The following is a 57,671-nucleotide window of genomic DNA, read 5'->3' as shown; positions in this document are numbered from 1 at the left end:
ATACGCTTTACAATGGTTACAATGCTTTAGAGCAGGGTCGAGCAAGTCTTAATGAAAGTTATACTGATAATTACTGGGATATCCTGCCAATCGAACGTTTAGAAGTATTTGAAGATGTCACCTTGCCTGGGCAATCTAAAAATGAAAGTTTCGGAACGGCTGAAGAAAAAGCTGTAAAGGCTATTCAAAAGCACAGCATGAACATTGGCGGAAAGGAGAAAAATCCACAAATGGATGAGGCTTACTTATTGTTAGGGAAAGCGCGTTACTTCGATCAGCGTTTTGTGCCGGCTTTAGAGGCTTTTAATTATATTCTTTATAAATACGCAGCCAGCGATAAAATAAATCAGGCAAGAATTTGGCGAGAGAAAACCAATATTCGTTTAGAGAATAATGAGCTTGCCATTAAAAATCTAAAACGTTTACTGGAGCAGGAAGAATTGGAAGATCAGGATTTAGCTGATGCGACATCTATGTTGGCCCAGGCATATTTAAATACGAAATCCATTGATAGTGCCATAACACAACTTGAAGTTGCTTCGAACGCTACAAAGAGTAACGATGAGCGTGGCAGGTATCGTTATATCCAGGGACAGTTATATAATGAATTAGGCTATAAGGACAGTGCGAACATCGCTTTCGATAAGGTGATTGAGCTGAATAGAAAGACGCCAAGAATCTATATGATTAGTGCTTATCTCGAAAAGATGAAAAATTTCGATTACGAGCATGGTGATAAAATGGCGCAATTGGAATTGTTAACAGAGTTAGAAGAGAATCGTGAAAATCGTCCGTATCTCGATAAAATTTATTTTCAGAAAGGACAATATTATCAAAATACAAACGATGAAGCTTTAGCTATTCAATATTACAATAAATCGCTGCGCACCAATTCCAGAGATCGTTTATTAAAGGCTAAAAATTACGAGATTTTAGGAGATATCGATTTCGATAATTCGGTGTATAAAGAAGCGGGAAATTATTATGATAGTACCTTAACCAATCTTGAAGAAAATTCGAAACCTTACCGTTTAATAAAACGTAAGCGCGATAATTTAGAAGATGTTATTTATTACGAGGGCATAGCAAAAACTAACGATAGTATTTTGCGACTGGTACGTTTACCGGAAGCAGAGCGCGTAGCTTATTTTCAGGAATTTATAGACGCTTTAAAGGTTAAAGCTGAAGAAGAAAGGGAAAAAGCTGAGGCTATAGAACGAAATAAAGGTATAGCTACTACGGTTAATGCGGGAAGTAGACAAGCGGCACCATTTCAAGGAGTAGGTGCACCGGCGCAGGCGACATTCTATTTTTACAACCCAACAACTGTGGCATATGGTAAAAATGAATTCATAAAAAAATGGGGTAACAGAGCTTTGGAAGATAACTGGCGTTGGTCTAGCAAAGGTATTGTAGGTAATGTTGGTGGTGCGGCAGGAACAGATATTGTAGCAGCTGCAACCGAAGAAGAATTATACGATCCGCAATACTACATCTCTAAAATTCCAACCGAACAGAAAGCTATTGATAGTATTTCTAAAGACAGAAATTACGCTTATTATCAGTTAGGATTAATCTATAAAGAGAAGTTTAAGGAATATGAGCTGGCAAAAGATAAATTTCAGGATTTGTTAGAGAGCAATCCTGAAGAACGTTTAATATTACCTTCTAAATACAATCTTTACAAAATTTACGAGCTTTTAGGTGAAACTGATGAAGCATCTATTGCTAAAAACGATATTATTACTAATTATCCAGATACACGTTACGCAACAATTTTGAGTAATCCGGATATGGTTTCTGAGGAAGATGAAAACAGTCCTGAAAATTTATATCAGGCGCTGTATGCGAAATATGAAAACCAAGAGTATGCAGAGGTTATTGCTAAAAGTGAAGATTATATTAATCGATTTGAAGGAGATGCCATTGTGCCGAAGTTCGAATTATTAAAAGCAACAGCGACTGGACGATTATATGGTTTCGATGCTTACAGCAAGGCCATCAATTTTATTAGCGTTACTTATGCGAATAAACCAGAAGGGAAGGAGGCCCAGCATATTGAAACGAACGTATTGCCTGTTTTGGCAAATAAAGATTTTATTAAGGACAACGATAGTATCAGACAGCAATATAAAGTTGTCTATGCTTTTAAAGATGCAAAAAGAGAGCAATTAGAAGGATTTAAAACCGAATTAGATACCGTTTTAAGTCATATTAAATATTACAAACTTCAATCTTCAGTTGATGTTTACGACACAAATACTAATTTTGTAGTTGTTCATGGTTTAACCAATAAGCAGGTGGCTCATACTTTTGAACAGTTGTTTGCTAAAGAAGATAAAAAGAAAATTAAAGAACCCCATTTCGAAATATCGTCTGCGAATTATCAAATTATTCAGATTCACAAGAACCTAAACGATTTTTTAAACGTAGATACTAATTAAAATTAATAGCAATTATGTTTTCCGAAAACAAAAAAGAAAAAAAGATGACAGAAGGACCTACCAGTCAGAATATTTCTCAAGGCACCACATTAATTGGCGACCTGAGTAGTGAAGGCGATTTTAGAATTGAAGGAACCGTAGAAGGTAATGTAGTTACCAAAGGTAAAGTTGTGGTTGGAAAAACCGGTTTTATAAAAGGAACATTACAAGGAACCGATGCTTATTTTGAAGGTAAGTTTTCAGGTAAGTTAACCTTATCAGGAACCTTAACTTTAAAAGATTCTGCAGTTATAGAAGGCGAGGTTTCTGTAGCTAAGCTAGCTGTAGAGCCAGGGGCAGCATTCAACGTAACCTGTTTAATGAAAGGTGCTGTAAAAGAAATTAACAGTGGACAAAAATCAAAGACAGCTTAATAAGTATGTAAGGTTTACATCTATTGCGCTTCAAATGGGGTTAACCATATATTTGGGGAGTAAATTAGGCGAGTGGCTGGACCATAAATTTGGCAACGCCAATCAGTTATATTATAAAATAGTAACATTGCTAGCGGTTTTCCTGGCAATGTTTTCTGTTATTAGGCAAGTACTTAATATTACCAATAACGATAAAAATGATTAAAAGAATACTGGTTTTCACACTAGTTGTAGTTTTACTTTTTGCAATTGCTTTAACCGTACATCAGCAATTTATTTCTCAGCCGCTATCATTTCCATTATGGCAGGTGTATTTATTTCACGCTATTGCATCTTTAATAGTGTATGCGAGTATTGAGGGTATTTGTAGTATTATGCCTAATAATGCGGGTTATGCTTATCTGGCATTTATGTTTTTAAAACTAGGGTTGTTCTTGTTGATTTTTAAAAATGCCGTGTTCGAAAATGACAGTTTAACTCAGGCAGAACGCTACGCTTTAGTGCTGCCATTATTCTTGTTTTTAACCACCGAAGCTATTGCCGTAGGAAAGTTGCTAAACAGCAAATAGTTAAAGAAAAATTTAGCTAAAATTTGATAATTCAGCATCCTGAAAAAAACTAACTAAAAAAAGGGTTTGGGTTTTTAAATTATTGTGTACATTTGCACAAAATTTTAGAGAGCGTAATTTCATTAGTTTAGAAAATATGATGGTAGCAAAAAAATCTATCAAATTTATTGCAATTTTAGTTTTAATGATGACTTCGGTTTTTGCCTTTGCAAACGAAGCAGAGCATGATAATCAGCATCATGAAGGAGGAAATAAAATTGATACTCCAGAAGAGATTAAAGAATACATTGCACATCACTTAAAAGATTCTCACGATTTTCATTTATATACTAATAACGAAACAGGAACTCACGTAAGTTTCCCGTTACCTGTTATTGTATGGACTAGTGAAGGTTTAAGAACATTTATGTCTTCAGAATTTCACCACGACGATAACGGTCACGTTGTTGTAGAAAAGGGTGGTGTTAAGTTAACAAAGATTCACAGTAAAATATACGAATTAGAAGCTGGTGCAGATGAAGTTATTTTTGACGATCACCACCACGCTGAAAACGCACACAAAGTATTAGACTTCTCTATTACTAAAAGTGTATTCGGTATGTTATTAGCAGGGCTTTTAATGATTTTAGGATTTGGAGCTCTAGCTAAAGGATACAAAAAAGGAGCTATTCCAACTGGTTTTGGTCGTGCTTTAGAGCCTTTAGTAATTTATGTGCGTGACGAAATTGCACGTCCGAATATTGGTGAGAAAAAATACAGAAAGTTCATGTCGTTCTTATTAACTGTATTCTTCTTTATCTGGATCTTAAACTTATTAGGTTTAACGCCACTTGGATTTAACGTAACAGGTCAGATTGCAGTAACGTTCTGTTTAGCAATTTTTACTGTTGTTATCTATTTATTTAGCGGGAGTAAAGATTTCTGGGGACACACCTTATGGATGCCAGGAGTGCCTTACATCTTAAGACCTATCTTAGCAGTAATAGAATTAATTGGTTTCGTATTAATTAAGCCATTCTCTCTGTTAGTGCGTTTATTTGCTAACATGACTGCAGGACACTTTGTGGTTATGAGCTTAATAGCATTAGTTATTACAATGAAAGAAGCCTTTGGTCCGGTAGCATCAACAGGTGTTTCATTAGCACTAGCATTATTTATCTCGGTTATCGAAATACTGGTAGCCTTTTTACAAGCGTTTATTTTCACGATGTTATCATCGTTATTTATAGGAATGGCTGTTGAAGAACACGACCATCACTAATTAAGAATTTGTTTAATTAATATTTAAAATCAATTAGTATGTACAATTTAATTGGAGCAGGATTAATCGTAATCGGAGCTGGATTAGGTTTAGGTAAAATTGGTGGTAGCGCTATGGAAGCTATCGCTCGTCAACCAGAAGCTGCTGGAAAAATCCAAACAGCAATGATTATCATCGGAGCTTTATTAGAAGGTTTAGCATTCGGTGCATTAATCTTAGGAAAATAATTCCTAAAAGAAACAAAATAGAAATAGCATTCTGCAACGGTTGGTTGCAGAAGCTGTTTTTAAAAAATTAAACAAAACACAGAAGTAAAACTTATTATATAGTTACATATGGATCAGTTATTAAATGATTTTTCACCAGGATTGTTTTTTATGCAAGCCATCATCTTATTAATCTTAATTGTATTAATGAGAAAATTTGCTTGGAAACCTATTTTAGAGTCGTTACAAACTCGTGAAGACGGGATTAAAGATGCATTAGATTCAGCTGAAAAAGCAAGATTAGAAATGCAAAATCTTCAAGCAGATAATAAGAAATTATTAAATGAGGCTAGAGCAGAAAGAGAAGCGATGCTTAAAGAAGCACGTGAGATGAAGGATAAAATGATTGAAGCTGCAAAAACTGAAGCTGAGACACAAGCAAACACAATTATCGAGCAAGCGCACGCTGCTATTGAAAGCGAAAAGAAAGCTGCTATTGCAGAATTGAAAAGTCACGTTGCTGGTTTATCTATCGAAATCGCTGAGAAAGTATTACGCGACGAACTTTCAGATAATAGTAAACAACAAAAATTAGTAGATTCTTTAATTGGAGAAGCTACATTAAGTTAATATTACTATGGCAGGAGAAAGAGCAGCAATACGTTACGCAAAAGCGGTTTTAAGTTTAGCATCAGATAAAAATGCAGCCGAGGCTGTTAATGCTGATATGACTTTAATTGCTAACACCATTGCAGAAAGCAAAGAATTAAACGGTGTGCTTCAAAATCCTATCGTAAGATCATCTATTAAAAAATCAGTAATCGAAGAAGTGTTTAAAAACACTAACGAATTAACTGGAAATTTAGTAGACACTTTAATTAGCAACAAAAGAATTGCTTTAATTGGCGAAGTAGCAAAACAATACAGTGTGTTATTCGACCAGTTAAAAGGAACTCAAATAGCTAAAGTAACTACCGCAGTGCCATTAACAGCAGAATTAAATGCGAAGGTATTAGCTAAAGTTAAAGAACTTACAGGAAAGGAAGTAGAAGTTCAAAATATTGTAGACGAAAACATCTTAGGAGGTTTCGTTTTACGTGTTGGCGATGTGCAGTATGATGCAAGTATCGCTAACAAATTAAACAAGTTAAAAAGAGAATTTACATTAAACTAAAGATAGTTTTATCTTAAATAAACAATAAGATGGCAGAAGTTAAACCAGCTGAGATATCAGCAATCTTAAAACAACAACTTTCAGGTTTTGAAGCAGGAGCTTCATTAGACGAAGTAGGAACAGTATTAACTGTAGGTGATGGTATTGCACGTGCTTACGGACTTTCTAATGCACAATACGGTGAGTTAGTAGAGTTTGAAGGAGGATTAGAAGGTATCGTATTGAACCTTGAGGAAGATAACGTAGGTGTGGTATTATTAGGTCCTTCTAAAGAAGTAAAAGAAGGTTCTACAGTAAAACGTACGGGACGTATTGCTTCTATTAACGTAGGAGAAGGTATTGTTGGTCGTGTTGTTGATACTTTAGGTAACCCTATCGATGGTAAAGGTGCTATTGCAGGACAAACTTACCAAATGCCTTTAGAGCGTAAAGCTCCAGGTGTTGTTTTCCGTGAGCCTGTAACTGAGCCATTACAAACTGGTATCAAGTCTATCGACGCGATGATCCCTGTTGGTAGAGGACAACGTGAGTTGGTAATTGGAGACCGTCAAACTGGTAAAACTACCGTTTGTATCGATGCTATCTTAAATCAAAAAGAATTTTACGATGCTGGGAACCCAGTATACTGTATATATGTTGCTGTTGGACAAAAAGCGTCAACTGTAGCAAACATTGCTAAAACATTAGAAGAAAAAGGTGCTTTAGCTTATACAACTATCGTAGCTGCTAACGCTTCAGATCCAGCTCCAATGCAGGTTTACGCTCCTATGGCGGGTGCTGCAATTGGTGAGTACTTTAGAGATACTGGTCGTCCTGCTTTAATCGTATTCGATGATTTATCGAAACAAGCAGTTGCTTACCGTGAGGTATCTTTATTATTACGTCGTCCACCAGGACGTGAGGCGTACCCTGGAGACGTTTTCTACTTACACTCTCGTTTATTAGAGCGTTCTGCAAAAATCATCAATGATGATGAGATCGCAAAAGGAATGAACGACTTACCAGATTCATTAAAATCTGTTGTAAAAGGTGGTGGTTCGTTAACAGCTTTACCTATCATTGAAACTCAAGCAGGTGACGTATCGGCTTATATTCCAACAAACGTAATTTCTATTACAGACGGACAGATTTTCTTAGATGGTGATTTATTTAACTCTGGTGTACGTCCTGCAATTAACGTAGGTATCTCTGTATCTCGTGTTGGTGGTAACGCACAAATTAAATCAATGAAAAAAGTATCTGGTACTTTAAAATTAGACCAAGCTCAATTCCGTGAGTTAGAAGCATTCGCGAAATTCGGTTCAGATTTAGATGCTGTTACTTTAAACGTAATCGAGAAAGGTAAGCGTAACGTTGAGATCTTAAAGCAAGCTCAGAACGATCCATTTACTGTTGAAGATCAGGTTGCAATTATCTACGCTGGTTCTAAAAACTTATTAAAAGACGTTCCTGTAGAAAAAGTAAAAGAATTCGAAAGAGATTACTTAGAGTTCTTAAGAGCAAAACACAGCGATGTATTAGCGACTTTAAAAGCAGGTAAATTAACTGATGAAGTTACAGATACATTAGCTACTGTAGCAAAAGAATTATCAGGAAAATATAGAGCATAATTAATATTCCTGCTTCGGCAGGAGTCTTATTTCATATTTTAAAATATGGCAAATTTAAAAGAAATACGTAACAGAATAACATCGGTATCTTCAACGATGCAGATTACCAGTGCCATGAAAATGGTATCTGCTGCAAAGTTAAAGAAGGCACAAGATGCTATTACAGCAATGCGTCCTTATGCAGATAAGTTAACTGAGCTTCTACAAAGCTTAAGTGCAACTTTAGACGAAAATACAGGAAGCAAATACTCTACACAACGTGAGGTAAACAAAGTACTTATTGTAGCTATTACTTCAAACAGAGGTTTATGTGGGGCATTTAATTCTAACATCATTAAGGCTGTAAATAGATTAACTACTGAGACGTATGCTAATCAGGAAGTATCTTATTTAGTTATTGGTAAAAAAGCAAATGACGCTTTTAAGAAGACCAATAAAATTATTGCTAATAAGAGTGCAATCTTTGATGACTTAACTTTTGATAATGTTGCTGAAGTAGCCCAAATGTTAATGGATAAGTTTGTTGCCGGGGAGTTCGATAAAATTGAAATCGTATACAACAAATTTAAAAATGCTGCGACTCAGGAAGTAATGACTGAGCAGTTTTTACCAATCGTTCCAGTTTCAACTGAAGCGAATGTAAACTTAGATTATATTTTCGAACCTTCGAAAATTGAAATCGTTGAAGCCTTAATTCCAAAGTCATTAAAAACGCAACTTTATAAAGGTATTAGAGATTCTTATGCTTCTGAGCATGGTGCCCGTATGACGGCTATGCACAAAGCAACAGATAATGCTAAAGAATTAAGAGATCAGCTTAAATTAACTTACAACAAAGCACGTCAGGCTGCTATTACCAATGAAATCCTTGAGATTGTTGGTGGAGCCGAGGCTTTAAATAGCTAAGTTTCGATTTAGATTTCTTAAAATCATAATATTTAAAACCTCTCATTTCAATGAGAGGTTTTTTTATGCACTAAACTAAAGTGCTAAAACTATATTAAAAGCTTTAGGAAGGCTTAAGGTTTTCATAATTTTCGGGAATATTAAAACTCAATCAATGAAAAAACTATTAATCATCCTGTTATGCCTGCAAGCATTCGGATGTAAAACTTCAAATCAGGAAAGTCAGTCTACAGAGCGGCAAATTTTCGACCAAATTATTTTCTATAATGGCTATGGAAAAACGGTTGATGAACCAGTTGCTGAACATGTTATCAGGTTAAAGAATTCTAGCTATGTAAAACAACTTACTGAAGACGATTTAAATGCCGTTAGCGACAGGTTGAATCTTCAAGTTACGCTTCATGCCAGATGTGATAATTACGATCGTTTAGGACACGTAGGACTTAATTTTGTAAAAAAGGGTAAGCCATATTCAAAAGAAAATGTTGTTATTACTCAGGAAATAGCACGATTTGTTAGTCCGTTTATGAATAAAAACAAGATGCCTAATAGTGTCGATTATTTGTATGAAATAAACAACATAGGACGCTTGTTAAACAATAAGGAACTTCGAAAAACATACGATTTCTGGATACAGTTTGATTTGTTTGGAACGCCGGATGCTGCACAAAAACAGGTTGAAGGTTGCGAAGGTCGCAGTGATATTTATGGAGGAAGTATGAAGCTTATTTCTTCATCTAAGCCATATTCGAACAAAGTTGAAAAATTAGTACACTTATATTCTCGTGATAAGCTTGATAATTATAAACATACCGATGTTGAAGGGGAAACGATTAAGTTTAATGAGTTTGTTTTAGACAGGCCATTAAAAAATGCTAGATTGTATGTTATAACCTCAAATCATGGTGCTAATAAAGGAGGTGAAGAATACATTCGTCGTGAGCATGTGGTGTATTTTGACGGAGAAGAGATAGCTAAATATACACCGGGTGGTGAAAGCTGCGAAGAGTATCGTGTTCTAAATACACAGAGTAACGGTATATATGGTAAAAAAACTAAGAAACCAGAAGACTGGGCACGTTGGAACAATTGGTGCCCAGGGAATAAAATTCCCATTAGAATTTATGATTTAGGTGATTTGAAAACAGGAAAACATCAGTTTAAAATGGACGTACCAGAGGCCGAATTTAAAGATCAAAAGGGATATATTCCTTTAACGGCGTATATTCAAGGGGAAGAATAGTAAATTTCAAAAGCCTCATATTGTTATTAGGCTTGTTTATGGCATCAATTTTGAAAAAACTTATTTAAAAAACAGTAAAATTGAAATCAAATGAATGCTTTAAAATATATAATATACCCTATTATGTCGATGCTATTAGCTTTAAGTTTATATCAATGTGCAGGAACTAAGCAATCTGAATTAATGAAACCTTTAGATATTGAAGCCGTTTATTATAAAGAATTAGATTCTATAAATAGGGAAATATATGTTGTTGTTAAATTGAATTCTATTCCATTAGACCATATGTATTTTCATGGGAAAAAAATTAGTTTAAGTAAGCAAAATGATATTTTGTATTCGGGTGTTTATCAAAAGAAAGAGTTGGTAAAAGAAGATTTTATTATGAGTGATAAACCTTTTGCTGAATATGGGAATAAGCTACCTGGTTTAACAGAAAAAATACCTTTCATTTTAAAAGAAAATGAATGTATGATTGGTTATAAACTAGATGATGAGTACCAGTATTTTAAGTATTCGAAAGTGATACGTAAATAGAATTTATAACAAATTAAGCTTCAAGCAGGTTTCTTTGGTTTGCGTTGGGTAAAAGCGTATTTTTAGCCATAAAATAAATTAGCGTTTGGGCGGACTTAAAACATTATTCAAGCAAACATTCATTTATGGATTAGCTACCGTGCTACCAAGAATGTTAAGCTTTTTATTAGTACCTCTTTATACGACGGATGGCGTGCTGTCTTCGGTAGCTGAATATGGAGAAGTTAATGTTATCTTTTCCTGGTTCGTTATCTTTAATGTGATTTTGGCCTATGGCATGGAAACCGCTTTCTTTAGGTTTTTTCACAAGGAAGATGACAAAGAGCAGGTTATAGGTACCTCGGTAATATCGCTAATGTTATCGTCTTTTGGGTTTTTTATTTTAGCTTTAATTTTCCAAAATCATATTGCCACTTTAACCGATATTGATGTAAAATACATTAATCTGGTTATTTGGATTTTACTTTTAGACGCCTTGGTAATTATTCCTTTTGCTTGGTTAAGAGCCACACAAAGACCTATGCGTTATGCGGTAATTAAAATTTTGAATGTTGCTATTAATCTAGGACTGAATTTATTTTTTCTTTTAGCATTGAAGCCTTTGACTGAAGATATTTCTGTTTTTCAAAGTATCTATAAACCTAACTTTGAAATCAGTTATATATTCATGGCAAATTTAATAGCGAGTGGAGTAACCTTGGTATTTATGTTGCCGTTTTACTCTAAAATAAGTTTTAAATTTAATGGTAAATTATGGAAACAAATGATGCAATACGGACTTCCTGTATTGGTAGCTGGTATCGCATTTTCCATTAACGAAACTTTCGATAGAATTCTTCTTAAAGAACTCTTGCCCGAAAATATTGCCGATACTCAAATTGGTATGTATTCGGCTTGTTATAAGTTGGCATTGTTTATGACGTTGTTTGCTACAGCTTACAGATTGGGTATAGAACCTTTCTTTTTCAGTCAGGCTAAAGCCGAAAATGCAAAGGATAACTACGCAAAAATATTGGAGTTTTTTGTGGCAATCGGTTCAGTGATTTTGCTTGGAGTTGTGGTGTTTGCCGATATTTTAAAAGTAATTATTGTACGTAGTGAAGACTATTGGGAAGCTATGTGGATTGTTCCAATTATACTGCTTGCTAATTTCTTTTTAGGAATTTATCATAATCTTTCGGTGTGGTATAAAATTACCGATAGAACAAAATTCGGGGCGTATATTTCGATAGGAGGAGCTTTAGTAACATTGGTAATTAATATTTTATTTATCAAGGAATTTAGCTATAAGGCTTCAGCCATAGCAACATTGGCTGCATATTTTGTTATGATGATTTTGTCTTATGGTTTCGGACGAAAATATTACCCTATCCCGTACAATTTAAAAAAAATAGCATTGTATTTAGTGTTGTCTACAGGGTTTTCTATCCTGTCATTTTATAAATTTAGAGGGATGTATGGTATTGGAATACTAATGTTAATTGTATTTTTGACCATCATTTATATTTCAGAAAAAAAACAAATCAAACAGCTTTTAAAAATATAATATGCAAATTAAAATCATCAATAAATCCAGTCATGACTTACCTAACTACGAAACGATTGCTTCGGCAGGTATGGATTTACGAGCTAATTTATCAGAACCACGAATTTTAAAACCATTAGAACGTAGTATTGTTGGTACGGGGTTATTCATTGAATTACCAATTGGTTATGAGGCTCAGGTACGTCCAAGAAGTGGTCTCGCAGCTAAAAAAGGTATCACCGTTTTAAATGCTCCGGGAACTGTAGATGCTGATTATAGAGGAGAAGTGGGAGTAATTTTAGTTAACCTGTCTAACGAGGAGTTTGTAATTAATAATGGCGAGCGTATTGCTCAGTTAGTTATTGCTAAACACGAACGTGCAGAGTGGGTTGAAGTTGAAGCTTTATCAGAAACCGCTAGAGGAGAAGGTGGTTTTGGAAGCACCGGTGTAAAATAAATAGTATAATGAAAAAAGATACCCGTTTTCGCGGGCAGTGATATGAAAATTATAGTACCCATGGCAGGTCGAGGTTCTCGTCTGCGTCCACATAGTTTAACAGTACCTAAACCGTTAATTCCTGTTGCTGGTCAGCCTATTGTACACCGATTGGTAAAAGACATCGCAAAGGTGTTAAAGCAACCAATTGAAGAAGTGGCTTTTGTTTTAGGAGATCCGGCTTGGTTTGGTGACGACGTTGTAGAAAGTTTAGAAGCACTTGCCCAAAGTTTAGGAGCTAAGGCATCTATTTATCGTCAGGATTTACCGTTAGGTACGGGGCACGCCATTATGTGTGCTAAGGAGTCGCTTTCAGGTCCGGCAGTCATTGCCTATGCCGATACGTTAATTCGTGCTGAATTTGATTTGGACCCAACTGCCGATAGTGTTATTTGGACTAAAGAAGTTGAAAATCCGGAGGCCTACGGCGTAGTAAAACTTAATGATAACCAAGAGATTGTTGAGTTGGTTGAAAAACCACAAACTTTTGTGAGTAATCAGGCGGTAATCGGTATTTATTACTTTAAAGATGTAGCTGTATTAAAAGATAAACTACAGGAAGTTTTAGATGAAAATGTAACCAATGGTGGTGAGTACCAGATAAACGATGGTATAAAACGCATGATGGCGGAGGGCAAAATATTTAAAACAGGAACGGTTGATGAATGGATGGACTGCGGAAACAAAGCCATAACCGTCGAAACCAATGGTAAAATGCTTCAGTTTTTAAAAGCCGATGGCGATGAGCAAATGGTAGCATCATCAGTAAAATTAGAAAATGCAGAAATTATAGAACCGTGTTTTATTGGTGAGAATGTTGTCATTACAGATTCTATTATCGGCCCTAATGTATCTATAGGTAACGATTGTATTGTAGATAATTCAATTATTAAAAATAGCTTAATACAAAACCATACAAGCATAAAAAATGCTAATTTAGATGAAGCTATGATAGGTAACCATGTAAAATATAATGGTAACTTTACAAGTGTGAGTATTGGTGATTATGCCGTTTTGGAATAGAACTAAAAGATAATTGTAGCCGGATAAAAATGTATATTGTGTTGTATTCGTTTGAAGTTAAGCAAGATCAGGAAGCTGAATTTATAACAGCCTGGACTAACTTAACCAATTTAATTTACGAGTACGAAGGTAGTTTAGGTTCAAAATTACATAAAGGTGAAGGGCAGTCATTTATTGCTTATGCACAATGGCCAAGTCAGGAAAAATTTGAACAAGCAGGAGATAATCTGCCTGAAGAAGCAAATAAGTATCGTGATACCATGCGAGCCTCTTGTGAAAAAATAGAGGTGTTGCAAAAAATGGAAGTGGTTAAAGATGTATTAAAACAAACCCCAAATGTCTAAATTCATAAAGAACATACGATTCGTTATATGTATCTTCGGAATAGCGATATTACCGCAGGTGCATTACGCCCAGGTCGATTTTAATAAACGACCCGATGACGATTTGGGGAATGTTGAAGATAAATTTCAGGAAAACTTCTATGAAGCTTTAAAGCAAAAGAGCATTGAGAATTACGATCGATCTGTCGAGGCTTTATTGAAGTGTGTTGAATTAGATAATTCAGTGCCCGTGTTGTATTTCGAATTAGGGAAGAATTACATGCAGCTTAAGAATTTTGGAGCAGCCGAAGATGCTTTTAAAAAAGCGGTAAGTAAAGCACCTGATAACGAATGGTTTTTAGATGAGTTGTATGGATATTATATAGTTCAAAATGATTATGATAAAGCCATAAAGACGGTAAAGCAATTGGTTAGATTTCACACCGATTACAAAGAAGATTTAGCCTCGTTGTATGTTAGAAATAAAGACTATAAAGAAGCCCTTAAAATTCTTGATGAACTGGATGCTGAATTAGGTATTTCAGCACGTCGTGATGTGATGCGTAATCAAATTTATAGTGCGACCGGGAAAAAGAACGATCAGATAAAGAATTTAGAAGCTCGTGTTGAAAATAACCCTGATCGCGAAGCAGATTATCTGGCGTTAATCTTCCGCTACAGCGAAAACAACGAAAAGGAAAAAGCTTTTGAAACCGCAAAGGAACTTCTTAAAGTGAATCCGAATTCGCAATTGGTACATCTGGCTTTGTACAAGTTTTATTTAGATGATAATAATGCTGAAAAGGCCATTGAATCGATGAAAATAGTGGTGAAAAGCAGTGAGATAAAACCGGAAGCCAAATTAAAAGTTTTAACCGATTTTGTTCAGTTTGTAGGTGAGCATCCCGAATATGAGGACGACTTGGTTGAAGCGACTGCATTGGTAGGCGATACCAACAATAGTAAAACACTTGCCGAACTGGGGCAGTATTATTTATCTAAAAATGATAAGGCTAAGGCTTTAGAATATTTTGAAGCCTCTTTAAAAATAAATTCAGAAAACTTTAATGTTCTTCGTAATACGTTGTTACTTTATATAGATTTGCAACAGTATGCCAAGGCAGAACAAAAAAGTAGCGAGGTACTTTTAAAATATCCATCACAGCCCTTGTTTTATTTAGTAAATGGTGTGGCATTAAATGAATTAAACCAGCCTAAAAAGGCGGTTAATAGTTTAGAAATGGGATTAGATTATATTATTGATGACTCTAAAATGGAACACGATTTTTATAATCAGTTAAGTAAAGCTTATACCTTGTTAAACAATACCGCTAAGGCAAAAACGTTTAGTGATAAAGCAAAACAATTAGAAACCTCAAATTAAATGAACAAACTTAAATACATCGTCTTAGCCCTGGCCCTGGGTTTGATGTTTAATTGTAAGTCTTCAAAACGTGTTACTGGTAACGATGCCAATTTAAGGCTATCAACGCGCCAGCTAATTAAAGAAAATGCCAAGCAGGTTGCTAATTTTAAAACCATTCAGTCTAAGCTTAAAATCAATTATCAGGAAGGCGATAAGTCGCAGACGTATTCGGTGAGTTTCCGAGCAGAAAAGGATAAGGCGATTTGGATGAGCGCAGCGTTTTCTGTGGTTAAAGTATTAATAACTCCTGAAAAAGTGAGTTTCTATAATAAGTTGGATAACACTTATTTTGAAGGCGATTTCACCTATTTAAGTAATTTATTAGGAACCGAATTAGATTTCCAAAAAGTTCAGAATTTACTTTACGGTGAGACTATTTATAACCTGTTTGACAGTGACTATACTTCGCAAGTTGATGATAATATGTATGTGGTTCAACCAAAAAATCAGCGCGAACTTTTCGAAATTTTCTTCTTGTTAGATCCTGTGAAATTCAAGGTACAATCGCAACAAATATCGCAACCAAAAGCATTCAGACACTTACAAATAGATTATTTATCTTATCAGAATATAGGTAAACAATTACTTCCGGAAAACATAAAAGTGATTGCTGTTGAGGCTAATGAAGAGTTAATTGTTAATCTGGAATTTAGAAATGTAAGCCTGAATGAAGATTTAAAATTTCCGTTTAAAATACCATCTGGTTTTAAAGAAATTCAACTTTAATGAGCTACAAAAGGTCTGCATATAAACTGTTTTTTATTCTTGCTTTAACTTTAAGCAGTACGCTGGTATGGGCGCAAAGCAACAAACAAAAAGAACTGGAAACGCGCAGACAGGAGTTACGTCGAGAAATTCAAAAAATTAATCAGCTTCGCGCTGAAAATAAGTCTAAAGAAAAGTCGGAGTTATCGTTAATTGAAGGCTTTAATTATAAAATTAATGTGCTCGACAATTTAATTAAGGTAACCAATCAGCAGGCGAATTATTTAACACGTCAAATTAATACAAATCAGAAAAAAATCACTGATTTACGAGATGAATTAAAGGTGTTAAAGGAAGATTATGCTGCCATGGTAGTTAAGTCTTATAAAAGTAAAAATCAGCAAAGTCGCATCATGTTTTTACTGTCTTCAAATAATTTTAAGCAGGCGTATAAACGTTTGCAGTATATGAAGCAGTATGCCGATCATCAAAAGCAACAGGGAGAAACGATAAAGTTAAAAACGGCAGAACTTCAGGAAACAAACACCAAATTATTGACGCAACAGGAAGAAAAGAAAAAGTTGATTGCCGAGAATAAGGAAGTTCAGCGTTCCCTTGAAGCTGAAAGAAAGCAGCACCACGAGCTCATGAAAACCATAAAGAGCAATTTAAATCTTTATGCGTCTCAAATAAAAAAGAAACAACAGGAAGCCGATAGAATTGATGCCGAAATAGAACGCATTATTAGAGAAGCTATTGCAAAATCTAATAAAAAAGCAGGTAAGCCTACTACATCATCCAGTTTCGCGCTTACAGCTGAAGAAAAGGTGCTTGCAGCAAGTTTTGTGTCTAATCGAGGGAAATTGCCGTGGCCGGTAGAAAAAGGCTATGTAACGGTTCGATTTGGAAAGCAGCCATCTCCAATTGATAAGTCAATAATTGTTGATAGAAATGGCGTTAAGATTGCAACCGAAAAAGGCGCAAAGGTGCGAGCTGTTTTTAATGGTGTGGTAACCAGAATTGCAGTTATAAAAAATTCGAACCCAATGGTTATGGTTAAACATGGTAACTATACAACTTTATACAAAAACTTGTCTAAGGTTTATGTAAAGGAAGGAGATGTTATAAGCACAAAACAGATTATAGGAGAAATTTTTACTAACCCCCAAAATGGGGAATCTATTTTAGATTTTGCTATTTATAAAGACTTACAAAAAGAAAACCCGGCATCGTGGATTTATAAAATGTAAAATCCCGACCGGAGTCAGGATTTTATAATATATGTTTTATTTCATCGAAGCATTATTCTTCCATAAAGAAGGCCTTTAACTCAGTAGCTTCACTTGGTTTCATTTTACCTGAAAGTAATAAGCTTAATTGTTTACGACGTAAAGCGGCATCGTAACGCGCTTTTTCTAATTCTGTTTCTGGTAATAATTCAGGAATTCTAACTGGGCGTCCGGTTTCATCTACAGCAACAAACGTGTAAATACCTTCGTTAGCTTTAGTGCGATCTCCCGACTGACGATCTTCAATCCATGCATCGATAAATACTTCCATAGAAGTTGTGAAAGCACGAGAAACTTTAGCTTCTACAGTAACCACACTATCTAATGGAACAGCTTTATTAAATGCCACATGATTAACCGAGGCTGTTACTACAAAACGAGCACTATGGCGTCTGGCAGCAATAGCCGCACAACGATCCATACGCGCCAATAATTCACCTCCAAACAAATTGTTTAAAGGGTTGGTTTCACCGGGTAAAACCAGGTCGGTCATGATTGTTTTCGATTCTTCAGGAGTCTTTCCCTTCATTGCGTTTAGTTTAATTTTGCCGCAAAGGTAAAAGGATTTTAGAAATCAGAAGGAATTAAAAAGTTAAAGAATGCTTAATCTAAGACTCTTACATCTAACCAGGCATCTTTATTATGCTCAGATTTAATAGTTCTTAAAGCTTTTAAGGCTTCAAGTCTGTCTTCATAACTGGCATAAACCACTTCGTGTAAACCAAAACGGTTAACACCAATTTTTCTAGCGCTAAACCCTAAAGCTTTTAATTCGGCAATTTTAGCATCGCAGTTTTCTTCAACTCTAAAAGCACCCGCAACAATATGGTATTTACCTGTTTGCTTGGTGACTTTTAAGTTAGCTGCCGGAAGCGGATTTAAACTAAAAGTTGCCTGTTGTATTTTGTTATCTAATTTTTGAGCCGCTTCTTGTTGAGCGATTTGATTGTGTTGCTCAATATTATTTACATACATGTTTGAAGCTACGTAACCACCAAGTGTTAAGGCTATAACAGCAATAGCAGCATACTTAAAGTAAGGTCTGTTCTTACGTTTTTCGGCAGTAATGGTTAAAGGAATAACTTTTTCAACGGCATCAATCTGTTCGTTATAAACCTCACGAGTAACAGATGGTGAAACAAATTGCGATAAACCAAAAGCATCGGTTAAGTAGTTAACCTGATACGATGGTTCGAACATCATTTTGCTTTCACTATTAAAAACAAGTGTTCCAATGTTTTTAAAGTTAAGCGTTTCACCTTGTGTTAAGTTTGATTTTAAAACGTCTACACGTTTCGCAATTTTCTTGTTTGCAGCCTCGAAAGAAATCTGCTCTACATCGGCAATGTAATGCGCTAATAAGCCATCATTTTTCTGAATCTGCTCATTAAACGATAAGATTTTCTTTGGCGGAAAAAACGCATTCGAAGTTTCATCTATCGTTGCAGATACGCGTTGTGTTAAAAACGAACCAAACTCAGGAACGGTAACACATTCATATCTATATAGTAAATCGCTTATGTAAGTTTCTAATTGCATATTAACAAAGTTAAAAAATTATGCTTTCGATGAAAATTTACTTCTATATTTTTTTTAAGAGTACGAAAATTCTTTTATTGTAGTCTGAAAATCAGAAGTATACTATGAACGAACATCAGTTGTTGTACACCTTGGCTTTGCAGCATGTACCGAATATTGGCGATATTATTGCCAAACGACTGATTGCGCATTGTGGTAGTGCAGAGGCGGTTTTAAAGGAAAAGCAACAGCATTTACTTAAAATTGATGGTGTCGGTACAGTAACGTTAAAGCATTTGTTTGAAGCAGAACATTTAAAGGCTGCCGAAGAAGAGCTGAAGTTTATTCAGGAGAATCAAATCAAAGTATCCTACTTTGAAGATGAGGAATATCCAACCAGATTAAAGCATTGTATTGATGCACCTATTTTGTTATTTGAAACGGGTAATATCAATTTGAAACAGCAACGGGTAATTAGCATTGTTGGAACCCGAAAAATAACCACCAACGGTATTGCCTTTTGCGAACAATTGATTGAACAATTAACTGTTTATAATCCGGTAATTGTTTCCGGATTTGCCTACGGCACCGACATTACGGCACATAAGGCGGCTTTAAAACATAATCTGCAAACTATAGGCTGCTTAGCGCACGGTTTAAATCAGATTTATCCTAAAGTTCATAAAAAATATATGGTTGAGGTCGAACAAAACGGTGGGTTTTTCACTGATTTTTGGAGTAGCGATGCCTTCGATAGAAATAACTTTTTAAAGCGGAATCGGATTATTGCCGGATTAAGCGAGGCGACTATTGTTATAGAATCCGCAGAGAAGGGCGGGAGTCTGGTAACCGCGGATATAGCCAATTCCTACAACCGTGATGTTTTTGCCGTACCCGGACGAACAACCGATATACAAAGCGTGGGCTGTAATAATTTAATAAAGAAGCAGCAAGCGCATATGTTATCTACACCTTTAGATGTGCCCTATATACTTAACTGGCAATTGGAAGAAGAAACTAAACCGGTAATTCAAAAGCAATTATTCGTAGAACTAGATGAAACAGAAAAAGTAATATATAATTGTCTGAAAGCTGAAGATAAACAACAGCTGGATATGATTGCAATTAACTGTAATTTACCCATTTTTAAGGTCGCCAGTATTTTATTGAATATGGAGTTAAAAGGTGTTGTGAGACCACTACCCGGAAAGCTTTTCGAACTTATCTAATAATTTATTTTCGCAACCCAAAGTCCTTTAAAATACTCTTCTTGAGAGAGTTTTTCCTTTTCAATGAAAATTGGGTAAGGATTAGAGTTGCTTTGTATATAAACGTAATACCAATTGTTTTCAGGGTTTATATAGTAATTGGGACGATATCCTTTTTCATTTAAAAAAGTTATCCAGTTGGTGGTATGAATTTTATTTTTGAATACGTTAGTCACCAGATAATACCCTTTTTCCAAATTTGGCACAGTCACTGGAGTTGAGGCATTAATCTTTTTATCAATTTCCAATTTTTTAGCTTCCGATATATCAGTCGAATATGTAAGTGTTTCTGGTGTTTCAGAAATTGTGTTTTCACTGATATTAGAGCTAACCGTATCGAACGTATTTATAGGTGTGTTTTCGGTAGAAGCAATAAAATTGTTTTTTTTTGATAGGTAATAATCCGTGCTGATTTCAGTTTCAAAAGCAATAAAAAACGGATAATAACGATCGACTTTTGTTGAAAGTTGAATGGCTGTTTCTGTACTATTAGGTTTTAAAATAGCGTTGTTTTCGTTTGGGATATCTTTTTTCACTAAATCGAAACCAAGTGTGTTTGTACTATTCGGATTTCTTGAAATATCAGTTTCAGAATAGATTGTAATGCTGCTGTTAAAAAAGTTATTCTCTTCACGGTCGTTACTTTTCAGATTAATAAAGTTATTGGAGTCCGAATCCAAAATGGCGCAGTAATCCGATGTAATACGTCGGTCGCCCTCAAGAGTTGCGATAGATAAACTCGTTTTTATATTACCTTCTGAAGGTGTTTTAAAGTTGTTAAAGTAAATAGTAGCAGGGTCGCTTTCTAATCCAATAAGTCCATTATAGGTAGTAAAGTATTTCGGCGTTTCGGTTTCAGATTTATAAATTACATAAAGCAACCAGCCTCCCGATGAACCACCTGAAATATAACCTTGTGTAGCTTTTATATTGGCGACCGTGTATGTGCCGTTTACCTGAGAAGTTTCTTGTAGTAATTTGGTAACATCGGCATAGCAAACATAAGGCGTATTGTATTTAAAACTGTCTTGTTCGTAACTATCGAAAATAATTTCTCCCGTTATTGGAAGATAAGTATTGGAAGTAGGTGTTTTTAGTAAAACAGAATTAATGTTTTGGTCTCTGTTAGAATCTCCCTGGTAAATGATTTCGTGATTCGATTTTTTCTTTTCTCCAAATTCAAAGGGATAAGTTGCACTCCAGTAAAAAGCCGCATAGGCTATTTTAGAGTTTTTTTCGAAAAGTAAATCGGCACTACTCGAACTAAACGTTGTACTATCTTGGTCAATATCTATATAGATAAGACTAAAGCTATCGTTAATTTCTGTTGTATCGTGATAGGGATTTTGAGCGTCGACACCTAAAATGGTATTGCCTGTAAGAGCAGAATTTCCTTTTAAGTAAAATTGTTTGTTGGGATGAAACTCCAGCCCAACCTGAGAAAAGATGAGGTTGCCACAAAAAAGGATTGCTATTTTTAGACAGATAAGGTGTTTCATCCATCTAAAAATAGCAATTATATTTAATATCCTACTTTTTCGCGAACCTTATTTAGTACTTTATCAGCAACTTGTTTTGCTTTTTCAGCACCTAAAGCCAAAGCTTTGTCTAGTTCGTTAAGGTTGTTCATGTAATAATTGTAACGTTCGCGTTCTGTGGCAAACTTTTCAACGATTAATTCAAATAACGCTTGTTTGGCATGACCGTAACCGTAATTACCATTTTCGTAGTTGGCTTTCATGATTGCTATTTGCTCGTCGTTTGCCAATAAATTATACAGAGCAAAACAGTTACAAGTAGACCAGTCTTTTGGTTCTTCCAAAGGTGTGCTATCGGTTTTAATAGCCATAATTTGCTTGCGAAGCTTCTTATCGGTTTCAAAAATATTGATGAAGTTATTGCGAGATTTACTCATTTTTTCTCCATCGGTACCAGGAATAAGCATGGTGTTTTCCTGAATTTTTCCTTCAGGCAACACAAAAACGTCTCCCATTTTAGCATGAAAACGCAACGCAACATCACGTGTCATTTCAATATGTTGTAACTGATCTTTTCCAACTGGAATAATCTCGGCATCATAAAGTAAAATATCGGCAGCCATTAACATCGGGTATGTAAACAACCCTGAGTTTACATCTTCTAAACGGTCGGCTTTATCTTTAAAACTGTGTGCTAAAGTTAAACGTTGGTAAGGGAAAAAGCAGCTTAAATACCATGATAACTCGGTTACCTGAGGAATATCGCTTTGTCTGTAAAAAACCGTTTTTTCAATATCAAGACCAAAGGCAAGCCAAGTTGCAGCTACAGAATAGGTGTTATAACGTAATTCTTCAGCATCTTTAATTTGCGTTAAAGTGTGCAAATTAGCGATAAATAAAAAGGAATCATTTTCAGGTTGTTCAGCCATTTTAATAGCTGGAATTATTGCTCCTAAAATGTTTCCTAAATGTGGTGTTCCTGTACTTTGTATACCTGTTAATACTCTAGCCATAATTGTTATTTCCGCTATGGCGGAAATGGTTTAAATTAAACGAAAGAGCAAATGTAATTATACTTAGTAACATAAAAAAGCAATTCTGAATCGCCCTTTTAGCTAAACGAAAATATTATCTAATTTTGAATCAAACAGAAAACCTGTTGCCAATTTTTTAAAAATTAACTAGCATTAAATAGAATCAATTTAATAGTCTATTTTTGTTTGTATGAGAGTCTTTAAATATCTGTTCTGGATTTTATACCGCATTTGGTTTTATGTGCTTGTGGCATTGCCTATTGTGTTGTTGTTTCCGTTACTTTTTGTTTCAATTTTAAAGGAAAAATGGTATCCGTTCTTTTTTAAGCTGGCTCGAATCTGGGCGAAGTTTATATTGATAGGTATGGGTTTTTATTTTAAGATTGAACGAGAAGAAACTCCTGAGTATGGCAAAAGTTATATGCTGATTGCGAATCATACGTCTATGGCAGATATTATGCTCATGCTGGTAACGGTTAGTAATCCGTTTGTGTTTGTAGGTAAGAAGGAATTGGCTAATATCCCTCTATTCGGGTTTTTCTATAAGCGTACCTGTATTCTGGTAGACCGTAGTTCGGCAAAAAGCAGGCAAGCGGTATTTTTGAGAGCGAAACGTCGTTTAAAATCCGGATTAAGTATTTGTATTTTTCCTGAAGGTGGTGTGCCGGATGAAGACATTCTGCTCGATGAGTTTAAAGATGGTGCTTTTCGTTTGGCTATTAACCATGATATTCCGGTGGTGCCCATAACCTTTGCCGATAATAAAAAGCGCTTTTCGTATACCTTTTTTAGCGGAGGACCAGGTGTTATGCGTGTTAAGATTCACGCCTTTTTACCAACCAATCATTTGCATATAGAGCATACCAAAACCCTTAATGAAACATCCCGATCTATTATCCTTAATCAGTTGAAAAGTTTCGGGTGAAAAAGTTTAATTATTAAAATGTAAAAGGCTGCTCTGGGCACGGAGCAGCCTTTGTATGATATTGATTTAGGGCACATTAAAATCAATATCCAGATTTAACCAAAAAATCTAAAATTTAATCGAGAATCCACTGTAAACTCCTATAAAATAAGGTTTGAAATCTCCGGAGGTATTCTCGAATGTGTTAATCTGGTACTTGAACATAGGTTCTAAGTTCAGGTCTAATTTTTTAGTGACTTTATAATTTAGTCCCAATCCGAAATTGGCACTGTAACTTACATTGTTTATGTTTACTGCCTCGCCAATATAGGTTTTTGAACCATTAACAGGTTGAGAGTAGACTTCATTGTTATTTAAAAATAGTGAGCTAAATCCTCCAATAACGTTTATGCCTAGTTTTTTATTGGTAATGGCATATTCAATTTCTAAAGGCACTTCAATAAACCCAAAAGATTGGTTTAAAGAGGTGTTGAAACTTTTAAAAGTTTCTGGAGCTTTACTGGCTTCGGCAATATTATTTGAACTAATTACCGCAATAGTACTTTCGCTAGCTTTAGAGCCGCCCGTACTTACGTTTTTCATACTGCTGGAACTATTACTAAATGCCGCAGATTCGTAAACGACAACATCATTCGTATTGTAGCCTAAATTAACACGGTTAATCCCTGAGCGAATACTTATTTTATCGTTAAGTGCATAACTGGCATTAATACCATAACTCATATTAACTTCTCCTGTTTTGGAGTTTTTTACAAACTGTTGATCTAGAGAAGACCCTTCTCCTAAAGAATTGAAATAAACGGGTGCTACATTTGGTGCAATACTCCAGCGGTTTAATTTACTTTTATTTTCGGTTATGGCTTTGCTGTTTTCTATCGCTTCTTCAATAGTTAAATTGTTTTTTTGTTCTTCTTGAGATTTCGTTTCGGCAATAGTATTTTCTATGTGGGTTTCGCCAATATTTTGAGTGTTATTGGCGATTTGATCCTCTGTTGCTTCAATAGAATTTACAAGAGACTTGTCATTAATTAATGTGTTGGTATTGTCTTCTGAAGTATTTTGAGCAATACTATTGAAAGTTGAAGTGGTGTTTGAATATCCACTTTCAGAACCTTTGTATTTAGTTAATGAAATAGAGGTGTTATTATTTGTTTGAACAGGATTCTGAATTTCTGATTGTAGATTCTTAGTATTGTCTTCAGAATTTATAAAGTCATTGTTTTCTGAAGCGATAGTACTTTCATTATTATCTGAAGATCCTAAAGTTGAATTAGTATCCACAATTATTGGGATATCAATAGGAGTCGAGCCATCATTGAAAAACTGATTACCTAAGGTTAGTAATAGTAATAATGCTGCCGCCACACCTGCATAGCGCCACCAGATTGGAATGACTCTTTTGCTTTTCTTCTGCCCAAGCTGAGATTCAATATTTTTCCATACAGCATCTTTAGGAGTCACTTCAAAGTCTTTAAAGCGTTCCTGAAATAGTCTGTCTATATGTTTTTTATCGCTCATTATTATAATGATTGTAAATTTTGTGATGCCAGATACAATTCTATAGTTTGTTTTAAAATCTGCCTGGCTCGAGCCAGATTGGATTTTGATGTACCTATGTTTATCTCCAGCATGTCTGCTATATCTTTATGCGAATAACCATCAAGAACATAAAGGTTAAAAACCAATCTATACCTGTCTGGTAATTCCTGTATAATTTGTAATAGATAGTCGATAGACACGCGGTCTTCATCAACTTCTACGTCTACATCTTCAATGTTATCGTCATGAGCAATTTCAAAAACTTTTTCTTTTCTATATTGCTGCAAAACGGTGTTTACTGTAATGCGTTTTAACCAACCTTCAAACGATCCTTTGTTTTCGTACTGATTTATTTTTCTGAAGATGGTTAAAAAAGCATCTTGTAAATTATCTTCGGCTTCGGTGTAATTACGCGAGTATTTTAAGCACAAACCAAACAGTTTACCCGAAAAGAGGGTGTACAGTTCGCTTTGTGCTTTAATGTCATTGTTCTTGCACTGTTCTATGAGTTGATTTAAACTCAAATTCGCCGAATTAGTTTATACTTACTTAGTTTTATTCTACTACCGGAACTTCAAAGGTTAAATATATGTCTTCACCATTATCATCTTCCCCCTGCCAAAATTTAAACACATAAGAACCATTGCTTGTCACGATAAAGTTAAAGGTAACATCTTCTTCAAATTCTACCAAAGGTTGACAATTATTATTGTCGTAAACCGTCATGATAGGTGCTACTGTTCTCTGGTTATTTTCTTTAGCGTAGTATAAGTTTCTGTAAACATAACAAGACGAAGGCTTTTCGTAAGTAACCGTAATAGGGTAGGTTTCTCCCATAACAAACTCCTCCGGAATGTCTACGCTTTTTACAGGTAAAATCTCAAAGTAGTAGTTGTCGTAGTCATCGTCTGTGTTACATGAAACAAAGAGTAATAAACTTAAACTAAATAATAGTAACTTTTTCATAATAAATTAAATAACTTTTCTTTTTATGCTTTTTGTTACTAAGATGCAATCCTGTTTAAAAGGTTGCGTATGGAAATAAAAAAATCCCGAATTAATCGGGATTTAAATACTTTAAAGTTTAATTTGAAAGTAAACGTTATTTTTTATTCACCTTCTGAAGCGGCTTTGGCTACAGCTCTCACTTTAACCTCTAGCTCTTCCATAAGTTCAGGGTTGTCTTTTATCAGCGATTTTACAGCATCACGACCTTGTCCAAGTTTGGTGTCTTCGTAGCTAAACCAAGAACCACTTTTCTTAATGATTTCGTTTTCTACTGCGATATCTAAAATCTCACCTACTTTACTTACACCTTCTCCGTACATGATGTCGAATTCAGCAGTTTTAAATGGAGGTGCTACTTTATTTTTAACCACCTTAACTCGGGTTTTGTTACCTGCTACACTTCCGTCGGTTTCTTTAATTTGAGTTGAACGACGAATATCTAAACGAACCGATGCGTAGAATTTTAAAGCGTTACCACCAGTAGTTGTTTCCGGGTTACCAAACATAACACCAATTTTTTCACGTAACTGGTTAATGAAAATAACTGTACAGTTTGTTTTGCTGATAGATGCAGTAAGCTTTCTTAAAGCCTGAGACATTAAACGGGCGTGTAATCCCATTTTAGAATCACCCATTTCACCTTCAATCTCACTCTTAGGTGTTAATGCAGCAACCGAATCTATTACAACAATATCAATAGCACCTGAGCGGATTAAGTTATCAGCGATTTCCAGAGCCTGCTCACCGTTATCTGGTTGAGAGATGATTAAGTTTTCTAAATCGACACCTAATTTTTCAGCATAAAATCTATCGAAGGCATGCTCGGCATCAATAAAAGCGGCAATTCCACCTGCTTTTTGAGCTTCGGCAATAGCGTGTAATGTAAGGGTTGTTTTACCCGAAGATTCTGGTCCGTAAATTTCAATGATTCGTCCGCGAGGATATCCACCAACACCTAAAGCAATATCTAAGCCTAATGAACCCGACGGGATAGCATCAACATCTACAACTGCTTGGTCGCTCATTTTCATTACAGTACCTTTTCCGTAGGCCTTATCTAATTTGTCTAATGTAAGTTTTAGCGCTTTTAATTTCGCTTCTTTTTCGTTGCTCATTTCGTAATCTATTTTTATCTGAAATTGTACGCTAAAATACTATAACTTTTATCATCATACAATTTTATGACGCAACCTTTTTGAACATTTTGCATCTAGTAGTAAACTAGGGAAATTATTGCTATGAAATTTACCAGTGAAGCATTTTAAGTAGACTAACTCGAAATGATTTGAAAAGCGCTTCATCTATACCATGAGCGCTTTTTTTATACGCTTTGGTGTTGTGTTTAAATTGTTTACCTTTGCCGCATTAAAATATAATCTTTAACCTTAAAACATTAGTATAGCATGCAACTGTACAATAAATTAAGTGCTAAAGAGAGAGCAGAATTAATCGACCAAGCAGGGAAAAATCGATTAACGCTTTCTTTTTACCAATACGCAAAAATTCAAAATCCTCAGGAATTTAGAGATCAATTATTTATTGTCTGGGACAAATTAGAAGTCTTAGGTAGAATTTATGTCGCTCATGAAGGGATTAACGGCCAATTATCACTTCCAGCCGATCGTTTCAATGAGTTCAAAACCCATTTAGATACGATTGATTTCTTAAAAGACATCCGTTTAAATGTGGCTGTAGAACAAGACAACAAATCGTTCCTGAAACTGAAAGTTAAAGTACGTGAGAAAATTGTGGCCGACGGATTAAACGACGACACTTTCGATGTAACGAACATTGGAGTTCACTTAAAAGCGGAAGATTTCAATAGATTTATTGAAGACGAAAATACTGTATTGGTCGATATGCGTAACCATTACGAGAGTGAGATTGGTCATTTTAAAAATGCCGTAACACCAGATGTTGATACGTTTAGAGAATCGTTAGATATTATTGAAGACGATTTAAAAGAACATAAAGAAGATAAAAATCTGGTTATGTATTGTACGGGAGGTATTCGTTGTGAAAAAGCCAGTGCATACTTCAAACATAAAGGGTTTAAAAATGTATACCAACTTGAAGGCGGTATTATTGAATACACCCGTCAGGTAAAAGAACAAAACTTAGAAAATAAGTTTTTAGGACAGAATTTCGTGTTCGACGAACGTCGTGCCGAGCGAATTAGTGACGATGTTATTGCACAGTGTCACCAATGTGGTGAGCCGTTCGATGTCCATACCAACTGTGCTAACGATGCTTGCCATTTGCTGTTTATCCAGTGTCCGAAATGTCAGGAAGAAATGGAAAACTGTTGTTCTACAACTTGTATGGAGATTAACCGTTTGCCTTATGAAGAGCAAAAGGCCATGCGTAAAGGACAAGGAAACAGTAACGATATTTTTAAAAAAGGTCGTGCCGAACACTTGCCTTATAAAAAGGATTTAAGAAACATTTTCGAGCATTTTAAACAAGAAGAAGCCTAATTAGTTATGCAAAAGATTGAATTAATGGCGCCTGCAGGGAATTTCGAATCACTGCAAGCAGCTCTGGATAATGGTGCAGATTCTGTTTATTTTGGTGTAGAGCAGCTTAATATGCGTGCCAGAGCCTCTATAAATTTTACTTTAGATGATCTGCCTGAGATTGCCGAGCGTTGTCAGGAAAAAAACGTTAGAACTTATTTAACCTTAAATACCATTATTTACGATCACGATTTATCGATTGTAAAAACACTGATTCAAAAAGCGAAAGATGCTAATATCACGGCTGTGATTGCTATGGATCAGGCTGTAATTATGGCGGCTCGTGAGATTGGTATGGAGGTGCATATTTCTACGCAAATAAATATCACTAATATAGAAACTGTAAAATTCTATGCCATGTTTGCCGACACTATGGTATTGAGTCGTGAGCTGAGTTTGCGTCAGGTGAAAAAAATTACCGAACAGATTGAAAAGGAGCAGGTAAAAGGCCCTTCTGGGAATTTGGTTGAAATTGAAATTTTTGGTCATGGTGCATTATGCATGGCGGTTTCAGGAAAGTGTTATTTAAGTTTACATTCGCATAATTCTTCAGCAAATCGTGGAGCTTGCAAACAAAATTGCAGAAAGAAATATACCGTTATCGATCAGGAGTCTGGTTTTGAAATAGAACTGGATAACGAATACATGATGTCTCCAAAAGATTTATGTACCATCGATATTTTAGATCAGGTGGCCGATGCCGGAATTAAAGTGTTGAAGATTGAAGGTCGTGGACGCGCACCGGAGTATGTAGCAAATGTTATTAAATGCTACCGCGAAGCAATTGATAGCTTAGAAAATAACACCTTCGAAAAGGAGAAAGTAGTGTCTTGGATGCAAGACTTAGAAAAGGTTTACAACCGCGGTTTCTGGAATGGCTATTACTTAGGGCAGAAATTAGGAGAATGGAGTGTTGGGTCCGGGTCGCATGCTACACAAAAGAAAGTGTATATTGGTAAAGGACAACATTATTTTCCAAAAGCACAGATTGGAGAGTTTAAAATTGAAGCTTTCGATTTATCGGTAGGTGATACTATTTTAGTAACGGGTCCAACCACGGGTGCAAAAGAAGTTGAGGTGGCACAAATGCTGGTAAACGACGAGCAACTTGATAAAGCTTCAAAAGGCGATTTGGTGACCATTCCGTTAGGATTCAGAATACGTCCTTCAGATAAATTATACAAAATCGTAGAAAATAAAGTAGAAGCTTAATGGTTGTTGTTACCTTACAGCGAAATAAATGTATTGGGTGTAATTACTGCGTCGAGTTGGCACCTAATCAGTTTCAAATGTCGAAGAAAGATGGGAAGTCGGTGTTGTTGAAAAGTGTCGATAAGAAAGGCTTTTTCACCATTAAATCTAACGACCATATGATTTTAGAAGACTGCGAAAATGCTGCAAAAGCATGCCCGGTAAAGATAATTGATGTGAAAGATATTTAGCTATTTTAAGTCTGAAGTTTATTGCTATTCAACTTGTTTTTAGTAAGAATTTTATTAAGTTTGTTGAAGTTCTAACCTAAAAAACATGGATTTATGATTACAGAAGATTTTAGTATCGGATTGTTTGTCATGCAATTAATAAGTGTTTTAGCAATTAGTTTTTTAGTTGTTTTAGTGTATCGCTTATACAAATATTTAAAGAAGAACACTTAAAGTTTATCATATTCAAACCCATTACATTTTGTAGTGGGTTTTTTCATAGAAACGGGCTAAAGTATTAATTATAATTAAGTCTTCATATATACCGTTAAAAAAATATTATCTTTACCCATTAGAAATAATATGAACATTCATTTGCAATAGATTAACTATTAGCGAATTCAATATATAGAAATTTATGGCTTGTAACAGTTGTTCAACTGGTAAAGACGGTCAACCAAAAGGATGTAAAAATAATGGCACCTGCGGAACAGATAGTTGTAATAAATTAACGGTTTTCGATTGGTTGTCTAATATGTCTCTTCCAAGTGGTGAGAAACCGTTTGACTGGGTTGAGGTTCGCTTTAAAAACGGAAGAAAAGATTACTACAAAAATACAGAGCATTTAACGCTTAGCATTGGGGATGTTGTGGCTACACAGGCAACAACAGGCCACGATATTGGTATGGTAACCCTTACGGGGGAATTGGTGCGTATTCAAATGAAACGTAAAAGTATTTCTGAAACACCCGACGAAGAACTTAAAATATACCGAAAAGCCAATCAAAAAGATATAGATATCTGGCAAGCTGCACGAGATCGTGAAGAGCCAATGAAGGTGAAAGCAAGACAGTTTGCAATAGATTTGAAACTGGAAATGAAAATTTCCGATATCGAGTTTCAGGGCGATGCCAGCAAAGCAACGTTTTACTACACTGCTGAAGAGCGTGTCGATTTCCGTGAGTTAATTAAAGTATTTGCTCGAGAGTTTAAAACACGTATCGAGATGAAGCAGGTAGGGTTCCGTCAGGAAGCTGCCCGACTAGGAGGCATTGGGTCTTGTGGTCGTGAGCTGTGTTGTTCGACCTGGTTAACCGATTTCCGTTCGGTAAGTACCTCGGCAGCACGCTATCAGCAATTGTCATTAAATCCTCAAAAATTAGCCGGACAATGTGGTAAATTAAAGTGCTGTTTAAATTACGAGTTAGACACGTACTTAGATGCGCTTAAAGATTTTCCTAAATCTGAAATAAAACTACAAACCGAAAAAGGCGTTGCCATTTGCCAGAAAACCGATATTTTCAAAGGTCACATGTGGTATGCTTATGAAGGTGAATGGATTAACTGGCATAAGATAACTGCCGATCAGGCGAATGAAATTATTGCTTTAAATAAGAAGAATAAAAAGGTGGCAAGCCTTGAAGAATATGCTTCAGATCTTATTGAAGATACTAAAACTGAGTTTGAAAACGTTGTAGGTCAGGATAGTTTAACACGATTCGATAGTCCAAAACCTAATAAAAAACGTAAAAATAGTAGAAATAAGAATAACCGAAATCAGAATTCGAAAGCCAAAGGCGGAGCAAATAGTAATGTAACAGAAACAAAACCTTCTGCACCGGCGTCTGATAAAGGAACGAATAATAATACCAGAACAAGAGCCAAAAATCCTAAAGCTAAAGGAACTGAAGCCGGAAATAATGCTGCAGATCCTAAAACTACTGGAGGGAATAAAAACAGAAACCGAAACAACAATCGTTCTAGAAATAAAAAGAAACCGCAGAATCAGAACCCAAACCCAAATCCAAACCAAAACCAAAGTCAAAAGAATAAGGATGTTACGAAATAATACGTTAGTATTTTTAGCGATATGTTCATTAGTATTTGTGTCTTGCGATTCAAATCGAGTTTTCGACGAGTATAAATCGGTTCCCAATAAATGGCATAAAGATTCTATAGTTAGTTTTGATATAACACCTCCGGATTCTACTAAGGCTTATAATTTATTTGTGAATCTTAGGAATACAAATACCTATAAATACAACAATTTATTTTTAATTGTTGAAATGGTTTTTCCTCATGGAAAGACAATAAAAGATACCTTAGAGTACCGAATGGCCGATCCAACAGGAAAGTTGTTAGGTACTGGTGTAACCGATACAAAGGAAAATAAACTTTGGTATAAAGAAGGAGTTGTGTTTAAAGAAGCTGGTAATTATAAGGTAAATATTCAGCAAGCCATGCGTGAAAATGGTAAGGTTAATGGTGTCGTAGAGCTTGAAGGTATAACCGATGTTGGTTTTAGAATAGAACACATAAACAGTAACAACTAACTATTTCATCTATAGGTTGTAATCTATAGATCCCATTCAAATCGTATTTATAAATAAAAGTACATGGCAACAAAGAAACAAGAAGCAGAACCTACAACAAACTTCTCTAAATACATACGTTGGTTTTGGCTACTATTTACAGCAGGCGTTCTGGCCGTAGTCTTTATATTTTTATTGGCATCGTGGGGTGCTTTTGGCGAAATGCCCGATCATACCGTATTAGAAAACCCAAGAACGAATTTAGCAACCGAGATTATTTCTTCAGACGGACAAACTTTAGGAAAATTTTACTTTAACGATAACAGAACACCTGTTGGTTACGAAGATTTACCACAGGATTTGGTGAATGCCTTAATTGCCACTGAAGATGCACGTTTCGAACAACATTCTGGAGTGGATGCTATTGGTACATTAAGAGCTGTAGTTAAGTTAGGAAGTGGTGGAGGAGCCAGTACCATTTCGCAACAGTTAGCCAAACAGTTATTTCACGGTGAAGGTTCTAAAAACATTGTGGAACGTATACTTCAGAAAGTAAAAGAGTGGATTATAGCTATTCGTTTGGAGCGTCAATACACCAAAGAAGAAATTATTGCACAGTATTTTAATATTTACGATTTCTTAAACAATGCCGATGGTATTCGTAGTGCTGCCAGAATATACTTCGGTAAGGAACCAAAGGATTTAACGCTTAAAGAATCTGCCATGTTGGTGGGGATGTTTAAAAACTCGGCTTTATATAATCCGTTAAGAAATGCTGAAGGGGTAAAAAACCGAAGAAATACGGTATTATCTCAAATGGAAAAGTATGGGTATATAACTGAAACGCTTAAAGATTCACTTCAAAAAACCGAACTGGATGTAAAATACACTCCCGAATCACATCGTGAAGGTATCGCAACATATTTTAGAGGATATCTGGACTCCTTTATGAAAGAGTGGATTAAAGACAATCCGAAACCAGATGGAACCAAATGGAATTTGTATAACGATGGATTAAAAATTTATACAACTATAGATTCCAGAATGCAGCAGTACGCCGAAGATGCAGTACAAAAGCATATGGCAAAACTTCAGAAAGAGTTTTTCCACCAGAATACACCCGATAGAAATCCTACGGCACCGTTTTTAGATTTATCAAAAGAAGAAATTGATGCGCTTTTGAGAAACTCTATGCGTCAATCAGAGCGTTGGAGACATATGAAATACGATTTAGGAAAATCTAATAAAGAGATTGAGGAATCGTTTCAAAAGCCAATTCAAATGTCGGTATTTGCATGGAAAGATGGTCAACCTTCAGAAATCGATACGATTATGAAACCAATCGATTCTATGCGTTATTATAAAACGTTTTTACGTACCGGTATGATGTCTATGGACCCGCAAACGGGCCATGTGAAAGCCTGGGTTGGTGGTATGAATTATCGTCATTTCCAATACGATATGGTAAAGCAAGGAAAACGTCAGGTAGGTTCAACATTTAAGCCATTTGTTTATGCTACCGCTGTAGATCAGTTACACCTGTCGCCTTGTGACGAATTCCCCAATACACCATTCTGTATAGAAAAGGATAAATACGGCAATATAGAGGACTGGTGTCCTAAAAATTCTGATGGGAAGTATGGTGGAAATCTAACTTTGAAAAATGCACTAGCGAATTCGGTAAATACGGTAACGGCGCGTTTAATGGATAAAGTAGGGCCGGAAACCGTTATTGAGTTAGTTGATAAATTAGGAGTGGATTCTGAGATTCCTCCGGTACCATCTATCGCCTTAGGAACTGCCGATTTAAGTGTTTACGAAATGGTCGGGGCTTATTCAACTTTTGCAAATAAAGGCGTGTATACAAAGCCAGTAATGGTAACGACTATTGAAGATAAAAACGGAACTATTTTATATCAGTTTAAGCCAGAAACACGAGACGTGGTGGGTGAAGAAACCGCATATGTAACCGTAAAACTTTTAGAAGGTGTTACCCGTGGTGGTTCTGGTACCAGATTACGTGGTAACTGGGGTGTTAATAATCAGGTTTACAAGGAAGTTATTACTGGTTATCCATACGAATTTGAGAATCCAATAGCCGGTAAAACCGGAACAACACAAAACCAGAGTGACGGGTGGTTTATGGGTATGGTACCTAATTTAGTAACCGGAGTCTGGGTTGGTGGTGAAGACCGCTCGGTACACTTTAGAACCATTACTTATGGTCAGGGAGCCACCATGGCATTACCAATATGGGGTATGTATATGAAGAGTTGTTATGCCGATGAAACACTTAATATTTCTATGGCAGATTTTGAAGCCCCTGAAAATTTATCTATTCGTGTAGATTGTGATAGTCCTGCTGATAATGATAACGTTATTCAGGAAGAAAAAGAAACACCAGATGATTTAGAATTCTAAATTGATTAAGAATCAATATTGAAAACCCGTTCATAAATTGAACGGGTTTTTTATTTCTCGATATTTTGTAGTTATTATTTTGTTATTCGTAAATTTATATTGCTAAAACTAATAATAATGATAAATAAGAAAGTAGCTAATATAAGTGAAGCTTTACAAGGGGTTACCGATAATATGACCCTTATGGTTGGTGGTTTCGGTTTAAGTGGTATTCCTGAAAACGCTATTGCCGAATTGGTTAATCTTGGAGTAAAAGGATTAACCTGTATTTCCAATAATGCCGGTGTAGATGATTTTGGTCTGGGGTTATTACTTCAAAATCGCCAGATAAAAAAAATGATTTCTTCTTATGTAGGTGAAAACGATGAGTTCGAGCGTCAGATGTTATCTGGCGAATTGGAAGTAGAACTTATTCCGCAAGGCACATTGGCTGAGCGTTGTCGTGCTGCACAAGCTGGTATTCCTGCATTTTATACGCCAGCTGGTTATGGTACGGAAGTCGCCGAAGGTAAAGAATCACGAGAATTTAATGGTAAAATGTATATCCTGGAACACGCCTTTAAAGCCGATTTTGCCTTTGTGAAAGCATGGAAAGGTGATGAAGCTGGAAACTTAATATTTAAAGGGACGGCTAGAAATTTTAATCCGGTAATGTGCGGAGCAGCTAAAATTACGGTAGCTGAGGTTGAAGAATTAGTGCCTCTCGGAGAACTGGATCCTAACCAGATTCATATTCCTGGCATATTTGTGCAACGTATTCTAAAGGGCGAACGTTACGAAAAACGAATTGAACAACGAACTGTAAGACAAAGAAGTTAATTATGTTAGATAAAGTAGGTATAGCTAAGCGTATTGCTAAAGAAGTTAAGGATGGTTACTATGTAAACCTTGGTATTGGTATTCCAACTTTGGTTGCTAATTATGTGCGTAATGATATTGAAGTCGAGTTTCAAAGCGAAAATGGCGTTTTAGGCATGGGACCTTTTCCTTTTGAAGGGGAAGAAGATGCCGATGTGATTAACGCAGGAAAACAAACCATAACCACGTTGCCGGGCGCTAGTTTTTTTGATTCTGCCTTAAGTTTCTCCATGATTCGTGGACAGCATGTCGATTTAACCATTTTAGGAGCCATGGAGGTTGCTGAAAATGGAGACATTGCCAACTGGAAAATTCCGGGTAAGATGGTTAAAGGTATGGGAGGCGCTATGGATTTGGTAGCCAGTGCCGAAAATATTATTGTAGCTATGATGCATACCAATAGAGAAGGGGAGTCTAAATTACTAAAAAGATGTTCCTTGCCTTTAACGGGCGTTGGGTGTGTTAAAAAGATTGTTACCAACTTGGCAGTGGTTGAGGTTACACCAAATGGTTTTAAATTATTAGAGCGTGCTCCCGGAGTTTCTGTTGAGGAGATTCAAAAAGCAACTGAAGGGACATTAATTGTTGAAGGAGATATTCTTGAAATGATTCTTTAGTTGTAAGAAGATATAGTTATTTTGTAGGTTAAATTCGGTAAAATGTTAAAAATAATTGCATTTCATCGAATTTATATGTTTTTTGACGATGATATTGAAAATCAATTGTATCTTAGTAATCCCCAAAGAAACCAAATTATTAATCAGATTTACCTAAATCTATCATAAACTTAACGCTTATGAATTTTGCAACAAATCTACCTGACCAACCTACATTGACGGAGAATAAATTCAAAGAAACAATGCGTGAAAACCTAAGGTTTTTAAAGAGTTTATTCTATTTAACTAAAAAAGTGTTCATGTTATAATCCCTTCGGGATAGCCTTTATTAATTTTTTAGTGTATGCAGAATTGGGTGTGCTGTAAATGGTGTCAGCATCACCCAATTCTTCTATTTTACCCTGATTCATAACTAATAATTGATCCGACATATATTTCACCACAGCTAAATCGTGTGAGATGAATATATAGGTGAATCCGAAACTTTCCTTAAGCTCATTCAGCAGATTTAAAACCTGTGCCTGAACCGAAATATCCAATGCCGAAACCGATTCGTCGCAAACAATCAACTTAGGTTGTAAGGCAATCGTTCTGGCAATACCAATACGTTGGCGTTGCCCTCCTGAAAATTCATGCGGATAACGGTTAAAATAGTCTTCAGACAGCCCTACACGCTCCAGTATTTCAATCACTTTGGCTTTTCGTTCTTTATTGGAATAATAAAGCTTATGTACCTTCATGGGTTCCATAATGGCTTCACCAACAGGAATTCTTGGGTTTAAAGATGAATACGGATCCTGAAATATAATCTGAATCTCTTTTCTAAGGGTTTTTATGGCTTTATTTGATAGTTTGGTAATATCGGTGCCTTTGTATAAAATCTGTCCTGTAGTGGCTTTATCAAGCTGAAGTATGGCATTTCCTAAAGTCGATTTTCCACAGCCAGATTCACCTACCAAACCTAAAGTTTCGCCTTCGAATAATTTAAAACTAACATTATTTACGGCCTTAAATGAATTAGGAGAACTAAACCATCCGCTTTTAGAAATATATTCCTTTTCAACATTAATTACTTCCAATAAAGGTGGTTTGCTGTAAATAGTGTTGTGTTTTTGTTTTCGGTCTTCGGTAGTAATAATGCTATGTTTGGTTGTGCCTTCAAGGTAATCCTTAATGGTTGGCAAAACTTTTAGTCGGGTGTCTAACGATGGGCGAGCATTAATTAATGCTTTGGTGTAGGTGTGTTGCGGTGTATGAAAAATGCTATGCGCATCACCTTGTTCAACAATGTCGCCTTTATACATCACTAGAACACGGTTGGCTATTTCAGAGATTAAAGACAAATCGTGCGTGATGAAAATGACACTCATTTTCGTTTCTACCTGAAGCTCTTTAAGTAATTTGATGATTTCTTTTTGAACCGTAACATCTAGAGCCGTCGTCGGTTCGTCGGCAATTAAAACATCGGGTTTACAACTTATCGCCATAGCAATCATAACCCGTTGCTTTTGTCCGCCGGAAATCTCATGCGGATAAGCATCATAAACGCGGGAGGGATTCGGAAGTTTTACCTTTTCAAAAAGGGCAATGGTTTCTGCTTTAGCTTCCTGTTTAGATAAATGGGTATGCTGAAGCAGAATTTCCTGAACCTGTTTTCCGCAGGTCATAGACGGGTTTAAAGAACTCATGGGTTCCTGAAAAATCATGGCTATTTTTTTGCCACGAATATTTTGTAATTCCTTTGAAGATAACGGGATTAAATCTTCATTATTAAATAGAATTTGCCCTGAAGTAATCTTAGAAATTTTCTTTGGTAGTAAACCTAAAACGGCTAACGATGAAACCGATTTTCCAGAACCTGATTCACCAACAATACCCAGAATTTCATTCTGATTTAAATGATAGGATATATTGTGAATAACTTCATTATTTCCAAAGGCAATGGCTAAGTTTTTTATGTTTAAAATTGGGGAGTTCTGCATTTATATATGAATAATTTCATCGTTGGTTAATAGCTCGTCACCACGTAATCGCAAAAATATTTGTGCAACGGCAATCGTATCTTTTTCGCAATAAATTACAATGCGGTCAATCTCGTTTTCTTCGTAGTACACACGATAGACTTCACTACCGTCAATGTCATCTTTAGGCGAAGGCACACCTAAAACATTGGTGAGTAGTTTTAGCGATGTGTAACTTTTAAAGTCTCCGAATTTCCAAAGTTCCAAGGTGTCTATGTGCGGGACTTCCCATGGCTTTTTACCAAATAAATTAAGTTTATGCGGAAGTTCAATGCCGTTTATGATCATACGGCGTGCGATATATGGGAAGTCGAATTCCTTAGCGTTATGTCCGCAAAGCAAATGATTAGGGTGATTGAAATGGGTATTCAGTAAATTTTTAAAATCCTTTAAAAGTTTGGCTTCATCACCAAAAAAAGAGGTGACTCTAAATGTGCGCATCTCACCTTTAAAAGAAAAGTATCCCACCGAAATACATACAATTTTTCCAAATTCGGCCCAGATACCGGCACGATCGTAAAATTCTTCGGCGGTGTAATCGTCTTTACGCTGGTACTGCGATTTTTGTTCCCATAAGGCCTGCTTGGTTTCATCTAAATCGGTGAAATGCTGAACCTCAGGAACGGTTTCAATATCTAAAAATAATATGTTTTCTAAGCTAATTTTAGAGATCATATCCTAACATGTTATAAGCTTCTTCAATATAAACGGTAATATCTTGTGTGAACTGGCCAATGCCTTCGTCAGGCGATTTTCTATGTCCTAAACGTACAATAATAAGGTTGTCTTCTGGCTCAACAATAACATATTGTCCTAGATGTCCACGCATCATAAAAAAGTGTTTCTTACCAACATCTTTCATCCACCAGCCATAGCCGTACTCTGGGCTTTCGGGAAAACGAGGCGTCACACTTTTTACAGCATAAGTCGAGTCTAAAAGTTGTTTGCCGTTCCATTTTCCGTAATCTTTATATAGTTTTCCGAAACGGGCAAAATCCCTGGCATTGCTGGAAATGCAGCAAAAGGCTTTGGCTAATTTATGTTTACCATCATCTAGCTGCCAAAGGGCATCGTCGGTAGCGCCCATAGGTTCCCAAAAACTTTCCGATAAGTAACTTGATAATGATTTCCCTGATGCTTTTTCTATAATCATCCCTAGTAACTGAGTATTTCCGCTTAGGTATTTAAATGACTTACCAGGTTCCTCTATCACTTTTTGATTAAGAATAGTTTCGGCTAAATCATCGTCGTAATTTGCTCTTGCAGTTACCGAAAACGGACTCGTGTAATGCTCAACCCAATCTAAACCTGAGGCCATGGAAGCTAAATCGCCAACTGTAGTTTTAGCCTCATTATATTGCGGATAAAAATCACTTACAGGTTGGTCTAAGCTTTTTATATAACCATCCATAATAGCTTTTCCCAGTAACGTAGTGGTGATACTTTTAGCCATTGAAAACGAATTGGTTTTTGAGCGTTCATCGAAGTTTTCATAATAATTCTCAAACCAAATACTATCGTTTTTAATGATAACATATGCAATGGTACCCCAGTCTTTGTTGACTTTAGCTAGTTTTTCGGTTGGTTCAATTGAATTATAATTTTTGTGAATAGGCCAAGGTTGAGGATCTGTTCCTTTCTTTATAGTATCGTTTTCGAAATACGGATAATCATCAATAAATGCCGTATTATGACCTGTGAAGTAAACGATTTTCGCACCACGAATAATGTAACCGTAATCGAAGAGGTAAAGTAAAGCAATAAGTAGCGCTATGGTTATTACAGTCCATTTAAGTAGCTTTTTGAGGAATTTCATACTATTAGGTTTAGTTGAATTAAATATAGGAAATATTTTAAGGATTTAAAGATTGGGTTAAAACTAAAAGCGAAACTAAAATAAGCTTTGTTGTTTGTTAGGGCTTTCGTGTTCTAATAACCATTGTTTCCTATGTAAGCCACCTGCATAACCCGTTAAGCTGCCGTCGGTTCCAATTACGCGGTGACATGGAACAATAATCCATAGCGGATTTTTGCCATTAGCGTTTGCCACAGCACGTATGGCTTTAACATCGCCTAATTGTTTTGAGAGTTCCAGATATGAAATGCTTTTTCCGTAGGGAATTTGCTGTAACAATTTCCAAACCGATTTTTGAAAATCTGTCCCATTCGGATTGAGTTTTAAGTTAAATTCTTTACGCTTGCCTTCAAAATATTCATTAAGTTGTAAAACACAATCCTGTAAGGTTTCCGGAATATTCTTAGAAACCGTTTCTTCTGAATTTAAAATGGAAACCGATACAATTCCTATGTCATCACCAATTATTTCGGTGAATCCTAAAGGTGATTTAATGACACAGGTATCCATGATTATTGTTCAGAATCTTCAATTATACCCAAGCGTTTTGCTCTCGCTTCCCAGCTTTTTCGTGCCAAATGTTGTAAATCAGAAACGTTATCACTTTCATCCATAATTTCTAAACCAAGCAAAGTTTCAATAACGTCCTCAACGGTTACAATACCACTTACCGAACCGTATTCGTCAACAACCAAAGCCATGTGATTTCTACTTTCGATAAGTTTTTCGAAAAGAATAGGGATAGGCATGTTTCGGGTAACGACAATAATATTTCTTTTAAGTTCAGATAACTTTTTTTTGTTGTTATCTAAAGCCATTTGTTTGTAAACATCGTCTTTTAGAACTAAGCCTACAATATTGTCTTGGTCGTTTGCGTAAACAGGAATTCGTGAAAATCGAAGGTTTAAATTTTTCTTGAAAAAGGCTTCAACGGTTGTTTCTTCATCTTCAATTTTCATAACAGTTCGCGGCGTCATAATATCTTTGGCGAACACTTCTTTAAATGTAAGTAGGTTTTTTATGACCTTACTTTCATTTTCATGAAAAACACCTTCTTCATGTGCAATATCTGTCATGGCCATAAAACTTTCTCTGCTTAATACACTGCCATGTTCTTTGCCTCCTATAAGTTTTGTAGTAAGTTGTAATAGCCAAAGAATTCCGGTCCATTTTAAAGGAAAAATTAAAATGTTAAGTGTGGTTGCGGTGAAACCAGCTAATTTTTTCCAATAGGTTGCCCCGATGGTTTTCGGAATGATTTCAGATGCAATCAAAATCAATAAAGTCATGATTGCTGAAACGACACCTACTGTATTGATTCCAAAAAGTTCAATTTTATATGGTAGTTTCTCGGCCTGAATTCCTACCATCATCGCACCCAGAGTGTGTGCGATAGTATTAAGAGTTAAAATAGAAATAAGAGGTTTGTCAACATCCTTTTTAAGAGCTTCCAAAGTAAATGCAAAGTCTTTGCCTTCTTGTTTTTTCAGGTTGATAAAGGTGGGTGTTACACTTAGTAATACCGCTTCGAGTATGGAACATAAAAAGGAAAAGAAGATAGAAATTGTTGCCCAAAAAATTAATGCGCTCATATATAGGATATCGTTTTTTACGAAGTTACGAAATCTGATTTTTAGTAGAGCAATTAGAAATACGGTGTTTATAAATTAATTTAATGAGGTATAGAAAACTTGTTGTAGTGCTGGCCTGATATTTAAATTGTAAATGTTACGATGTTTTCTTGTTGGATAAACACGATTGGATAAGAAAATGAAAACAATCTCATTTTTAGGATCAGCCCATACAAAAGTGCCGGTAAAACCTGAATGACCAAAGCTTTCTTGGCTTGCTTCTGGTGCAGGGTAAGCTTTTGTAATGTCTAATTTACTGTTTTCAATTAATGGTTTGTCAAAACCTAAACCACGATGATTTTTGTTTTCAGGATATTGAATGCGTGTAAATTCGTTAACTGTGTTTTCTTTAAAATATTGGGTGCCATTATAAAATCCCTTTTGCATATACATTTGCATAATAATCACAAGGTCTTTTGCGGTACCAAAAAGGCCTGCATTTCCTGAAATACCACCAAAAAGTGCCGCATTTTCATCGTGTACCCAACCTTGGGTTAATTGCTTTCTGAAAATGGAATCGTACTCTGTTGGAACAAAATTATTTTTAAAATGCTTTAAACTAGGATTAAAGCCTAAAATTTCACAACCCAGAGGTTTGTAAAAGTTGTCTTGAATATAATCTTGGTAGGGGATCCCTGTAAGGTTTTCAATAAGTTGAGGATAAATTAATGACGCTAATCCAGAATATAAATAGGTTTTATTTGAGTTGACTTTAGAATGTTTTATTGATTTAAAAACATGATTTTTAAAACGTTTGTTGATATAAAGATTCGGGTAAGCTTCCAATGAAAAACGCCTGTTATCATAGTTTCTAACGTAACGTTTTTTTAGCTTGCCATCTTTCATAATATCGTTTATGAATGAAATATAGGGTTGTAATCCAGACTGATGAGCCAATAATTCTCGAAGTGTGATATCTTTTTTATCTTTTACATGGCGCCAAGATTTCCAATAAAAACTAAAGGGTTTATCTAAGTCGATTTTACCTTCTTCATATAATTTCATTAAGGCGGGCAATGGACCTAAAATTTTGGTAACCGAGGCAAGATCATAGATATCATCTAATTCAACAGGTTTATTATTATCATATGTATGAAATCCATAAGCCTGATGAAATATGATTTGTCCTTGTTTGGCAACCAAAAGTTGAGCACCCGGAAATGCCTTTTCTTTTATTCCCAGATGCATTATGGAATCTACTTTTTTTTGAATAATTTTTGAGTTAAATCCAACTGACTCTGGTCTACCATATTTAAGTTGACCAAAGCTATATTGAAAGAATATAAGGCAAACAAGAAAAATAAGTAGATTGCTTTTCATTTAGAGCAGAGAACTTAGGAAATCAGCTTTACCACATCTTTAGCAAAGTATGAAGCTATAATGTCTCCACCTGCACGTTTAATAGCAGTAACCTGTTCCATCATAACAGCATCGTGGTCTAACCAGCCTTTTTCGGCAGCCGCCTTAATCATGGCATATTCACCAGAAACCTGATAAACAGCAACAGGAACATCAACTGCATTTTTAATATCGCGAACAATATCTAAATAACATAATCCCGGTTTTACCATAACAATATCGGCACCTTCATCAATATCCATTTCGGTTTCACGAATGGCTTCAATGCGGTTTGAATAATCCATTTGGTAGGTTTTTTTGTCCTTTGGAATATCGACCATATCAACCGGAGCAGAATCTAGAGCATCACGGAAAGGCCCGTAAAAAGCCGAAGCATATTTTGCTGAGTAACTCATAATTCCGGTATTGGTAAATCCTTCATCTTCCAACAATTCACGCATTTGAATAATGCGCCCGTCCATCATATCACTCGGCGCAACAAAATCGGCACCAGCCTGAGCATGAGATAAAGCCATTTCAGAAAGCACTTGAGACGTCGGGTCGTTTAATATGATGCCGTTTTCAATGATCCCGTCATGTCCGTAAGCCGAATAAGGATCTAAAGCCACATCGGTCATTACTAACATCTCAGGACACACATTTTTAACGGTTTTAATAGCACGTTGCATCAATCCGTTGGGGTTTAAAGCTTCTGTTCCTTTATTGTCTTTTAAATTATCTGGTACTTTAACAAATAGCAATACCGATTTTAAGCCTATGCTCCAAAGTTCTTTAACTTCCTTTTCCAGTAAATCTAAACTGTAACGGAAGTAGTTTGGCATCGACGCGATTTCTTCTTTTACACCCGAGCCTTCAACAACAAATAGTGGTACTAAAAAATCGTTTGGAGTAATTATAGTTTCTCTTACAAGACTTCTAATGGCCTCGTTTGCTCTTAATCGTCTATTTCTTCTTAATGGATACATAATATAAAGTTTTGTATTTTAAGCCATATTGTTTATTGACTTAATCCTAAGTATTTCCAAATGTTATTTTCTTTTACAAAAGCTGATTTTTCGTGAATGACATCTACTTTTCCGTTTTCAAAAAAATAGGCATCAAAGGTTACGGTGCCCTCATTGTCGGTAGCCATACCTTTTGAAGTTTCTTGTACTTCTAGCTTTATCCACTGCACTGATTTTGCCCAGTTTACAATGGCTTTTTTTTCTTTTACAGGTCGTGTTGAACTATGATGACTAAGCATTAAATAGTCACCGTTAGCTAAAACAAAAGCACTGTAGCGTGAACGCATGAGTTGCTCGGCAGTTTCTGTTTTTCCACCGTTTTTATGAAATACTTCGCAGCATGCATTGTAAGGTTTATTATTTCCGCAGTAGCAATTCATTAATTTTTTAACTTAAGCTTTTCGTTTATACTTTCTGCTGTATTTATAATTTGTTTTGGAGCTTTAAATCTGTAGCCTACAAAAATATTAAAAAAAGGAATGTTATCTATTACCTGAGAGGCGCTATCTGCATTATGATTTAAACTTAAATAGCTATAATGAAGTCCACAATATAAATTATTCATATCGTAGGTGGCTGAAGTTCTAAAACTTAGTTCGGTTAATAACGTAGTTAGAGGAGATTCATCACGAGATTTAGAATGATTTAAGCCAATTCCAGCAGAAACTCCGGCGGATAGCAATAAATTTTTAGATGGGACGTAATTATAATAATATGATGGAGCAAAAGCAATATCAAAAGAATAATAGCTCGAGTTAACTTCATTAAGTGGGCTATTATTTTTTAAGTTAAATTTTGAGTAAAAATAAGTGATATTAGGAATGAAACTTCCTGTGCTTTTTAATTGTTTTTCGTCTTGAGATGTAATAGCCTTAAAAGAAAAATGTTCATTAAAGATATAAGATGTAGCCCCGCCAATTTTAAAATTTTTCGTTTTTGGAAAATATTGATTGACCTCATTGTTTTTAATATAGAAACCTTTCTGACTAAATAAATCGAAGGTTTGCATGAAGTGTTTCCCTAAAAAAGTTCTGAAATTGAGATTGAATAATTTAGAATTTTCATTGTCTTTATTTTCACCTAAAAAATCTGGCGCGAATGAAAATGAAGCATTGAGTCCTCTGAAGGCTATAGAAACCCCGATTCGATCTTGCTTATTAGGTTCTAAATTAAAAGATAGGTTGGAGCTTCTGTCTTTTACTTTTAAAGTGTTTGAAGTATTGATGAAAAAGACACGTGCTGTAATGACGTTTGGGTAAATCCTTTTGTATTTGGGTTGATTAACGTCAACAGAGTCTGTGATGTTTTGTGCTATGTTTGGAAAAGAGCTAAAGGCAATTGAAAAAAATGTGAACAAAGCCCTTAAACCCATGATTTTGGATTTTGTAACACTTTAATTAGTTTTTCTTCTTCGCTACCGGTTTCAGGTTGATGGTCGTAAACCCATTGTACATGTGGCGGTAAACTCATTAAAATGCTTTCAATTCGGCCATTGGTTTTCAAACCAAATAAGGTGCCCTTATCGTGTACTAAATTGAATTCTACATAACGACCGCGACGGATTTCCTGCCAGGTACGGTTAGCTTCGGTGTAAGGTAAATCTTTTCGCTTTTCAACGATGGGTACATAAGCTTCAAGGAAACTGTCTCCAACTTCTGTTACAAAGTTATACCAGTCTTCCATACTGGTGTCTTTGGTTGCTTTGCAATAATCGAAAAATAAACCTCCAATACCGCGACCTTCATTACGGTGGGCATTATAAAAATACTCGTCGCAACGTTTTTTATACGTCGGGTAAAATTCCGGATTGTGCTTATCGCAAGCGGTTTTACAAATCTGATGAAAATGTACAGCGTCTTCTTCAAACAGGTAGTAGGGTGTTAAATCCTGTCCGCCACCAAACCACTGGTCAACAATTTTTCCATTTTTATCATACATTTCAAAATAGCGCCAGTTGGCGTGAACCGTTGGAACCATCGGATTTTTAGGGTGAAGTACCAAGCTTAAACCACAGGCAAAAAAATCGGCGTCTTCAACACCAAAATACGCTTGCATGGTATCTGGTAATTTACCGTGAACACCAGAAATGTTTACACCACCTTTTTCAAATATATTACCGTTTTGAATCACACGGGTTCTGCCACCACCGCCTTCAGGACGTTCCCAAAGATCTTGCTGAAACGTGGCTTTGCCATCAATAGCTTCCAGTTTAGAAGTGATGGTGTCTTGGAGATGTTGTATGTATTTGTAAAATTTATTTTTCATAATGACTTTCTAATTGAAGGGCTTCAATGGTTTTTACTGAAGCCGCCGTTACCGATAGCGGTAATACTAAAATAACTCCGATAAACGGAATTAATAAAAACAATATAAATATGATACCGTTGCCAATAGCTAATCCGCGATTGCGTTTTACAAAGTTAAGGCTTTCCTTGTATTTATAGTGTCGTTCTAAGGTGTAATCCATGTTACCAAAGCCGGCGTAATAGGCCTGGATAAAGAAAATGAGGATTGTAAATATAATGCCTATAACAGGTATAAAACTTAAGATTAAAAGCGGAATCGTGATAAGCAATTCCATAAATAGGTTTCTAAGGTTAATGCGAATAGCACGCCAAAGTTGCTCTGTAAAAGAGGTAATTCTATAAGTTTTATCGGAACCAAGAAGATGCGTTTCAATTTTCTCGGAAACCGGACTCATAAACGGAGCCGATAAGGCCATAATAACGTGCTTGTAGAGAATGAGCCCAAGAATGATAATAACTAACCCTCCTATAATATTTCCTATGGTTGTAAACGTTTCTTTACCCCATTCCCAAACCCAGAGTTTCGAGATAAAAGCACCAATGTTGTCTGAAAGTCCGTAAGCTGAAACACCTATAAACACAGCTGTAATAAAGCTAATAAGCATAGGAATAGTGAAGTATTTCCAAAGGTTTAGTTTTGATATTAAACCAAACGCTCCGAAATAGGCTCTTATTCCTGAAACTATATTTTTAATCATGGCTGTTGTTTTGCGTTAGCGATAGAGGCTTTGTTGAAGCTCTCCCGGTTATATTTAACCGGGAAGCGACTGCCGAAAGCGCGACCTTTGGTAACGCCCAAATATTATGCGCTATAATTTTTTACAGCATCTACAAAGGCTTGTGCATTTTCTAACGGAATGTTAGGTAAAATACCGTGACCTAAGTTTACAATGTATTTGTCTTTACCAAATTCGTTAATCATTTGGTGAACCATGCGTTTTATATCTGCTGGAGGCGATAATAATCTTGACGGATCGAAATTTCCTTGAAGCGTGATGTTTCCACCAGTTAAATAACGTGCGTTTCTTGCCGAACATGTCCAGTCTATACCAAGTGCAGAGGCGTTACTTTGCGCCATGTCGTGAAGCGCAAACCAACAGCCTTTACCAAAGGCGATAACAGGTGCATCATCTTTTAACGCTTCGATAATCTGATTGATGTATTGCCAAGAAAACTCCTGATAATCGGTTGGCGATAACATACCACCCCAAGAATCGAATACCTGAACGGCATTAACACCCGCTTTTACTTTTTCTTTTAAGTAAGCAATTGTGGTATCGGTGATTTTTTGAAGTAAGGTGTGTGCAGCTACAGGGTTTGTAAAACAGAATTCTTTAGCTTTATCATAGGTCTTGCTACCTTGACCTTGTACCATGTAACAAAGAATCGTCCAAGGCGAACCGGCGAAACCAATTAAAGGAATTTCGTCATTTAATAATTCTTTAGTTGCTTTAATGGCCTGGTAAACGTAGTCTAAAGCTTCTTTTACATCAGGAACAATAACATTCTCAACATCTTTAGTGGTACGCACAGGATTAGGAAGGTAAGGTCCGAAATTTGGTTTCATTTGTACCTCGACATTCATTGCCTGCGGAATCACTAAAATATCACTGAACAAAATAGCGGCATCCATACCATAACGACGAATGGGTTGTACGGTAATTTCACTGGCTAACTCAGGAGTCTGGCAACGTGTAAAGAAATCGTACTTATCGCGTAATGCCATAAACTCTGGTAAATAGCGTCCTGCCTGACGCATCATCCATACTGGTGGACGGTTAACAGTTTCACCTTTTAGTGCTCTTAAAAACAGATCGTTTTTTATCATCTTAAATGTTTTTGTTTCTTAAATCATATTCTTCTTCACCCATACAGTAATTTTCGATGTCTTTGTTGTTTCCGTAAACTACTAAAATATCGTTGTCTAAAATTACAGTGTCTGGGTTGGTACGGCCAATAGTTTCTTTAACTATTGTTTTCTTGCCTATTAAATTTTTCTTTTCTTTTTCGCGAATAATGGTAATCAGCGTTAAGCTGTAAGTGTCAATAGAATCTAATTCTCTTAACGTTTTTCCGAAGAACTCTTTTTTGGCTCTAACTTCTGAAATGGTAAAGTTATTATCCAGCTGATAGTTTTCTAAGGTGGACTTAAAGTTGATTTGTTTTGTTAATCGGTCGGCCGAATCCTGCTCCGGGTGAATAATACTATGAATTCCCATAGCTTCCAAAACCGTATCGTGAATAGGCGATAAGGCACGACTTATGATTTTTACCGTACTCAGCTTTTTAATAATGGCTGTGGTTATAATCGCAGCACCTTCGTTCTCACCAATAGCAACAACCACTTTGTCGGCATCTTTTAAAGGTACCGCATCGTAAGCCAGTTCGTTAGTAGAGTCCATACAAATGGCATGTGAAATTTTGTCTTTCACAAGGTTAATTTTATCCATTTGCTTGTCTATGGCAATAACTTCATTTCCTGTTTCGGTAAGGCTTAATGCTAAGGCTGTACCAAAATTTCCGAGTCCAAAAATTATTATTTTCATAAGTATCTATTTTTGATTGAAACGGTTTCTAGTTGATTAAAATATTTTCCTTTGGATACTCATAAAACTGATGGTTTAACTGACGTAGTAAACCAATCATTAAGTTGAGCATACCAATTCGCCCTACAAACATCACAATAATGATGACGTATTTGCTTGGTTCTGAAAGAGTAGGCGTGAAATTCAAACTCAATCCAACGGTACTATATGCTGAAAAACATTCGAACGCTACAGTTAGTAGCGGTGTGTTTTTTGGTTCAAAAATGAGTAAAGCCATAATAGCAATACCTATAACAATTAACGAAATACATAAAATGGCAAATGCCCTTAAGGTTGTTTCTGCGGTAAGGCGTCTTCCAAAAAGTTCAATTCTACTTTTCCCTCTTGCTATGGCAATAATGTTTAGCGTAGCAATGGCAAAGGTACTGGTTTTTATACCACCACCGGTAGATGCTGGTGATGCACCAATCCACATTAAAAAGATAACTAAAAGTAATGAGGGTACGGTCATCGATGAGTAATCAATAACATTAAATCCGGCTGTTCTTGGAGTAACCGACCCAAAAGCCACATTGGTAAACTTACCAAATGCTGAGGTGTGGTTTAATAGGGTGTTATTAAATTCTGAAATAAACAGAAAACCTGCACCGCCTATAAGTAAAATGAAGGTGGTATAAATTACAATTTTAGTATTCAGGGTAATTACCGGAATACGTTTGTGAATGCGCTTTTTACTGAATAACTCCAGCACATAAGTTTTTATGTATTGCACAAAGTTGAAAACGATGTTATGTCCCAAACCTCCAAAAACAATCAAGACCATAATAACCCATTGAAAAGCATAATTAAAACGGATGCTTTGGTCGAATAATCCTGATGAGAATATGGAGAATCCGGCATTACAAAATGCGGAAATTGAGTGGAATACCGAAAAGAAAAACTTGTTAGTTATGGTGCTAACATCTAAAATAGAATAGTAAATGAAAAAAGCACCTATAATTTCAAGAGACAGGGTAAAAACTACCACATGAAGTGCCGCTTTAAAGACGTCATGTAATCCTTCCTGAGCAATAAAATCGCGGGTATTTAATCCTTCTTTAAATGATGAACTACCTCTAAAGAAAAAGGCGAAAAAGGAAGTGAAGGTTAAAATTCCGATTCCTCCCAATTGTATTAAAACTAAGATGATAGTTTGCCCAACTATTGTAAAATCCAGACTGGTATCTACCACTGCTAATCCAGTAACACAAACTGCACTTGTTGCTGTAAATAAAGCATTTGTAAAAGTAATCCCGTCTTGTGTTGCACTAGGCATAAGTAAAAGGAAAGCACCTGATAAGGCCAAAATAATAAAACTCCCTACAAAAACGATAGCGGGGTTAAAATACACATCGTAAATATGACGAACTAAAATAAGTAACCTTAAAAAGAAGTAGGCAATTAGCCCACCTTCTAAAACCGGTTTTATTTTTTGAAGGATGTAGTGAAAATTATAGTCAATATAAACTATGGTCATAATCAGGGATGTTAATAGTAAAGATCCCATAATAACAATATTCACCAGAGCCACCTTCTTGCTTTTCTTGTACTTATATACAAAGAACTTTGCCGCATTAAAAGCGAGCAAAAATCCTGAGAGAATAAGTAAGCCTAAAACGTGAGGCGTGTTAAAGTTGTCGGCAAAGTCGTAACCAAAATCAAAAACAATAAAGAACAGTACTATAATATCGAAAAAGCGATATACGTTATTTAGCAAAGATTCTCTTTTCATTGTTATAATTTAGTTCTCTTAAAGCTTGTAGAATAACACTGATTTTAAGCGAATTAAAAAACATGTAATTCTATAACAAAAATAGAATTTTTATACGTAATGCTCGTTAACTAATTCGATAACACTTTCTACTGTAGGTACTTTTGCTACTCTAACGTCTTTAAAATGCTTTTTAGCTTCATTAGCCGTACTGTCTCCAATACAAAAAGCAATCACTTCAGCTTTGTTTTTTTCAACAAAACTTTGCACTGTTGACGGACTGTAGAACATCACGCTTTCTACCGAGTCGTTTACACGAATACCGTCGTATTTGGTTTGGTAGGCTTCAACTTCGGTAACTTTAATATTATTTTCAGTTAAGATCGTTGGAAGATCGTCAAGCCTTAAATCGCTGCAAAAATAGGTTACGGTATTACCTTTAATATTGTCAACTAAATAATTAGCTAATTTTTTAGCGCTGTTTTCAAAATGTGTGACTTTACCAATTTTTGTTTCTACCATACGCTTGGTACGGCGACCCACACAATAGATGTTTTTAAACTGAAGTTCTAAAGGAGAAAAACTAGTTAGTAAACTCTCGACAGCATTTTTACTGGTGATGATAACGTTTTCAATTTCGTTTTTAACAAAACGCGGATGAATACGGTTTAAACTTATTTTTATAAAATCGGTGTGTTCAACAATGGCTTTTTCATGAAATAACACACGCTGATCTTCGGTAAACGATTTTGTAGAATATACGTTGGTGTTTTTATGACCGTTTTTAATATCGTCCATAAGGCGTTTTCCTCCACGTTCGATAATGAATTCGGCGCAGTATTTTGCCATATCGTGGTGTTCACCTACCTTTTTAACGCGAGTTACATCGATACGTTTGCTGCCGTCGAAACTTAAAAGTACACCTTTAAAAACAACTTCATCATTTTTAATTTTTGCTAAGGCTCCAATTGGAGCGGTACAACCACCTTCAAGTTTGTTTAAAAACTCACGTTCTATTGATGTACAGATTTCGGTTTCTCTGTGATTTAATTGCGAGCAGGCAGTTAGTGAGTAATCATCTTCACCTAAAGCAGTAATCATAATAGCTCCTTGCGCTGGCGCAGGAATCATCCAGTCTAAATTAATAGCTTCTTCCGGACGAATACCAATACGACCAATTCCAGCAGCGGCGAAAATGGCCCCGTTCCAGTGTTCGTTATCGGCTAATTTTTGCAAACGAGAGTTTACATTTCCACGTAAATCTACAATAGTATGCGTTGGAAAACGGTTTAACCATTGTGCTCGTCGACGTAAACTTCCGGTAGCAATTACGGCTTCTCTGGATCCTAAAAACTCTTCGTTGTGTTTAAAAACCAAGGTGTCATTTACGTTACCACGTTTTAAAACAGCGGCTTGTACAATGCCTTTAGGTAATTGTGTTGGAACATCTTTTAACGAGTGCACGGCAATATCGATATCATGATTCAACATGGCAATATCTAGTGTACGCGTAAAAATTCCGGTAATTCCTAATTCGTAAAGCGGCTTATCTAACACAATATCACCTGTAGATTTTACAGGAACCAATTCTGTTTTATAACCTAATTCTTCAAGTTGACTTTGTACGGTTTTGGCTTGCCATAGCGCTAATTCGCTATCACGAGTACCAATTTTTATGATTTTAGACATGTGTTTTGGTTTCTAACTGAAACACTTTTTTTATGAGTTCCAGACTCTCATCTGTAGATACAGCATCATCTTTTAAGTGATGTGCAAAATGATTTGTTATTTTTTGAATAATGTTGTTGCTGATTAATTCGGCTTGTGCTTCATTAAAATCGGCAGTTTTTTTGCGTTGCGTTTCCAGTTCGGTCGACGCAAAATCCATTAACTTATCTCTTAAAGCTTTAATGGTTGGTGCAAATTTTCTGGTTTCTAACCAGCCATTAAATTCAGCTTTTACTTCTTCAATAATAGCTTCGGCTAATGGAATATGTTTTTTACGTTCTTCAAGGGTTTGGTCTGTTATTTTAGATAAATCATCTAAATGAACCAAAGTTACGTTGTCTAATTCTTCAACATTAGAATCTACGTTTTTAGGAATCGATAAATCTAAAATTAGTAATGGTTTTGTAGACTGAATTAAATGCTTATCAACTGTAGGGCGTTGTGCACCAGTAGCTACAATTAAAATATCCGATTTATTAATTTCTTCCTGAAGGTTGGCGTAATCTTTTACAATTAAGTTGAACTTACCAGCAATTTGTTCTGCTTTGGTTTTCGTTCGGTTAATTAAAGTAATGTGTTCGTTCTTAGTGTGTTTTACTAAGTTTTCACAGGTGTTTCTTCCTATTTTACCGGTTCCGAATAATAATATGTCTTTATTCGAAATATCAGCAACATTATTAAAAATGTACTGTACTGAAGCAAAAGATACTGATGTAGCACCCGATGAAATCTCGGTTTCAGTTTTTATACGCTTGCTAGCCTGAATTACGGCATTAAGTAAGCGTTCGGTAAAATGATTTAATAATTTGTGTTTTTTGGACACACGTGCGCTGGCTTTTAACTGACTAATAATTTCGAAATCACCTAAAATCTGGCTATCTAGACCAGAACCCACTTTAAACATGTGAGCAATAGCATCGTTATTTTTGTAGATGTAAGCGACTTGCTGAAATTCGTCAACAGTACCTTTGGTATTATCGCAAAGTAGTTGAATAAGCTGATATGGGTGTTGTGCAAAACCGTAAAGTTCGGTTCTGTTACATGTAGATGTAACAAGCAAACTTTCAACGCCGTTTTCTTTGGCCTGATTAATTAAGGCTAGTTTGGCGTCTTCATCTAAACTGAAGTGTCCTCGTATTTCGGCGTCAGCTTTTTTGTAGCTTAACCCTATGGCATAGAAGGAGTTACTCTTAGATATATTGTATTGATGCATGCTTGGTTTGAAATTTCATGGCAAATGTATGCCGATAGAAATTAAAAAAATAACGCTGAAGGAACTTTTAATAACGTTTGTGGTTTTTTGTATGCTATTTTAGTTGTAAATTAGCAATTGCCATATTTTTATAGGGAAATGTGCGGGTTTGAAGTTTTTTGTTTAGAACTAATCTAAATAATTTAGATAAAATGAATAATAGAATAGATTTTAAAAATAACGCTATAAGTGCTTTCGATGAAACAGAAATAGATGACGGTTTTTTGGTATTTACTTTTAAAAACGATACCAGTAATGAACAGTGTATTGTTAAAGATATTAACTGCGATTATATTCAGTTTCACTTTTGTGTAAAAGGGTCGAGTAAATTTCTTTTTAATGAAGGACGTTATACGTTGAATATTCATGAAGAAAACTCGTTGTTGCTTTATAATCCGCAGCGCGATTTGCCTATAAATCTTGAAGTGAGCCCAAATTCATGGATAGTTTCTATTTTAATTTCCATTAAAAAATTCCACGGATTGTTTTCTCAGGAAGCCGATTATATTTCCTTTTTAAATGCTGAAAATAAAGACAAGAAATATTACAAAGACGGTATAATTTCGCCATCCATGGCTATTGTTTTAAACCAATTAATAAACTTCAATTTAAATTCGTCTATTAAAAATCTTTATTTTAAAGGGAAAGCTTATGAGTTGCTGAGTTTGTATTTCAACAGAAGTGAAGATGCCAATGTTGAGCAATGTCCGTTTTTAGTTGATGAAACCAATGTGATTAAAATTCGAAAGGCAAAGGATATTATTATAGCGAATATGGCAGAGCCACCAAGTTTACAGGAATTAGCAGATGAAATTGGTTTAAGTCTAAAAAAATTGAAGGAAGGGTTTAAACAGATTTATGGCGACACGGTGTATAGTTTTCTATTCGATTATAAAATGGAGGTCTCTCGGAAGCTATTGGAATCTGGTGAAAATAATGTTAATGAAGTAGGGTTAAAGGTAGGGTACAGTACAGCGAGTCATTTTATCGCCGCTTTTAAGAAGAAGTACGGAACTACGCCTAAAAAATATCTACAATCTATAAGTTAGTTTATGAAAGTCTTACTACTGACTTTTTTTGTTTTATTTGCCGGTTTTGTTAATCCTGCGATAGCTCAAAAGGAATCGAAGGTATTGGTGTTTACTAAAACGGCCGGATTCAGGCATAAATCTATTGAAATTGGTGTTGAAACACTAAAAACATTAGGTGTCGAAAATCAGTTTTCGATAACCCAAACCGAAGATGCTGAACAATTCAATTATAAAATCTTAAAACGCTACGATTTGGTGATTTTTTTAAATACCACCGGTGATGTTTTGAATCCTGAACAAGAGCTAGCGTTCGAAAAATACATTGCCAAAGGCGGAAGTTTTATGGGTGTGCATGCCGCTACCGATACCGAGTTTGAGTGGCCTTGGTTTAATAAACTGGTTGGTGCTTATTTTTTAGATCATCCCGAACAATCTAAAGCGACCATTAAGCGAATTATCAGGTCGCATCCGTCCACTTCACATTTACCTGATAAATGGGAGCATTATGATGAATGGTATAATTTTAAATCAATAAATAAAAGCATCAATGTGTTGTTAATGTTAGATGAAACCACTTATGTAGGTGGAAAAAATGGTTCTTTTCATCCTATAGCATGGTATCATGAGTTTGATGGTGGACGTTCATTTTATACAGGATTAGGGCATACCGTTGCTTCTTATAAAGAGCCTGAATTTAGAGAACATTTGCTGGGAGGCATTTTTTATTGTTTAAATCGATGATTTTTAGTAGATTAGAAAAAACCTAAATCATTGTTTATGAAATATTTAACTCCAGAGATTGAGGCACTTTCCAAAAGTGTCAATTCAAAATCATTAGCAAGACCTTCAACGTCCTGTGGTATTTTTCAGGATTGTGACTACAACGAAGAACGACCAAAACTTTATTTTCAGAAAAAAATTGAAGACAACGACGTATAGTTTATTTTGCCGAGAAATATTCTCTTTTCTTATCAATTTGGTTTAATTCTTAATAAGAAAATACTATACCAACATAGTGCCGCGATAATAATTTCTATTGTATTTTTGCAATAGGAGATGAGCCTGAATCACCCATTTTTAAGCAAAATGTTTGCAGGCGAATTCTATCTGACGAAAACATAGAAATTTAGCATTAACAGATGAAAAAAGGTATTCTACTCGTTAATTTAGGGTCGCCAGACAGCCCGTCACCAAAAGATGTCAAGAAATATTTAGGAGAGTTTTTAATGGACGAGCGCGTTATTGATATTCCGCTTGTTGCCAGAACTGCTCTTGTTAAAGGAATTATTTTAAAAACACGTCCTAAGGCTTCTGCCGAAGCTTATAAGAAGATTTGGTGGGAAGAGGGATCTCCTTTAATTGTTATTTCTGAACGTGTACAGAAGAAGGTTCAAAACTTAGTTGATGTACCAGTAGCTTTAGCGATGCGTTATGGAAGTATGACCATTAAAAAAGGGCTACAAGAATTGGTAGATCAAGGGGTGGAAGAGGTGTTGTTATTTCCGTTGTATCCACAGTTTGCGATGGCAACAACAGAAACCATTACCGTTTTAGCTGAAGAACTTCGTCAGAAACATTTTCCGAATTTAAAGATTGAATCGGTTCCGGCTTTCTACAATAAACCTGATTATATAGAAGTGCTTTCAGATAGTATTAAAAAGCATTTAGAAGGTAAAAATTTCGAGCATTTACTATTCTCATATCATGGGGTTCCAGAGCGTCACATTAGAAAAAGCGACGTTACACAATCGCATTGTAAAATAGATGGGAGCTGTTGTAAAACACCAAGTAAGGCTCATGAGTTTTGTTATAGACACCAATGTTTGGAAGTGACCCAATTGGTTGCTGAAAAGCTTCAGCTTAAAGAAGATTCATATTCAACGTCATTCCAATCGCGCTTAGGATTCGATCCGTGGTTATTACCTTATACCGACAGAACTATCGAGCGTTTAGGGAAAAGCGGTGTGAAAAATATGGCCATTGTAACTCCTGCTTTTGTAAGTGATTGTTTAGAAACATTAGAGGAAATCGCAATGGAAGGTCAGGAGATTTTCCATGAAATGGGAGGTAAAGACTATACAACCGTTCCGTGTTTAAATGATGATAAAGAATGGGTTGAGTTGCTTGCAAAATGGATTAATAACTGGGCGACTGCTAACATAAAGGCTTAATGGCAAAAGTATCGGCAAAAGATTTGGGCGAACAACCTATAAGTAAACTATTGGTGAAGCAGGCGGTGCCTGCATCGATAGGTATTTTAGTGATGTCGCTTAATATTTTGGTGGATACCATTTTTGTGGGCCATTGGATTGGTTCTATTGCTATTGCGGCCATCAATATTGTATTGCCTGTGTCCTTTTTTATTGCAGCATTGGGTATGAGTATTGGTGTAGGAGGATCATCTATTATTTCCAGAGCCTTGGGCGCATCAAATCATGAAAAGGCACTTAAAACCTTTGGAAACCAGATTACTTTAGCGTTGTTGTTTACAGTTTCTATGGTTGTTTTAGGCTTGACTTATGCTGACAGTATAATTATGTCTTTTGGGGGGAAGGGAGCTATTTTCGATCCTGCTAAAATTTACTATCAAATTGTGCTTTATGGTGTACCGTTTCTGGCTATTTGTATGTTAGGAAATACGGTAATTCGGGCAGAGGGTAAGCCAAAATTTGCCATGTATGCCATGATGATTCCGTCGGTTAGTAATTTGATTCTGGATTATATTTTAATCAATCTTTTCGATTTAGGAATGTATGGGGCAGCATGGGCTACCACGATTTCTTATGTGATTTGTTTTGTGTTTATTCTATGGTTTTTCCTGTCTAAACATTCCGAATTAAAACTAAATTTTGTTCATTTCGGCCTAAATCTATCTATAGTAAAAGAAATTTCATCTTTAGGTTTTGTTACTTTGGCCAGACAGGCGGTGGTAAGTATCACCTATTTGTTTATGAATAATATTCTCTTCGATTTGGGTGGTGAAACTTCGGTTACAGCTTATGCCATTGTTGGACGGATGCTTATGTTTGCTTTGTTCCCTGTTTTTGGGGTTACCCAGGGATTTTTACCAATAGCAGGATTTAATTACGGTGCAAGGAACTATGATAGGGTTCGAGAAAGTAT

At 35.7% G+C, this 57,671-nt stretch carries 58 protein-coding genes (2 of these 58 cut by a window edge); 34 read left to right on the top strand and 24 right to left on the bottom strand.

The window, feature by feature from the left end; all coding sequences use genetic code 11:
* From NO995_RS05795 to NO995_RS05705, 19 genes are all read left to right on the top strand, one after another.
* Window positions 1–2,444, top strand: partial view of a hypothetical protein gene (locus NO995_RS05795; protein WP_258226657.1) — the 3' portion only. Its footprint begins 121 nt before the window's first position; the window shows 2,444 of its 2,565 coding nt (coding positions 122–2,565); its start codon lies beyond the left edge, outside the window; its stop codon occupies window positions 2,442–2,444.
* Between the two features lie 14 nt (window positions 2,445–2,458).
* Complete coding sequence (locus NO995_RS05790; RefSeq protein ID WP_258226656.1) at window positions 2,459–2,857, top strand: polymer-forming cytoskeletal protein; 399 nt, start codon at window positions 2,459–2,461, stop codon at window positions 2,855–2,857.
* Window positions 2,832–3,062 carry an AtpZ/AtpI family protein gene (locus NO995_RS05785; protein ID WP_258226655.1) on the top strand — a complete coding sequence of 77 codons (231 nt, stop codon included), beginning with the start codon at window positions 2,832–2,834 and terminating at the stop codon, window positions 3,060–3,062. Before NO995_RS05790 ends, NO995_RS05785 begins: the two co-directional genes overlap by 26 nt.
* Complete coding sequence (locus NO995_RS05780) at window positions 3,055–3,426, top strand: DUF6168 family protein (protein WP_258226654.1); 372 nt, start codon at window positions 3,055–3,057, stop codon at window positions 3,424–3,426. The genes NO995_RS05785 and NO995_RS05780 overlap by 8 nt, the downstream gene beginning before the upstream one ends.
* 136 nt (window positions 3,427–3,562) lie before the next feature.
* Window positions 3,563–4,687 (top strand): F0F1 ATP synthase subunit A, encoded by a 1,125-nt coding sequence (gene atpB, locus NO995_RS05775; RefSeq protein WP_258226653.1) that lies wholly within the window; start codon window positions 3,563–3,565, stop codon window positions 4,685–4,687.
* A gap of 38 nt (window positions 4,688–4,725) precedes the next feature.
* Window positions 4,726–4,914, top strand: coding sequence for an ATP synthase F0 subunit C (gene atpE / locus NO995_RS05770; RefSeq protein ID WP_057782517.1), 189 nt, complete (start codon window positions 4,726–4,728; stop codon window positions 4,912–4,914).
* A 108-nt stretch (window positions 4,915–5,022) separates the two neighbouring features.
* Window positions 5,023–5,523 (top strand): F0F1 ATP synthase subunit B, encoded by a 501-nt coding sequence (locus NO995_RS05765; protein ID WP_240572402.1) that lies wholly within the window; start codon window positions 5,023–5,025, stop codon window positions 5,521–5,523.
* A 7-nt stretch (window positions 5,524–5,530) separates the two neighbouring features.
* Entirely contained in the window at window positions 5,531–6,067 is a 537-nt protein-coding gene (gene atpH / locus NO995_RS05760) for an ATP synthase F1 subunit delta (RefSeq protein ID WP_240572401.1), read from the top strand.
* A gap of 29 nt (window positions 6,068–6,096) precedes the next feature.
* Window positions 6,097–7,677: a F0F1 ATP synthase subunit alpha gene (atpA, locus tag NO995_RS05755; RefSeq protein ID WP_240572400.1), complete on the top strand. Its 1,581-nt coding sequence runs from the start codon at window positions 6,097–6,099 to the stop codon at window positions 7,675–7,677.
* Between the two features lie 45 nt (window positions 7,678–7,722).
* On the top strand, window positions 7,723–8,583 hold the full coding sequence (atpG, locus tag NO995_RS05750) for an ATP synthase F1 subunit gamma (protein WP_258226652.1): 861 nt from the start codon (window positions 7,723–7,725) through the stop codon (window positions 8,581–8,583).
* A 154-nt stretch (window positions 8,584–8,737) separates the two neighbouring features.
* Window positions 8,738–9,826, top strand: a complete 1,089-nt coding sequence (locus NO995_RS05745) for a peptide-N-glycosidase F-related protein (protein WP_258226651.1) — start codon at window positions 8,738–8,740, stop codon at window positions 9,824–9,826.
* A 123-nt stretch (window positions 9,827–9,949) separates the two neighbouring features.
* Window positions 9,950–10,363: a hypothetical protein gene (locus tag NO995_RS05740; RefSeq protein ID WP_258226650.1), complete on the top strand. Its 414-nt coding sequence runs from the start codon at window positions 9,950–9,952 to the stop codon at window positions 10,361–10,363.
* A gap of 85 nt (window positions 10,364–10,448) precedes the next feature.
* Window positions 10,449–11,909, top strand: coding sequence for a lipopolysaccharide biosynthesis protein (locus NO995_RS05735; RefSeq protein WP_258226649.1), 1,461 nt, complete (start codon window positions 10,449–10,451; stop codon window positions 11,907–11,909).
* A gap of 1 nt (window position 11,910) precedes the next feature.
* Entirely contained in the window at window positions 11,911–12,345 is a 435-nt protein-coding gene (dut, locus tag NO995_RS05730) for a dUTP diphosphatase (RefSeq protein WP_258226648.1), read from the top strand.
* A gap of 42 nt (window positions 12,346–12,387) precedes the next feature.
* Window positions 12,388–13,407 carry a sugar phosphate nucleotidyltransferase gene (locus NO995_RS05725; protein ID WP_258226647.1) on the top strand — a complete coding sequence of 340 codons (1,020 nt, stop codon included), beginning with the start codon at window positions 12,388–12,390 and terminating at the stop codon, window positions 13,405–13,407.
* Between the two features lie 29 nt (window positions 13,408–13,436).
* A complete protein-coding gene (locus NO995_RS05720; RefSeq protein ID WP_258226646.1) occupies window positions 13,437–13,751 on the top strand; it encodes an antibiotic biosynthesis monooxygenase in 315 nt (104 codons plus the stop codon).
* Window positions 13,744–15,114: a lipopolysaccharide assembly protein LapB gene (locus NO995_RS05715; RefSeq protein ID WP_258226645.1), complete on the top strand. Its 1,371-nt coding sequence runs from the start codon at window positions 13,744–13,746 to the stop codon at window positions 15,112–15,114. The genes NO995_RS05720 and NO995_RS05715 overlap by 8 nt, the downstream gene beginning before the upstream one ends.
* Window positions 15,115–15,882 (top strand): DUF4292 domain-containing protein, encoded by a 768-nt coding sequence (locus NO995_RS05710; protein ID WP_240572391.1) that lies wholly within the window; start codon window positions 15,115–15,117, stop codon window positions 15,880–15,882. It begins immediately after the preceding gene.
* Window positions 15,882–17,111: a murein hydrolase activator EnvC gene (locus tag NO995_RS05705; RefSeq protein WP_258226644.1), complete on the top strand. Its 1,230-nt coding sequence runs from the start codon at window positions 15,882–15,884 to the stop codon at window positions 17,109–17,111. The genes NO995_RS05710 and NO995_RS05705 overlap by 1 nt, the downstream gene beginning before the upstream one ends.
* 52 nt (window positions 17,112–17,163) lie before the next feature.
* Here NO995_RS05705 and NO995_RS05700 read toward each other — a convergent pair whose 3' ends face one another.
* The gene (locus tag NO995_RS05700) at window positions 17,164–17,679 is read right to left on the bottom strand and encodes an acyl-CoA thioesterase (protein ID WP_240572389.1); all 516 of its coding nucleotides are present in this window, start codon (window positions 17,677–17,679) and stop codon (window positions 17,164–17,166) included.
* 74 nt (window positions 17,680–17,753) lie between these two features.
* Window positions 17,754–18,689, bottom strand: coding sequence for an SPOR domain-containing protein (locus NO995_RS05695; protein ID WP_258226643.1), 936 nt, complete (start codon window positions 18,687–18,689; stop codon window positions 17,754–17,756).
* Window positions 18,690–18,793: 104 nt separating this feature from the next.
* On the opposite strand from NO995_RS05695, the gene dprA reads away from it, so the two are divergent.
* On the top strand, window positions 18,794–19,897 hold the full coding sequence (gene dprA, locus NO995_RS05690; protein ID WP_258226642.1) for a DNA-processing protein DprA: 1,104 nt from the start codon (window positions 18,794–18,796) through the stop codon (window positions 19,895–19,897).
* Here dprA and NO995_RS05685 read toward each other — a convergent pair.
* Together NO995_RS05685 and trpS are read right to left on the bottom strand one after the other, a co-directional pair.
* Window positions 19,894–21,435, bottom strand: coding sequence for a hypothetical protein (locus tag NO995_RS05685; RefSeq protein WP_258226641.1), 1,542 nt, complete (start codon window positions 21,433–21,435; stop codon window positions 19,894–19,896). The genes dprA and NO995_RS05685 overlap by 4 nt on opposite strands.
* A gap of 23 nt (window positions 21,436–21,458) precedes the next feature.
* Window positions 21,459–22,427: a tryptophan--tRNA ligase gene (gene trpS / locus NO995_RS05680; RefSeq protein WP_258226640.1), complete on the bottom strand. Its 969-nt coding sequence runs from the start codon at window positions 22,425–22,427 to the stop codon at window positions 21,459–21,461.
* A 211-nt stretch (window positions 22,428–22,638) separates the two neighbouring features.
* Here trpS and NO995_RS05675 point away from each other — a divergent pair, with 211 nt between their 5' ends.
* On the top strand, window positions 22,639–23,373 hold the full coding sequence (locus NO995_RS05675; RefSeq protein ID WP_258226639.1) for a 1-acyl-sn-glycerol-3-phosphate acyltransferase: 735 nt from the start codon (window positions 22,639–22,641) through the stop codon (window positions 23,371–23,373).
* Between the two features lie 108 nt (window positions 23,374–23,481).
* On the opposite strand, the gene NO995_RS05670 is transcribed toward NO995_RS05675, so the two are convergent.
* The 4 genes from NO995_RS05670 to recA form a co-directional block, all read right to left on the bottom strand.
* Window positions 23,482–24,891: a hypothetical protein gene (locus tag NO995_RS05670; protein WP_258226638.1), complete on the bottom strand. Its 1,410-nt coding sequence runs from the start codon at window positions 24,889–24,891 to the stop codon at window positions 23,482–23,484.
* Between the two features lie 2 nt (window positions 24,892–24,893).
* Window positions 24,894–25,436 carry an RNA polymerase sigma factor gene (locus NO995_RS05665; RefSeq protein ID WP_258226637.1) on the bottom strand — a complete coding sequence of 181 codons (543 nt, stop codon included), beginning with the start codon at window positions 25,434–25,436 and terminating at the stop codon, window positions 24,894–24,896.
* Window positions 25,437–25,467: 31 nt separating this feature from the next.
* On the bottom strand, window positions 25,468–25,878 hold the full coding sequence (locus NO995_RS05660; RefSeq protein ID WP_240572381.1) for a hypothetical protein: 411 nt from the start codon (window positions 25,876–25,878) through the stop codon (window positions 25,468–25,470).
* 143 nt (window positions 25,879–26,021) lie between these two features.
* Entirely contained in the window at window positions 26,022–27,035 is a 1,014-nt protein-coding gene (recA, locus tag NO995_RS05655; protein ID WP_240572380.1) for a recombinase RecA, read from the bottom strand.
* 288 nt (window positions 27,036–27,323) lie between these two features.
* On the opposite strand from recA, the gene NO995_RS05650 reads away from it, so the two are divergent.
* From NO995_RS05650 to NO995_RS05615, 8 genes are all read left to right on the top strand, one after another.
* Window positions 27,324–28,397 carry a rhodanese-related sulfurtransferase gene (locus NO995_RS05650; RefSeq protein ID WP_258226636.1) on the top strand — a complete coding sequence of 358 codons (1,074 nt, stop codon included), beginning with the start codon at window positions 27,324–27,326 and terminating at the stop codon, window positions 28,395–28,397.
* 6 nt (window positions 28,398–28,403) lie between these two features.
* Window positions 28,404–29,648 carry a peptidase U32 family protein gene (locus NO995_RS05645; protein WP_258226635.1) on the top strand — a complete coding sequence of 415 codons (1,245 nt, stop codon included), beginning with the start codon at window positions 28,404–28,406 and terminating at the stop codon, window positions 29,646–29,648.
* Window positions 29,648–29,878 carry a ferredoxin gene (locus tag NO995_RS05640; protein ID WP_258226634.1) on the top strand — a complete coding sequence of 77 codons (231 nt, stop codon included), beginning with the start codon at window positions 29,648–29,650 and terminating at the stop codon, window positions 29,876–29,878. The genes NO995_RS05645 and NO995_RS05640 overlap by 1 nt, the downstream gene beginning before the upstream one ends.
* A 397-nt stretch (window positions 29,879–30,275) precedes the next feature.
* Complete coding sequence (locus tag NO995_RS05635; protein ID WP_258226633.1) at window positions 30,276–31,706, top strand: regulatory iron-sulfur-containing complex subunit RicT; 1,431 nt, start codon at window positions 30,276–30,278, stop codon at window positions 31,704–31,706.
* The gene (locus NO995_RS05630) at window positions 31,693–32,190 is read left to right on the top strand and encodes a gliding motility lipoprotein GldH (protein ID WP_258226632.1); all 498 of its coding nucleotides are present in this window, start codon (window positions 31,693–31,695) and stop codon (window positions 32,188–32,190) included. The genes NO995_RS05635 and NO995_RS05630 overlap by 14 nt, the downstream gene beginning before the upstream one ends.
* 63 nt (window positions 32,191–32,253) lie before the next feature.
* Window positions 32,254–34,590 carry a penicillin-binding protein 1A gene (locus tag NO995_RS05625; protein ID WP_258226631.1) on the top strand — a complete coding sequence of 779 codons (2,337 nt, stop codon included), beginning with the start codon at window positions 32,254–32,256 and terminating at the stop codon, window positions 34,588–34,590.
* Window positions 34,591–34,707: 117 nt separating this feature from the next.
* Complete coding sequence (locus NO995_RS05620) at window positions 34,708–35,409, top strand: CoA transferase subunit A (RefSeq protein ID WP_258226630.1); 702 nt, start codon at window positions 34,708–34,710, stop codon at window positions 35,407–35,409.
* A 2-nt stretch (window positions 35,410–35,411) separates the two neighbouring features.
* Window positions 35,412–36,065 carry a 3-oxoacid CoA-transferase subunit B gene (locus NO995_RS05615; RefSeq protein WP_258226629.1) on the top strand — a complete coding sequence of 218 codons (654 nt, stop codon included), beginning with the start codon at window positions 35,412–35,414 and terminating at the stop codon, window positions 36,063–36,065.
* A gap of 302 nt (window positions 36,066–36,367) precedes the next feature.
* Here NO995_RS05615 and NO995_RS05610 read toward each other — a convergent pair whose 3' ends face one another.
* The 16 genes from NO995_RS05610 to hemA all read right to left on the bottom strand — a co-directional run bounded on the left by NO995_RS05610 (window position 36,368) and on the right by hemA (window position 53,478).
* A complete protein-coding gene (locus NO995_RS05610) occupies window positions 36,368–38,047 on the bottom strand; it encodes an ABC transporter ATP-binding protein (RefSeq protein ID WP_258226628.1) in 1,680 nt (559 codons plus the stop codon).
* Window positions 38,048–38,761: a 3'-5' exonuclease gene (locus NO995_RS05605; protein WP_258226627.1), complete on the bottom strand. Its 714-nt coding sequence runs from the start codon at window positions 38,759–38,761 to the stop codon at window positions 38,048–38,050.
* Entirely contained in the window at window positions 38,751–39,902 is a 1,152-nt protein-coding gene (locus NO995_RS05600; RefSeq protein ID WP_258226626.1) for a serine hydrolase, read from the bottom strand. The genes NO995_RS05605 and NO995_RS05600 overlap by 11 nt, the downstream gene beginning before the upstream one ends.
* A 75-nt stretch (window positions 39,903–39,977) precedes the next feature.
* Window positions 39,978–40,451, bottom strand: a complete 474-nt coding sequence (locus tag NO995_RS05595; RefSeq protein ID WP_258226625.1) for a methylated-DNA--[protein]-cysteine S-methyltransferase — start codon at window positions 40,449–40,451, stop codon at window positions 39,978–39,980.
* Between the two features lie 2 nt (window positions 40,452–40,453).
* Complete coding sequence (locus NO995_RS05590) at window positions 40,454–41,533, bottom strand: CNNM domain-containing protein (RefSeq protein ID WP_240572367.1); 1,080 nt, start codon at window positions 41,531–41,533, stop codon at window positions 40,454–40,456.
* A gap of 75 nt (window positions 41,534–41,608) precedes the next feature.
* A complete protein-coding gene (locus tag NO995_RS05585; protein WP_258226624.1) occupies window positions 41,609–42,892 on the bottom strand; it encodes a serine hydrolase in 1,284 nt (427 codons plus the stop codon).
* A 14-nt stretch (window positions 42,893–42,906) separates the two neighbouring features.
* Window positions 42,907–43,896 carry a porphobilinogen synthase gene (gene hemB / locus NO995_RS05580; RefSeq protein ID WP_258226623.1) on the bottom strand — a complete coding sequence of 330 codons (990 nt, stop codon included), beginning with the start codon at window positions 43,894–43,896 and terminating at the stop codon, window positions 42,907–42,909.
* A gap of 32 nt (window positions 43,897–43,928) precedes the next feature.
* A complete protein-coding gene (locus NO995_RS05575) occupies window positions 43,929–44,315 on the bottom strand; it encodes a YchJ family protein (RefSeq protein ID WP_258226622.1) in 387 nt (128 codons plus the stop codon).
* Entirely contained in the window at window positions 44,315–45,307 is a 993-nt protein-coding gene (locus NO995_RS05570) for a DUF4421 domain-containing protein (protein WP_258226621.1), read from the bottom strand. Before NO995_RS05570 ends, NO995_RS05575 begins: the two co-directional genes overlap by 1 nt.
* Window positions 45,298–46,200: an oxygen-dependent coproporphyrinogen oxidase gene (gene hemF, locus NO995_RS05565; protein ID WP_258226620.1), complete on the bottom strand. Its 903-nt coding sequence runs from the start codon at window positions 46,198–46,200 to the stop codon at window positions 45,298–45,300. Before hemF ends, NO995_RS05570 begins: the two co-directional genes overlap by 10 nt.
* On the bottom strand, window positions 46,190–46,939 hold the full coding sequence (locus tag NO995_RS05560) for an EI24 domain-containing protein (protein WP_258226619.1): 750 nt from the start codon (window positions 46,937–46,939) through the stop codon (window positions 46,190–46,192). The genes hemF and NO995_RS05560 overlap by 11 nt, the downstream gene beginning before the upstream one ends.
* A gap of 104 nt (window positions 46,940–47,043) precedes the next feature.
* Window positions 47,044–48,069, bottom strand: coding sequence for a uroporphyrinogen decarboxylase (gene hemE, locus NO995_RS05555; protein ID WP_258226618.1), 1,026 nt, complete (start codon window positions 48,067–48,069; stop codon window positions 47,044–47,046).
* A 1-nt stretch (window position 48,070) separates the two neighbouring features.
* The gene (locus NO995_RS05550) at window positions 48,071–48,787 is read right to left on the bottom strand and encodes a TrkA family potassium uptake protein (protein ID WP_258226617.1); all 717 of its coding nucleotides are present in this window, start codon (window positions 48,785–48,787) and stop codon (window positions 48,071–48,073) included.
* Between the two features lie 28 nt (window positions 48,788–48,815).
* A complete protein-coding gene (locus NO995_RS05545) occupies window positions 48,816–50,558 on the bottom strand; it encodes a TrkH family potassium uptake protein (RefSeq protein ID WP_258226616.1) in 1,743 nt (580 codons plus the stop codon).
* Window positions 50,559–50,648: 90 nt separating this feature from the next.
* Entirely contained in the window at window positions 50,649–52,226 is a 1,578-nt protein-coding gene (gene hemC / locus NO995_RS05540; RefSeq protein WP_258226615.1) for a hydroxymethylbilane synthase, read from the bottom strand.
* Window positions 52,219–53,478, bottom strand: coding sequence for a glutamyl-tRNA reductase (gene hemA, locus NO995_RS05535; RefSeq protein WP_240572358.1), 1,260 nt, complete (start codon window positions 53,476–53,478; stop codon window positions 52,219–52,221). The genes hemC and hemA overlap by 8 nt, the downstream gene beginning before the upstream one ends.
* 191 nt (window positions 53,479–53,669) lie before the next feature.
* Between hemA and NO995_RS05530 the strand changes: the two genes are divergently transcribed.
* From NO995_RS05530 to NO995_RS05510, 5 genes are all read left to right on the top strand, one after another.
* Window positions 53,670–54,566 (top strand): helix-turn-helix transcriptional regulator, encoded by an 897-nt coding sequence (locus NO995_RS05530; RefSeq protein ID WP_258226614.1) that lies wholly within the window; start codon window positions 53,670–53,672, stop codon window positions 54,564–54,566.
* A 3-nt stretch (window positions 54,567–54,569) separates the two neighbouring features.
* Window positions 54,570–55,289 carry a ThuA domain-containing protein gene (locus NO995_RS05525; protein WP_258226613.1) on the top strand — a complete coding sequence of 240 codons (720 nt, stop codon included), beginning with the start codon at window positions 54,570–54,572 and terminating at the stop codon, window positions 55,287–55,289.
* Window positions 55,290–55,325: 36 nt separating this feature from the next.
* Window positions 55,326–55,487, top strand: a complete 162-nt coding sequence (locus tag NO995_RS05520; protein WP_258226612.1) for a hypothetical protein — start codon at window positions 55,326–55,328, stop codon at window positions 55,485–55,487.
* Between the two features lie 200 nt (window positions 55,488–55,687).
* Window positions 55,688–56,719, top strand: coding sequence for a ferrochelatase (hemH, locus tag NO995_RS05515; RefSeq protein WP_258226611.1), 1,032 nt, complete (start codon window positions 55,688–55,690; stop codon window positions 56,717–56,719).
* Window positions 56,719–57,671, top strand: partial view of an MATE family efflux transporter gene (locus NO995_RS05510; RefSeq protein ID WP_258226610.1) — the 5' portion only. It continues 400 nt past the right edge of the window; 953 of the gene's 1,353 nt are visible here — the first part of the coding sequence; it begins with the start codon at window positions 56,719–56,721; its stop codon lies off the right edge, out of view. The genes hemH and NO995_RS05510 overlap by 1 nt, the downstream gene beginning before the upstream one ends.

Origin of the sequence: Aestuariibaculum sp. M13 (assembly GCF_024723255.1) — a bacterium.
Lineage (GTDB): Bacteria > Bacteroidota > Bacteroidia > Flavobacteriales > Flavobacteriaceae > Aestuariibaculum > Aestuariibaculum lutulentum.
Note: the sequence above shows the minus strand (reverse complement) of the source record. Positions and strands in the feature narration are given on the sequence as shown.

What these genes read in the sequence shown, in the direction of transcription:
- NO995_RS05780 (WP_258226654.1), top strand. Translation starts at nt 3,055, where the DNA reads ATGATTAAAAGAATACTGGTTTTCACACTAGTTGTAGTTTTACTTTTT.
- NO995_RS05640 (WP_258226634.1), top strand. Translation starts at nt 29,648, where the DNA reads ATGGTTGTTGTTACCTTACAGCGAAATAAATGTATTGGGTGTAATTAC.
- NO995_RS05675 (WP_258226639.1), top strand. Translation starts at nt 22,639, where the DNA reads ATGAGAGTCTTTAAATATCTGTTCTGGATTTTATACCGCATTTGGTTT.
- recA (WP_240572380.1), bottom strand. Translation starts at nt 27,035, where the DNA reads ATGAGCAACGAAAAAGAAGCGAAATTAAAAGCGCTAAAACTTACATTA.
- hemE (WP_258226618.1), bottom strand. Translation starts at nt 48,069, where the DNA reads ATGATAAAAAACGATCTGTTTTTAAGAGCACTAAAAGGTGAAACTGTT.
- hemC (WP_258226615.1), bottom strand. Translation starts at nt 52,226, where the DNA reads ATGTCTAAAATCATAAAAATTGGTACTCGTGATAGCGAATTAGCGCTA.
- NO995_RS05645 (WP_258226635.1), top strand. Translation starts at nt 28,404, where the DNA reads ATGCAAAAGATTGAATTAATGGCGCCTGCAGGGAATTTCGAATCACTG.
- NO995_RS05715 (WP_258226645.1), top strand. Translation starts at nt 13,744, where the DNA reads ATGTCTAAATTCATAAAGAACATACGATTCGTTATATGTATCTTCGGA.
- atpA (WP_240572400.1), top strand. Translation starts at nt 6,097, where the DNA reads ATGGCAGAAGTTAAACCAGCTGAGATATCAGCAATCTTAAAACAACAA.
- NO995_RS05595 (WP_258226625.1), bottom strand. Translation starts at nt 40,451, where the DNA reads ATGGATACCTGTGTCATTAAATCACCTTTAGGATTCACCGAAATAATT.
- NO995_RS05605 (WP_258226627.1), bottom strand. Translation starts at nt 38,761, where the DNA reads ATGATCTCTAAAATTAGCTTAGAAAACATATTATTTTTAGATATTGAA.
- NO995_RS05745 (WP_258226651.1), top strand. Translation starts at nt 8,738, where the DNA reads ATGAAAAAACTATTAATCATCCTGTTATGCCTGCAAGCATTCGGATGT.
- NO995_RS05670 (WP_258226638.1), bottom strand. Translation starts at nt 24,891, where the DNA reads ATGAGCGATAAAAAACATATAGACAGACTATTTCAGGAACGCTTTAAA.
- NO995_RS05705 (WP_258226644.1), top strand. Translation starts at nt 15,882, where the DNA reads ATGAGCTACAAAAGGTCTGCATATAAACTGTTTTTTATTCTTGCTTTA.
- NO995_RS05765 (WP_240572402.1), top strand. Translation starts at nt 5,023, where the DNA reads ATGGATCAGTTATTAAATGATTTTTCACCAGGATTGTTTTTTATGCAA.
- atpH (WP_240572401.1), top strand. Translation starts at nt 5,531, where the DNA reads ATGGCAGGAGAAAGAGCAGCAATACGTTACGCAAAAGCGGTTTTAAGT.
- hemH (WP_258226611.1), top strand. Translation starts at nt 55,688, where the DNA reads ATGAAAAAAGGTATTCTACTCGTTAATTTAGGGTCGCCAGACAGCCCG.
- NO995_RS05625 (WP_258226631.1), top strand. Translation starts at nt 32,254, where the DNA reads ATGGCAACAAAGAAACAAGAAGCAGAACCTACAACAAACTTCTCTAAA.
- NO995_RS05740 (WP_258226650.1), top strand. Translation starts at nt 9,950, where the DNA reads ATGTCGATGCTATTAGCTTTAAGTTTATATCAATGTGCAGGAACTAAG.
- NO995_RS05710 (WP_240572391.1), top strand. Translation starts at nt 15,115, where the DNA reads ATGAACAAACTTAAATACATCGTCTTAGCCCTGGCCCTGGGTTTGATG.
- NO995_RS05525 (WP_258226613.1), top strand. Translation starts at nt 54,570, where the DNA reads ATGAAAGTCTTACTACTGACTTTTTTTGTTTTATTTGCCGGTTTTGTT.
- NO995_RS05600 (WP_258226626.1), bottom strand. Translation starts at nt 39,902, where the DNA reads ATGAAATTCCTCAAAAAGCTACTTAAATGGACTGTAATAACCATAGCG.
- NO995_RS05635 (WP_258226633.1), top strand. Translation starts at nt 30,276, where the DNA reads ATGGCTTGTAACAGTTGTTCAACTGGTAAAGACGGTCAACCAAAAGGA.
- hemB (WP_258226623.1), bottom strand. Translation starts at nt 43,896, where the DNA reads ATGTATCCATTAAGAAGAAATAGACGATTAAGAGCAAACGAGGCCATT.
- NO995_RS05570 (WP_258226621.1), bottom strand. Translation starts at nt 45,307, where the DNA reads ATGGGTTTAAGGGCTTTGTTCACATTTTTTTCAATTGCCTTTAGCTCT.
- NO995_RS05545 (WP_258226616.1), bottom strand. Translation starts at nt 50,558, where the DNA reads ATGAAAAGAGAATCTTTGCTAAATAACGTATATCGCTTTTTCGATATT.
- NO995_RS05610 (WP_258226628.1), bottom strand. Translation starts at nt 38,047, where the DNA reads ATGCAGAACTCCCCAATTTTAAACATAAAAAACTTAGCCATTGCCTTT.
- NO995_RS05790 (WP_258226656.1), top strand. Translation starts at nt 2,459, where the DNA reads ATGTTTTCCGAAAACAAAAAAGAAAAAAAGATGACAGAAGGACCTACC.
- NO995_RS05620 (WP_258226630.1), top strand. Translation starts at nt 34,708, where the DNA reads ATGATAAATAAGAAAGTAGCTAATATAAGTGAAGCTTTACAAGGGGTT.
- NO995_RS05590 (WP_240572367.1), bottom strand. Translation starts at nt 41,533, where the DNA reads ATGAGCGCATTAATTTTTTGGGCAACAATTTCTATCTTCTTTTCCTTT.
- atpG (WP_258226652.1), top strand. Translation starts at nt 7,723, where the DNA reads ATGGCAAATTTAAAAGAAATACGTAACAGAATAACATCGGTATCTTCA.
- hemF (WP_258226620.1), bottom strand. Translation starts at nt 46,200, where the DNA reads ATGAAAAATAAATTTTACAAATACATACAACATCTCCAAGACACCATC.
- hemA (WP_240572358.1), bottom strand. Translation starts at nt 53,478, where the DNA reads ATGCATCAATACAATATATCTAAGAGTAACTCCTTCTATGCCATAGGG.
- NO995_RS05630 (WP_258226632.1), top strand. Translation starts at nt 31,693, where the DNA reads ATGTTACGAAATAATACGTTAGTATTTTTAGCGATATGTTCATTAGTA.
- trpS (WP_258226640.1), bottom strand. Translation starts at nt 22,427, where the DNA reads ATGGCTAGAGTATTAACAGGTATACAAAGTACAGGAACACCACATTTA.
- atpE (WP_057782517.1), top strand. Translation starts at nt 4,726, where the DNA reads ATGTACAATTTAATTGGAGCAGGATTAATCGTAATCGGAGCTGGATTA.
- NO995_RS05685 (WP_258226641.1), bottom strand. Translation starts at nt 21,435, where the DNA reads ATGAAACACCTTATCTGTCTAAAAATAGCAATCCTTTTTTGTGGCAAC.
- NO995_RS05615 (WP_258226629.1), top strand. Translation starts at nt 35,412, where the DNA reads ATGTTAGATAAAGTAGGTATAGCTAAGCGTATTGCTAAAGAAGTTAAG.
- NO995_RS05720 (WP_258226646.1), top strand. Translation starts at nt 13,437, where the DNA reads ATGTATATTGTGTTGTATTCGTTTGAAGTTAAGCAAGATCAGGAAGCT.
- dprA (WP_258226642.1), top strand. Translation starts at nt 18,794, where the DNA reads ATGAACGAACATCAGTTGTTGTACACCTTGGCTTTGCAGCATGTACCG.
- NO995_RS05520 (WP_258226612.1), top strand. Translation starts at nt 55,326, where the DNA reads ATGAAATATTTAACTCCAGAGATTGAGGCACTTTCCAAAAGTGTCAAT.
- NO995_RS05695 (WP_258226643.1), bottom strand. Translation starts at nt 18,689, where the DNA reads ATGCAATTAGAAACTTACATAAGCGATTTACTATATAGATATGAATGT.
- NO995_RS05725 (WP_258226647.1), top strand. Translation starts at nt 12,388, where the DNA reads ATGAAAATTATAGTACCCATGGCAGGTCGAGGTTCTCGTCTGCGTCCA.
- NO995_RS05650 (WP_258226636.1), top strand. Translation starts at nt 27,324, where the DNA reads ATGCAACTGTACAATAAATTAAGTGCTAAAGAGAGAGCAGAATTAATC.
- dut (WP_258226648.1), top strand. Translation starts at nt 11,911, where the DNA reads ATGCAAATTAAAATCATCAATAAATCCAGTCATGACTTACCTAACTAC.
- NO995_RS05700 (WP_240572389.1), bottom strand. Translation starts at nt 17,679, where the DNA reads ATGAAGGGAAAGACTCCTGAAGAATCGAAAACAATCATGACCGACCTG.
- NO995_RS05660 (WP_240572381.1), bottom strand. Translation starts at nt 25,878, where the DNA reads ATGAAAAAGTTACTATTATTTAGTTTAAGTTTATTACTCTTTGTTTCA.
- NO995_RS05575 (WP_258226622.1), bottom strand. Translation starts at nt 44,315, where the DNA reads ATGAATTGCTACTGCGGAAATAATAAACCTTACAATGCATGCTGCGAA.
- NO995_RS05550 (WP_258226617.1), bottom strand. Translation starts at nt 48,787, where the DNA reads ATGAAAATAATAATTTTTGGACTCGGAAATTTTGGTACAGCCTTAGCA.
- NO995_RS05585 (WP_258226624.1), bottom strand. Translation starts at nt 42,892, where the DNA reads ATGAAAAGCAATCTACTTATTTTTCTTGTTTGCCTTATATTCTTTCAA.
- NO995_RS05530 (WP_258226614.1), top strand. Translation starts at nt 53,670, where the DNA reads ATGAATAATAGAATAGATTTTAAAAATAACGCTATAAGTGCTTTCGAT.
- atpB (WP_258226653.1), top strand. Translation starts at nt 3,563, where the DNA reads ATGATGGTAGCAAAAAAATCTATCAAATTTATTGCAATTTTAGTTTTA.
- NO995_RS05560 (WP_258226619.1), bottom strand. Translation starts at nt 46,939, where the DNA reads ATGATTAAAAATATAGTTTCAGGAATAAGAGCCTATTTCGGAGCGTTT.